This window comes from Mesorhizobium sp. M0800 (assembly GCF_040320095.1).
GTDB lineage: Bacteria > Pseudomonadota > Alphaproteobacteria > Rhizobiales > Rhizobiaceae > Mesorhizobium.
In genome coordinates this window covers 1-44,174 of sequence record NZ_JAMYOZ010000039.1, presented here as the reverse complement: position 1 = coordinate 44,174, position 44,174 = coordinate 1, and the positions used below count along the sequence as shown (strand labels likewise).

General features: G+C 61.8%; 36 protein-coding genes. 13 read left to right on the top strand and 23 right to left on the bottom strand.

Annotation, left to right across the window (positions count from 1 at the left end):
• Positions 1–158: 158 nt before the first annotated feature.
• From NKI18_RS29720 to NKI18_RS29710, 3 genes are all read right to left on the bottom strand, one after another.
• On the bottom strand, positions 159–1,544 hold the full coding sequence (locus NKI18_RS29720; RefSeq protein WP_353021493.1) for a hypothetical protein: 1,386 nt from the start codon (positions 1,542–1,544) through the stop codon (positions 159–161).
• Positions 1,545–1,747: 203 nt separating this feature from the next.
• A complete protein-coding gene (locus tag NKI18_RS29715; RefSeq protein WP_352620924.1) occupies positions 1,748–2,272 on the bottom strand; it encodes a GNAT family N-acetyltransferase in 525 nt (174 codons plus the stop codon).
• Between the two features lie 91 nt (positions 2,273–2,363).
• Positions 2,364–3,170, bottom strand: coding sequence for a hypothetical protein (locus NKI18_RS29710; protein WP_353021489.1), 807 nt, complete (start codon positions 3,168–3,170; stop codon positions 2,364–2,366).
• Between the two features lie 204 nt (positions 3,171–3,374).
• On the opposite strand from NKI18_RS29710, the gene NKI18_RS29705 reads away from it, so the two are divergent.
• Positions 3,375–4,790: an adenylate/guanylate cyclase domain-containing protein gene (locus NKI18_RS29705; RefSeq protein ID WP_352620920.1), complete on the top strand. Its 1,416-nt coding sequence runs from the start codon at positions 3,375–3,377 to the stop codon at positions 4,788–4,790.
• A gap of 37 nt (positions 4,791–4,827) precedes the next feature.
• Here NKI18_RS29705 and NKI18_RS29700 read toward each other — a convergent pair whose 3' ends face one another.
• From NKI18_RS29700 to NKI18_RS29665, 8 genes are all read right to left on the bottom strand, one after another.
• Positions 4,828–5,307 carry a class I SAM-dependent methyltransferase gene (locus NKI18_RS29700; protein ID WP_352457162.1) on the bottom strand — a complete coding sequence of 160 codons (480 nt, stop codon included), beginning with the start codon at positions 5,305–5,307 and terminating at the stop codon, positions 4,828–4,830.
• Positions 5,308–5,515: 208 nt separating this feature from the next.
• Positions 5,516–6,697, bottom strand: coding sequence for an ABC transporter permease (locus tag NKI18_RS29695; protein WP_352620918.1), 1,182 nt, complete (start codon positions 6,695–6,697; stop codon positions 5,516–5,518).
• A complete protein-coding gene (locus tag NKI18_RS29690) occupies positions 6,694–7,692 on the bottom strand; it encodes an ABC transporter permease (RefSeq protein WP_352570080.1) in 999 nt (332 codons plus the stop codon). Before NKI18_RS29690 ends, NKI18_RS29695 begins: the two co-directional genes overlap by 4 nt.
• A 2-nt stretch (positions 7,693–7,694) precedes the next feature.
• Entirely contained in the window at positions 7,695–9,593 is a 1,899-nt protein-coding gene (locus NKI18_RS29685) for an ABC transporter substrate-binding protein (protein ID WP_352620916.1), read from the bottom strand.
• The gene (locus NKI18_RS29680; RefSeq protein ID WP_352620914.1) at positions 9,590–11,485 is read right to left on the bottom strand and encodes an ABC transporter ATP-binding protein; all 1,896 of its coding nucleotides are present in this window, start codon (positions 11,483–11,485) and stop codon (positions 9,590–9,592) included. Before NKI18_RS29680 ends, NKI18_RS29685 begins: the two co-directional genes overlap by 4 nt.
• A 149-nt stretch (positions 11,486–11,634) precedes the next feature.
• Positions 11,635–12,975, bottom strand: a complete 1,341-nt coding sequence (locus NKI18_RS29675) for an adenylate/guanylate cyclase domain-containing protein (RefSeq protein WP_352620912.1) — start codon at positions 12,973–12,975, stop codon at positions 11,635–11,637.
• Between the two features lie 45 nt (positions 12,976–13,020).
• A complete protein-coding gene (locus NKI18_RS29670; protein ID WP_352450255.1) occupies positions 13,021–14,364 on the bottom strand; it encodes a nucleotide sugar dehydrogenase in 1,344 nt (447 codons plus the stop codon).
• A 105-nt stretch (positions 14,365–14,469) separates the two neighbouring features.
• Entirely contained in the window at positions 14,470–15,648 is a 1,179-nt protein-coding gene (locus NKI18_RS29665; RefSeq protein WP_352457190.1) for a DUF3095 domain-containing protein, read from the bottom strand.
• A 74-nt stretch (positions 15,649–15,722) separates the two neighbouring features.
• Between NKI18_RS29665 and NKI18_RS29660 the strand changes: the two genes are divergently transcribed.
• The gene (locus tag NKI18_RS29660) at positions 15,723–16,811 is read left to right on the top strand and encodes a glycosyltransferase family 4 protein (RefSeq protein ID WP_352620910.1); all 1,089 of its coding nucleotides are present in this window, start codon (positions 15,723–15,725) and stop codon (positions 16,809–16,811) included.
• Complete coding sequence (locus NKI18_RS29655) at positions 16,808–17,632, top strand: polysaccharide deacetylase family protein (protein ID WP_352570086.1); 825 nt, start codon at positions 16,808–16,810, stop codon at positions 17,630–17,632. The genes NKI18_RS29660 and NKI18_RS29655 overlap by 4 nt, the downstream gene beginning before the upstream one ends.
• Position 17,633: 1 nt before the next feature.
• On the opposite strand, the gene NKI18_RS29650 is transcribed toward NKI18_RS29655, so the two are convergent.
• From NKI18_RS29650 to NKI18_RS29635, 4 genes are all read right to left on the bottom strand, one after another.
• The gene (locus tag NKI18_RS29650; RefSeq protein ID WP_353021482.1) at positions 17,634–18,488 is read right to left on the bottom strand and encodes an MBL fold metallo-hydrolase; all 855 of its coding nucleotides are present in this window, start codon (positions 18,486–18,488) and stop codon (positions 17,634–17,636) included.
• 122 nt (positions 18,489–18,610) lie between these two features.
• The gene (locus tag NKI18_RS29645; protein WP_023675957.1) at positions 18,611–19,060 is read right to left on the bottom strand and encodes a cyclic nucleotide-binding domain-containing protein; all 450 of its coding nucleotides are present in this window, start codon (positions 19,058–19,060) and stop codon (positions 18,611–18,613) included.
• A 157-nt stretch (positions 19,061–19,217) separates the two neighbouring features.
• Positions 19,218–21,932: an ABC transporter transmembrane domain-containing protein gene (locus NKI18_RS29640; protein ID WP_352620904.1), complete on the bottom strand. Its 2,715-nt coding sequence runs from the start codon at positions 21,930–21,932 to the stop codon at positions 19,218–19,220.
• Positions 21,933–21,949: 17 nt separating this feature from the next.
• Positions 21,950–22,270 (bottom strand): hypothetical protein, encoded by a 321-nt coding sequence (locus NKI18_RS29635; protein ID WP_352529896.1) that lies wholly within the window; start codon positions 22,268–22,270, stop codon positions 21,950–21,952.
• 130 nt (positions 22,271–22,400) lie between these two features.
• On the opposite strand from NKI18_RS29635, the gene NKI18_RS29630 reads away from it, so the two are divergent.
• The gene (locus tag NKI18_RS29630; protein WP_156937317.1) at positions 22,401–23,069 is read left to right on the top strand and encodes a class I SAM-dependent methyltransferase; all 669 of its coding nucleotides are present in this window, start codon (positions 22,401–22,403) and stop codon (positions 23,067–23,069) included.
• Between the two features lie 211 nt (positions 23,070–23,280).
• Here NKI18_RS29630 and NKI18_RS29625 read toward each other — a convergent pair whose 3' ends face one another.
• The 3 genes from NKI18_RS29625 to NKI18_RS29615 are packed head-to-tail and all read right to left on the bottom strand — an operon-like array spanning position 23,281 to position 26,916.
• Positions 23,281–24,459 (bottom strand): glycosyltransferase family protein, encoded by a 1,179-nt coding sequence (locus tag NKI18_RS29625; RefSeq protein ID WP_023675953.1) that lies wholly within the window; start codon positions 24,457–24,459, stop codon positions 23,281–23,283.
• Positions 24,456–25,700: a glycosyltransferase gene (locus NKI18_RS29620; RefSeq protein WP_352620901.1), complete on the bottom strand. Its 1,245-nt coding sequence runs from the start codon at positions 25,698–25,700 to the stop codon at positions 24,456–24,458. Before NKI18_RS29620 ends, NKI18_RS29625 begins: the two co-directional genes overlap by 4 nt.
• A 1-nt stretch (position 25,701) precedes the next feature.
• Positions 25,702–26,916 carry a glycosyltransferase family protein gene (locus NKI18_RS29615; protein WP_023675951.1) on the bottom strand — a complete coding sequence of 405 codons (1,215 nt, stop codon included), beginning with the start codon at positions 26,914–26,916 and terminating at the stop codon, positions 25,702–25,704.
• 852 nt (positions 26,917–27,768) lie between these two features.
• Between NKI18_RS29615 and NKI18_RS29610 the strand changes: the two genes are divergently transcribed.
• Both NKI18_RS29610 and NKI18_RS29605 read left to right on the top strand, forming a co-directional pair.
• The gene (locus NKI18_RS29610) at positions 27,769–28,113 is read left to right on the top strand and encodes a hypothetical protein (protein ID WP_352620899.1); all 345 of its coding nucleotides are present in this window, start codon (positions 27,769–27,771) and stop codon (positions 28,111–28,113) included.
• 187 nt (positions 28,114–28,300) lie between these two features.
• Positions 28,301–29,539, top strand: coding sequence for a M24 family metallopeptidase (locus tag NKI18_RS29605; protein WP_352620897.1), 1,239 nt, complete (start codon positions 28,301–28,303; stop codon positions 29,537–29,539).
• Between the two features lie 9 nt (positions 29,540–29,548).
• Here the strand turns inward: NKI18_RS29605 and NKI18_RS29600 are convergent, their stop codons facing one another.
• Complete coding sequence (locus NKI18_RS29600) at positions 29,549–30,421, bottom strand: helix-turn-helix domain-containing protein (protein ID WP_023675948.1); 873 nt, start codon at positions 30,419–30,421, stop codon at positions 29,549–29,551.
• A 106-nt stretch (positions 30,422–30,527) separates the two neighbouring features.
• Between NKI18_RS29600 and NKI18_RS29595 the strand changes: the two genes are divergently transcribed.
• The 6 genes from NKI18_RS29595 (at position 30,528) to NKI18_RS29570 (ending at position 38,833) form a co-directional block, all read left to right on the top strand.
• A complete protein-coding gene (locus NKI18_RS29595) occupies positions 30,528–31,799 on the top strand; it encodes an extracellular solute-binding protein (RefSeq protein WP_023675947.1) in 1,272 nt (423 codons plus the stop codon).
• Between the two features lie 205 nt (positions 31,800–32,004).
• Positions 32,005–32,865, top strand: a complete 861-nt coding sequence (locus NKI18_RS29590) for a carbohydrate ABC transporter permease (RefSeq protein WP_023675946.1) — start codon at positions 32,005–32,007, stop codon at positions 32,863–32,865.
• Positions 32,862–33,713 carry a carbohydrate ABC transporter permease gene (locus tag NKI18_RS29585; protein ID WP_352620895.1) on the top strand — a complete coding sequence of 284 codons (852 nt, stop codon included), beginning with the start codon at positions 32,862–32,864 and terminating at the stop codon, positions 33,711–33,713. Before NKI18_RS29590 ends, NKI18_RS29585 begins: the two co-directional genes overlap by 4 nt.
• Before the next feature lie 8 nt (positions 33,714–33,721).
• The gene (locus NKI18_RS29580) at positions 33,722–34,819 is read left to right on the top strand and encodes an ABC transporter ATP-binding protein (protein ID WP_352620893.1); all 1,098 of its coding nucleotides are present in this window, start codon (positions 33,722–33,724) and stop codon (positions 34,817–34,819) included.
• A gap of 56 nt (positions 34,820–34,875) precedes the next feature.
• Positions 34,876–36,909 (top strand): aldo/keto reductase, encoded by a 2,034-nt coding sequence (locus NKI18_RS29575; RefSeq protein WP_352620892.1) that lies wholly within the window; start codon positions 34,876–34,878, stop codon positions 36,907–36,909.
• A gap of 136 nt (positions 36,910–37,045) precedes the next feature.
• Positions 37,046–38,833, top strand: a complete 1,788-nt coding sequence (locus NKI18_RS29570; RefSeq protein WP_352620891.1) for an NAD(P)-binding domain-containing protein — start codon at positions 37,046–37,048, stop codon at positions 38,831–38,833.
• A gap of 147 nt (positions 38,834–38,980) precedes the next feature.
• On the opposite strand, the gene NKI18_RS29565 is transcribed toward NKI18_RS29570, so the two are convergent.
• The 3 genes from NKI18_RS29565 to NKI18_RS29555 form a co-directional block, all read right to left on the bottom strand.
• Positions 38,981–40,210, bottom strand: a complete 1,230-nt coding sequence (locus NKI18_RS29565; RefSeq protein WP_353021474.1) for an amidohydrolase/deacetylase family metallohydrolase — start codon at positions 40,208–40,210, stop codon at positions 38,981–38,983.
• Between the two features lie 22 nt (positions 40,211–40,232).
• On the bottom strand, positions 40,233–40,598 hold the full coding sequence (locus NKI18_RS29560; protein WP_023675940.1) for a RidA family protein: 366 nt from the start codon (positions 40,596–40,598) through the stop codon (positions 40,233–40,235).
• Between the two features lie 187 nt (positions 40,599–40,785).
• A complete protein-coding gene (locus tag NKI18_RS29555) occupies positions 40,786–41,214 on the bottom strand; it encodes an Lrp/AsnC family transcriptional regulator (RefSeq protein ID WP_352620886.1) in 429 nt (142 codons plus the stop codon).
• 123 nt (positions 41,215–41,337) lie between these two features.
• Here NKI18_RS29555 and NKI18_RS29550 point away from each other — a divergent pair, with 123 nt between their 5' ends.
• Positions 41,338–42,441 carry a saccharopine dehydrogenase family protein gene (locus tag NKI18_RS29550; protein WP_352620884.1) on the top strand — a complete coding sequence of 368 codons (1,104 nt, stop codon included), beginning with the start codon at positions 41,338–41,340 and terminating at the stop codon, positions 42,439–42,441.
• Between the two features lie 168 nt (positions 42,442–42,609).
• On the opposite strand, the gene lpdA is transcribed toward NKI18_RS29550, so the two are convergent.
• On the bottom strand, positions 42,610–44,004 hold the full coding sequence (gene lpdA, locus NKI18_RS29545; protein ID WP_352620882.1) for a dihydrolipoyl dehydrogenase: 1,395 nt from the start codon (positions 44,002–44,004) through the stop codon (positions 42,610–42,612).
• Between the last annotated feature and the right edge of the window lie 170 nt (positions 44,005–44,174).

The following is a 44,174-nucleotide window of genomic DNA, read 5'->3' as shown; positions in this document are numbered from 1 at the left end:
TCCGAAAGAGGTCGCGTCATCCGATGCTGGCCTCCACTCCAGCCAGCATCTTGAATCACAAAACCGACTGATCCGGAATCCCCTTCGATTCCGTCAAATCAGGGACCGCTCTAGAGGCTCCCCGATAGATCGCCGTCGCTTGCGGTTGCGCACTAGTCTCAGGTCGGCTTGATCTCTGCCTGGCCGATCTTGCGCCATCTGGCGTTTTCGCGAACCAGTTTCAGGTCGTTGGTCGTCTCGGCAAATGTCCGCAATCGGTATTGCCGGAGCAGGTTTGGGAAGAGCGCCACTTCCGGCAGGCCGGCAAGCTGCTCGCGGACTGAGATCTTTTCATCGATGACCCGCATGCCCCAGGCATTTTCCCGAACCTGCAGCTCCGCGGCCAGATCGCGCTCTTCCGGCGCGTTTTCGTCCAGCACGGCCAGAAGGATCGAGTGGAAAAGCGCTACGTAGCCAATCTGTCTCAGGCCGCCCACGACCCGCACGCGCGGCAATATGGCAAGGACGAGGAACGTCAGGAACAAGTTCGGCAGCAGCACGCCTTCCAGCAGCGCCCGCCTGAGATGTGGCCGCTCGAACGGGATGGAAAGACCTTGCGGCCTGTCAGGCTCGATCAGGTGCCCGTTCTCGAGAACGAGCTTGCGCACGCGCTCCTCGCGGATGCCCCAGAAATAGTCCGTGGCATTGGGCAGGAATCTGCCAAATGGGCTCGATGCGGCCTCTTGCCAGGCATGTTCGAGACGCTGGCGTCTTGCGGGTTCAATGAGCAGCCTGGAAAGAAGGCTGCCGTCATATTCCAGATGCCGCGCCATGGCAGCCGCGGCGGCCCGATCATCGATGAAAACCGGCAGGGCCATGCCGGCACGATCCCAATTGGCGACCAGATCCTGGTTCAGGGCAGTCAGCGCATCGGCGGCGGTTTCAAACACCTTGTCCTGGCTGGCAAGCAGTGTGCCCAGCCAGCGGCTGGCATCCGTTTCGTCGCCCACCGCTTCGAGCGCGCGCTTGTTGAGGGAGACGGGACCGGCCACGCAGGCGCTTTTGCGGCACAGTTTGTGGCGCCCCATGCCAAAGAGGTTGATCTTGTCGTCGCCGACGTCGAGCCATCCCGGCCCCTCCCGGCCAACTGTCTCCATGGTCATTGTCGTTCCCATGAAGCCGACGAAGGCCGACAGCCCGTTTTCGACCGCGCCGAGCCAGGCAAGCAGGAGGGCATCGAAGGTGATCCGGTCCATCAGAAGCAGGCAGTGCAGGCCGGACTGAATCACCGGTCTGTGCTCGAACTCGTCGAGGGCTTTGCCGATCTCGTCAGGCTGCATGATCCTACCGAGGCGCTGATGCAGGACTTCGCGCAGGATCGAGCGGGCAGCGATCGCCGGGCCCGATGCAGGCCTTGCCACCGGCCGCCAAAGATGGCGGGCGTAGTCGGAAACCGGTGCATTCCAGTTCTGCTCGATGTCGCGCACGACCTCCGGGCAGAGCAGCGACAGCACAGCCAGAATTTCCACCGGAGGGGTAGGGCTTGGGTCAAAGACGGCGGTCATTGGTCCCGTCTAGCCGCTTGCGGTGCAAACGCCAAGCGAGACCAGACTTGCTGGATGCGGCCGGCCCACACATAGATCGTCAACTCGATTAAGATGGCGTGAGACGAAATGGCCGTATCCTACGCAGCTCTCCATGAGCAATCACCTGTTCGCTCGGCACGAATTGTCAGACTGGCTAAACAGCTAACGCCAAGCAGCGGATCTTAGAACCGCAGCCGGGCCATGCTCAGGAGGTCGTGGTACTGCCCGTCGGTAAAGCCGGCCTTCACATGCCGGCCTTCGACCTCAAAGCCGTGGCTTTTGTAGAGACGGAGGGCCGCTTCGTTGTCGGCATAGACGGTCAATTCGACCCGCTTCAGGGCGCGCCAGTTGTCGGCCACGTCAAGCAGCGCGCCAAGTATGGCAGAGCCGATACCTTTGCCGACAAAGGCATCGTCAAGGCCGATATTGATCTCGCCGATATGCGAACGGCGCGGTGAACCCTGCACGACCAGGCTGCCATGGCCGACGACCTTGCCGTCCAGCTCGGCAACGATCCAGGTGGTTTCCTGGCCGGACTTGGCAATGCGCCGCGCCACCTGCTCCACCATCTCGAAAGGCATCCTGAACGTGCCCCAGCGGAAGCCCGGCATGTTGAAGATAGCGCAAAGCGCCTCCGCATCGCTTGGCCGGACGGACCGCAGCAGCGGCTGGATTTTCTCGGAGGGTGGCGAGGTCGTGCTGGTCATGGCGTTCCCGGCGAAGGCAATCGGCCCGGTACGATGCACCGGACGCCACCTGAAAATCCAGCCGTCTCTGACCTATGATGCCGATTGCGAGCTAAAAATACCGGGAGGCGGCGTAGAGTTTGAAGGCGCCGCTGATGCCTATCCAGCCGAAAAGGGCGAGCCAGCACAATGTCCCGGTCGCCGTCCAGTCGATCCGGTGCACCGCAGCGTCGGTGATGACGACGCCGAGGATGGCAAGCAGGCCAACCAGAAACTGCGCCAACCCGAGCACCAGCAGTTCCTCGCGCGGCGCGCTTCTCCAGACGAGATATATACCGCCCGCACCGGCGAGGAAGATGGCGCTGTAGACCTGAGCGTGGAAGGCATCGATCGGCCATGGCCAGATGCCACTGAATGTCAGGGGAAACAGCAACAGGCCGACGCCATAGAGCCCAAGGATCGCGGATTCCGCCGGCATGTAGCCGCTCCATGCGGGATTTAAGGTCACGCCTTTTGCAGAAAGACGGGCCGTGGCCCGCCACAGGAACAGCCCGGATACCGCGACCGAAGCAAGATAGACCAAAAACCACAGCCAGGGCGCTTTGCGCTCGAAGTTGAAATAGCCGAGATTGATGGACGAAGCCACCGACACGATGACGGTGAAGATGAAGGCCATGACGAGCACGAGCCTGCCGGGCGACCAGCGATTCCAGACCAGCAGTGCCGCCATCACGACCATTTCGGCGGTGTAGAAGCCACCGAGGAAGCGCGCATTGAACGGCGTGACGGCCCAAGGCCAGCCCGGTTTCACCAGCGCAGGCATGAAAAACAGGCCGGCGCCTACGATCAGGACGATGATGACCACCGCAGAAAAAAGGCGCAGGGCCGCGGGAAATGGCGGATTGTCGGATGTCGGCATGGGAGAAAATCCCAAAGATGAATGCTCCATGGACCATCATAGTGCTGCTTGCGGCCGGTTAAAATCCGCCGAATGGAAATTGAACGGTCACCAGGCTTATCCATTCGAATGGCCGTACGGTCCGTTTCGAAGTAAGATGGAGCACTCGGACCAAAGACCGGTCCGGTCAAAACGCCTCGGGGTGCATTTTCCGGAGCCTGCACGATGAACGAAGCTCAGGATCTGTTCTCACTTCTGCGACAATCGGCCGATGTCGATCCGCAGGCGATCGACGCGATCAAGCGAACCATCGCGGAGGGCGAGGACCGCGAACTTTGCCGCATCAATGCGCCAGCCTTCGCCAGCAAGCATGGCCTCGACGAGGAGCGCGCAATAAGCGCCTTTCTCCATGCGGCGCGGGTGGGTATCTTCGACATTTCCTGGAATGTTCTGTGCCCCGGCTGTGGCGGCGTGCTCGACACCAACGCCACGCTGAAAACCCTGCAAAAGGACGAATACACCTGCGCGCTGTGCTCCGAGGGCTATTCACCGACCCTCGACGAGATGGTCGAGGTGACATTCACCGTCAGTCCCCGCGTGCGCAGGATTGCCGCCCACAATCCACACGAACTGACGGTGGCGGAATATTTCCGCCAAATCTACTGGGCGTCCGGCGTCGATCTGCCGGAAGAGGATTTCGCGAAAAAGCTAGAAGCGTTCTCGCTGGAGGATATCGAGCTTGCGCCCGGTGAAAAGGCGGTTCTGCCCATACAGCTTCCGTCCGAATTCATCATCGTCTTCGAGCCGGTCACCCATTCAGCGCAGTTCATCGACGGGAAGGGCGAACCAACAAAGGAGCGCCGGAGCCTCTCTTTGGCCTTCGACCGCGACCATGTCCAGAACCAGACGCTGGAGATGCAACCCGGCCCGTTGCGCATTTCGCTGGAAAACCGGACCGACACCCGCGTGCTGCCGACGGTCTTCATCGCCGGCCAGGCATTGCATGATTTCCTGGGAAAACGCCGGCCCTTCCTGACCGCCAAGCGCCTGCTCACCAACCAGACGTTCCGCGATCTCTATCGCACGGATACACTCGACATCAACCAGCGCCTGAAGATCACCAGCCTGACGTTCCTGTTCACCGACCTGCGCGGATCGACCGAGCTTTACGAGCGGGTGGGCGACCTTTCAGCCTTCGATCTCGTGCGCGAGCATTTCCAGGTTCTGCACGAGATCGTCACGGCGGAGGCGGGCGCGGTGGTGAAGACGATCGGTGATGCGGTAATGGCGACCTTCGCGACGCCTGATCGTGCGATTGCTGCGGCCCTCAGGATGCGCGATGCCATGCGTACGCTCAACGACAAGAGCGGGCGCGAGGATCTGCTGCTCAAGATCGGAGTCCATGCCGGCCCCTGCATCGCCGTGTCTATGAATGAGCGACAGGACTATTTCGGCCAGACGGTCAACATTGCTTCGCGGGTCCAGAACCTTGCCAACGCACAGGCGATCTTCGCCACTCGGGCGGTGGTCGACGACAATCTCACCGCCGATCTCTTGCACAGGAACGCGCTGACGCCCGTGCCCCACGAGGTGTCGCTGCGCGGCATTGACCGGGAGATAGCAGTATATACGATCCCCTGAAGGCTTGGCCCCTGAAGATTTGGCTCGTCCCGGCCCCTCACACGCGCCTACAGATAAAATAACGATCGGCGGGAACCGAAGGTGGCGGCGGGAGGCGTTGCAACTGCGGGTGATCGAGCGGCGTGCCGCTGACCGCGATGCCGCCGACGCGAAGCAGGCGCGCGGTCAGATCGGGAAGCCAGGTAGAGGTGACTGCATCGCGATCTTCATAGCCGGTGCCGATGTCGGCATGAACAAGAGCGGCGTCGATGCCAATGAACCTGCTCGCCGTCTCGCGTATTTCGCCGAGCACGAGGTTTTCAGCTTCGGGAATTGAGCTGGCGTGTGCGGCAAGTGCGCGGTCGAACGCTACGATCCGGCGTCCGGGCAGGCGCTCGCGCAGATGGTGGAACGTCCGGCCATTGCCGAGGCCGAGCTCGAGCACGGGCCCCTCCATCTTCGCCACCTCGGCGCAGACATGATCAAGTATGTCGCGCTGTGCGGTCATCCTCCGGATGAAACTGTCAAGGCGACTCATGTGCGATTGTATGTCCAGAACCAGTTCACGAAATCAACTGCCCCCGACCAGAGCGTTTCGCGGCTGAAACCAGAGGCCGACGTGTTAAACCCCGATCGAGTCTTGCCGCGTGTAGAGGCGGACGATGAACACTGCAACAAGCGAACAGTTGCCGACAAAGGATCATACGGGTGGAGTCGGCGGCACTGCGCGCGGCGGAATAGCGCTGTCACTTGTAGGGGTCCGCGGCGTCCCGCAACCCGTCGCCGAGGAAGTTGAACGCCAAGATGACGAGAACGACGGGGAGCATCGGCAAAAGCAGCCATGGATAGAACGCGATCACGCTGACGCTGCGCGCCTCGGTGAGCAGGATGCCCCAGCTGGTTATCGGCGCCCTCAGGCCGAGCCCGAGGAAGCTCAGCGCCGTCTCGCCCAGGATCATGCCGGGTATGGAGATCGTCGCCGTCGCGATCAGATGCGACATGAAGCCGGGAATGAGATGCCGCCCGATGATGCGGCTGCTTCTGGCGCCCATCAATTGCGCGGCCAGAACGTAATCCTCCTCGCGCAAGGCTAGAAGCTTTGAACGCACGGCCCGCGCCAGTCCGGTCCAGTCGAGCAGCCCGAGGATGACGGTGATGCCGAAATAGATCAGGATCGGACTCCAGGTTATCGGCATGATCGCCGCCAGAGCCAGCCATAGCGGAATGCTGGGGATCGATTGCAGAACTTCGATTATCCGTTGGACGATCAGGTCGAAGATACCGCCGTGATAGCCGGCCAGTCCGCCGATGACAATGCCGAGCAGGAAGCTGAAACTGATGCCGACGAGGCCGATTGTCAGTGAAATGCGTGCGCCATAGATGATGCGCGAGAGCACATCGCGCCCCAGCCTGTCAGTGCCGGCCAGAAAGAGCTGGCCGTTTTCGGCGGGGCAGACAAAATGCCTGTCACCTTCGATAAGGCCCCAGAACCGGTAACTGTCGCCCTTGCAGAAGAAACGGATCCGCTGAACATCATCCTGTTTCTCGACGTAGTTCCGCTTGAGCGTGTCCATATCCAGCGTCATCTGGCGGCCATAGACGAACGGCCCGACGAACTGGCCGTCGTGGAACAGGTGCACCCGCTGCGGCGGCGAATAGATGTAGTCCATGTTGCGCGTGTGCAGATCGTAGGGCGCCAGGAACTCGCAGATCAGTATCCCGAAATAGAGCGCTGCCAGGAATATGCCGGATACAAGGGCAAGCCTGTGCCGACGGAATTTCCACCACATCAGCCGCAGCTGCGACGCCTGAAAGACCTTCGACTGCTCCGGCGTCATCGCCTCGACCGACTGCAGGTCAAAGGGCGCGATGGAAACGTAGTGTTGCAGTGGGGCGCCCGGAGCGGGCAGCGGCGATGGCGTGTTCATTTGGTGCTGCCGCCTTGCAAACGAATTCGCGGATCAAGTAGCGCCAGCGCCAGGTCGGAAATCAGGACGCCGATCACCGTCAGGAAGGCGAGGAACATCAGGAACGACCCTGCCAGATACATGTCCTGGCTTTGCAGCGCCTTGATCAGCATCGGCCCGGTCGTCTCCAAAGACAGCACGATTGCCGTGATTTCGGCGCCGGAGATGATGGCCGGCAGGATAGAGCCGATATCTGAAATGAAGAAATTGAGCGCCATGCGCAGCGGATATTTGACCAGCGCCCTGAAGGGATGAAGGCCTTTGGCGCGCGCGGTCACGACATATTGCTTATGCAGCTCATCGAGCAGATTGGCGCGCAGCCGCCGGATCATGCTTGCCGTGCCCCCGGTGCCGATGATCAAGACCGGAATCCAGAGATGGGCGAGGATCGACTTCGCCTTGGCCCAGCTCATCGGCTCGCCGAGATATTGCTGGTCCATGAGATGGCCGATAGACGTGCCGAACCAGATGTTGGCGAAATACATCAGGATCAGCGCCAGCATGAAGTTCGGAATCGCAAGGCCGAGAAGGCCGAAGAAAGTCAGGCCGTAGTCGCCCCAGCTGTATTGATGCGTGGCGGAATACATGCCGATCGGAAAGGCGATGAGCCAGGTGAAGATGATCGTGACGAAGGAAACCAGCACCGTCAGCCACATTCGGTCCCCGACGACGTCGCGAACCGGCAGCTCATATTCGAAGGAATAGCCGAAATCGCCGTGCAGCATCCCGCCGACCCAGTAGAAGTAGCGAATGACCGGTGGCTTGTCGAAACCATATTCCTTGCGCATCATCTCGATGCGATCGGAATCCACCGCTTCGCCCTGAGCCCGAAGCTCGGCAACATAGCTGTCGAAATAGTCGCCTGGGGGAAGTTCGATGATCGTGAACACCAGTGCCGATATGACCAGCAGCGTTGGAACCATCACGGCGATGCGCCAGACAAAATATCGAAGCACGCTCAGGACTCTCCAAGCCAGAATGTATCCGGCATATAGACACCGAAATAGGCGGTCGGGTCGTAGCCGTAGAGCGCCTTGTCAGGCAGATTGCGCAGCCGCGAGGATGCCAAAACCGGCTGATGCGTTCCGTTTACCGTGCCGATCGAAAACACCTGATCGGTATAGATCGACAGCATTGAATTCCAGATCTCGGCGCGCTCCGTGGCTTCGGTCGATGCGTTCCAGCGCTTGAGTAAAGCCATCAACTCGACCACGGGCGGAAGATCGGGCGCTTCGCCGACCTTGCCACGGGACAAGTAGTGAGCACCCCAGAGCGGCCATTGCAGCTGGTCATCGACGGTGGGGGCCAGTTGGTAGGGGTTCATGTCGGCGGTCGGCACGCCATTGTCGATGCCCGACCACATCGACATCATGATCTGGCCACCAAGCGCGCGGCTGCGGAAGATGTCGCGCTGCGAAGTCCGGATGAACAGGGCGATGCCGATCTTGCGCCAGTGATCGGTGATGAGCTCGAGCGCGTCGGTTTCCAGCGTGCTTTCGCCGGCCGTTTCCACTACGAGCTGCGCCGGGCGCCCGTCGGGAAGTATCCGCAGGCCGTCATCGTCACGCGCCTGAAGCCCGACCTCGTCGAGCAGGGCATTGGCCTGGTCGGGATCATGGGCGACCCAGGCTTTCGCGAATTCCGGCCGGTAGAGCGGGCTCTCCGGCAGGACCGTATCGGCACTTTCCTGCGCCAATCCGTAGAACACAGCCAAATTGATCTCGCGCCTGTCCACAGCGAGCGAAAGTGCGCGGCGCACGCGCACGTCACGAAAAAGGCCACGCCACACCTGGTCGGCACAATTCAGATTGGGCAGCAGCGCCAGCCGCGAACCTTGTGTGCGTTTCCAGAGATGCATCTTCACCGGGTAGCGCTTCTCCGCATCCTTCAGGAAGGAGTAATCGGTGAAGTCAATTCCCATGCCTTGCAGGTCGCTCTCGCCCGCACCGGTCTTGGCGGAAATGATCGCCGACGAGCTGACATTCATGACAATCCGGTCGACATACGGCAGTTGCCGGCCATTCTCGTCTATTCGATGAAAGAACGGATTCCGCTCGAAGACGAACTGCTCAGCCGGCGGCTTGGTCCGGTTCTGCCAGGGATCGAGCGTCGGCAGTTCCGGGTTCTCCGGGCGATACTGCCGCGACATGCGGATATGCAAGAGCGTCCATTTCTGGGCCCGGTTCTCCTTCATTAGGCCGGCGAGCCGGAATGGATCCTGGTATTTCTTGTGGAACTGCTTGAGATAGGCGGCCGGCAGAACAAGCGATAGGGGCGAAGCAGCGGCGAGCTTGGGCAGGAAGTCGGGATTGGGCGCATCCCAACTATAGCGGACCGTCAACGGATCGACGATCTCGAAGCGTGGCGGCTTGCCGTCCGCCAGCAGGGCCGGGGCGAGCCCGCCTTGCGAAAGCTCATCGTTCAGCCAGACATCTTCCCAGCAATAGCGAAAATCCTCCGACGTCAGCAGGCTACCGTCAGACCATTTATGTCCTTCTCGTATCTTGAAAGTGAAGACACGATCATCCGCTACATCGAAACTTTCGAGAATGTCGGCTTGCAGGTTAAGCTTTTCGTCATAGCCGACCAGGCGAGCGTACCCGTAGATCGTCATCATCCGGATATCTTTCTGGCTGCCGATGATCGTGCGCAGCGTGCCGCCATATTGGCCGGGCTGCCGGCCCATCGCAGCGAGATTCAACGCGCGCGGGCGCTTGGGCAGGCGTTCGGCGAGTGCCGGCAGCGCTCTGGCCTTCAGCTGCGGCTCAAGAAATTCCGGCTCCAGATCGCCGGCGCGCAACGTGCCCGGCAGAAATGCCGAAGCCATGAGTCCAAGGACGGTGCGCCGGCTGATCAATGGCGTAGCTCGCTGACATCGGCCGAACGTCGGGCCAGCACGAGGTGGCCGCCGCCAAGATCGAGCGGCGACAGCATATCCTCGTCGCCCTCGTCGCGGAATTGCGATCCCCATGCGCTGGTGTCGGAAGCGCCGCTGAGTTTCAGCGTCTTGAAATCCATCGGCCTGTCGAGATCGGGGAAAGGTACTGCGGCGACCAGTGAGCGCGTGTAGGGGTGGACCGGTTTCCTAAGCAGAATTTCGCGCGGCGCGAGCTCGACGATACGCCCGCCGCACATCACCGCGATGCGGTCTGCCATGTAGTCCACCACCGCCAGGTTGTGGGATATGAACAGGTAGGTCAGGCCCAGTTCCTTCTGCAGGTCCTTCAGAAGGTTCAGGATCTGCGCCTGGACAGAGACATCGAGTGCCGAAACCGGCTCGTCGCAGATCAGGAGTTCAGGCCCCAGCGCCAACGCGCGCGCGATGCCGATACGCTGACGCTGCCCGCCGGAGAAACTATGCGGATAACGCTTTATGAAGCGCGGGTCGAGCCCGATTGCCTGCATCAGGCTCTTGACCGTGGCGAGTCGGGACGCGGCATTGCCACGTCGATGGATTTCCAGCGGCTCGCTCAAAATGTTCTCCACCGTCATCCGGGGTGAAAGCGACGAAACCGGATCCTGGAAGACCATCTGGATTTTCGCGCGCAGCATGCGCAGGGCGTCTCCCTCGGCTTCCAAGACGTCGATCGGACCATCGCGGCCATTGAAGATCACAGAGCCGCCGCTAGGGGTGACAGCCCGCATGAGGATCTTGCTGACGGTGGTTTTGCCGGAGCCGCTTTCGCCGACAAGACCCAGGCACTCACCCCGCCTGATATCAAAGCTCACGCCGTCCACGGCGCGAACAGAGGTTTGATGATCTCCGCCGAACCATCCGGACTTGCGGATCGTGAAGGTCTTTGTCAGATCCCTGACCGACAGCAGGATGTCGTCCGGCCCCTTCGATGCCGGCGCCGTCTGCTTGCCGAGCAGGTTCCCGACATTCACCGGCACCTCGCGGAGCGCCTTTAGCCTTTCGCCGGGCTTCAGGTCGAAATGCGGAACGGCTGCCATCAGGCCCTTCAGGTAAGGGTGGCCCGGCCGGCGGAATATCGCCTCCACAGGTCCCGCTTCCATGATCTCGCCATGGTACATGACCACCACCTCGTCGGCGACGTTGGCGACTACGCCAAGATCGTGCGTGATCAGCAGCATCGCCATGTTCAGCTTCGTCTGAAGCTCGCGCAGCAATTGCAGGATTTGCGCCTGGATGGTGACGTCCAACGCCGTCGTCGGCTCGTCGGCGATCAACAGCGCGGGCCGGCAGATAAGCGCCATGGCGATCATGGCGCGTTGACGCAATCCTCCCGAAAGTTCAAAGGGATACATGTCATAGGCGCGCTTGGGGTTGGGAAAGCCGACAAGTCCGAGCATTTCCTCGGTCCGCGCCTTGCGCTCCACCCAAGCCATGGGCGTATGAATCTGCAGGGATTCGCTCACCTGATTGCCGATCGTATGCAGCGGCGACAGTGATGTCATCGGCTCCTGAAATATTTTGCCGATGCGGCTGCCTCTCAACGCCCGGATTTCGGGTCCGTCACGCGGCATCTGCAGGATATCCTGCGTCGTGCCGGGCTTTTCAGGATCGGAAAACAGGATACGGCCGCGAACATGGGCTGTGTTCGGCAAAATGCCCATCACTGCCTGGCTGAGAACCGATTTTCCGGAACCGGACTCGCCCACAAGCGCGGTAACCTTGCCGGGCAGGACGCGAAGATTTGCACGCCTGACGGCATGCAACGGTCCCCCTATAATGGCAAAAGAGATGCCAACATCCTCGATCCGCAGCAGATCAACGCCCAAATTCATTCTCACACCAGCCCCCACTCTGGCAGGTCCAGAAGGCGAGACTATCGCATTGCCAGCCTAGAGCAACTTGGATTCGAACAGTCGCCAGTTCCCTGGCGGAACCGGCGACCGGACTGCATACCAAACGCGTTCGGATCAGAGCGTGGCGGTTACTGGAGCTTCCTCGGGTCGCCCGCGGACGGCCGCGCGGCATTGCGATGAAGCAGCATGACCTGCTCGGCGTCCGATATGCGGTCGTAAATCGGCTCCAGCGCACCGTCTTCGTCGAGCGAGAGAGCACCCGACAAATCGGGTGAAAGCACCGTTAGCTTCTGCCTGATGCCCGCCAGTTCCTCCATGCCGAGCGCCAGCCAGTTGTTGGCGCCGCAATAGCTGGCGAAGTCTTTGCTGGCGAGAACGCTGTGCGGATATTTCTTGGTCAGGGTCTGGAGGCGCTGGACCTCGTTTACAGCCGAACCGAAGACAGAGAATGTGAGCCGGTCGGTAAGCCCGACATTGCCGAACATCACATTGCCGACATGCAGGCCGATACCATAGTTTATGTCGCTCAATCCCTGCTGCTTTCTGCGCAGATTGAGATCCATCATGCGCGCGGTGGCCTTGTGCGCTGCTGCAAGAGCAGCCTGGCAGGCGATCTCGGACTGTGAACGGTGCCTTGCGCAAGGGTAGACGGCAATGAAGCCATCACCTATGAAACTCATGATCTGCCCGCCCTTGCGATTGAAAGGTGCAGCGGCGGCGTCGAAAAACTGGTTCAGCGTATCGATATAGACTTCGCGGCCGGAGGTTTCGGCAAGTCTTGACGACCCGCGCATGTCGCCCATGACCAGTGCCGCCCGGATTGTATCACCCTCGCCGCGCTTGATCTGGCCGTCGAGCACGCGCCTGCCGGCGTCGCCGCCGAGATAAGTGGTCATCATGTTGTCGGCAAGCTTGGTGAGCACCGCCATCTTGGTTGCGATAGCGAGATGGTTCTGGATGCGCAGCAGCGCCGAAATCATGCTGTCGCTGAAGCCTGCAGCACTGTCGGTGGACCAAGACCCGATCATGCCCTGACTGGTGTTGCCGCTGAAGGGATGGACGAAAGCCATGTAATCGGTGACGCCCATCAGCTTGAGGTCATCGAAAACAGGAAATTCCGACGGCACCGACGGGTCGAGCCGGCGCCGCAGATGGTCGAGCTTGTGGCTGAGCAGATGGTAGTATGGGCTGGTCAGGAATCTGTCGGAATGAACGCCGTTCTCCTTGCGGAAGCCTTCCACTTCCAGGCCCTGGCCGCGGAGCCAGGTGAAGCCGAGCGCGTCATAAAGCGGATGAAGCATCGAAAAGCTCAAATGCACCCGCTTCAACGGCAGGCCGGCAGCAGCCAGCCGTTCACAAAAGCCCCTTACCAATGTTTCCAGGTCGTCGCCCGCCAACGCCGATTGGGTCAGCCAATCGGCAACCTTATCCATGAGAATGGCAGAAATTTCTGCTTGCGCTGTGCTCATGCTATCTCGAAATCTCCTTGCACAAATTCGCCGGCTCGGACGCCGTCAGGCCTTCACCACCGTCTCTCGGGCTAGCCCGAGGCGGCCAAAAATATTGCGTGTGTCGACGATCAGTAGAGCGTGATCCGCGATCGCCTGATAGTCGATCGCGTCGTGGTCGGTTGCAACGACGACAGCGTCGAAATCCTTCAAGGCCACCTCGGTCAATTCGACAGAGCGACGCCCCTTGATCGCCATATGCTCCCGTGTGGCCGGGATTTCGGTAACATGCGGATCGTGGAATTCCGCCTTGCCGCCCCATTCCTCGATGAGTTCAATGAGCCGCAATGAGGGGCTTTCGCGGATGTCGGGCACATTCTTCTTATAGGCGAGCCCGATGATGAGAATGCGCGAGCGGCTGAGCGCCTTGCCGCAGCGCCGGTCCAGCGCCTTCGCCAGTTCATCGACCACATGACGCGGCATGGCCGTGTTGATCTCTGCCGCCAGCTCGATGAAGCGGGTCGGCAGTTCGTATTCGCGAGCCTTCCACGTCAGGTAGAAGGGATCGATCGGAACGCAGTGCCCGCCAAGTCCAGGGCCAGGATAGAAAGGCATGTAGCCGAAGGGCTTGGTCTTTGCCGCCTCGATCACCTCCCAGATGTCGATTCCCATCGCACCGAGCACGATCTTCAACTCGTTGACGAGGGCTATATTGACCGAGCGGAAGATGTTTTCCGTCAGCTTGACCGCCTCGGCGGTCGCCGTGGTGGAAACCGGAACGACGGTCTTGACCACGCCATGGTAGAAAGCCTGCACGAGCGTCGCCGCTTCAATGCCGTCACCTGCCACGACCTTGGGGATCGTCGCGACTTCAAAGCTGCGGTTGCCGGGATCCTCGCGTTCGGGCGAGAAGCCGAGGAAGAAGTCTATCCTCGACTGCAAGCCGATTTTTTCCAGGATGGGCTTGATCACGTCGTCGGTGGTGCCGGGATAGGTGGTCGATTCCAGCACGATGAGCTGACCGAGACGCAGATGCTTCGCGATGGTGCCTGCGGTGTTCCTGACAAAGGAGAGATCCGGCTCGCGGTGTTTCGTCAGTGGTGTCGGAACGCAGATGATGATGACATCGCAGACGGCCAGTTCGGCAAAATCCGCAGTGGCGCGGAACCGTCCGCTCGCCACCTGGCCGGCAAGGGCTGTCGACGTCACCGCCTCGATGTAGGATTGTCCGTTGTTCAGGCTCTCGACCTTTTGGGCTTCGATGTCGAAGCCGCAAACAGGGAAGCCGGCGCGTGCGATCGCAACCGCCAGCGGCAACCCGACATAGCCCAGTCCGATCACGCCGACTTGCGCGGCACGCGTCGAAATCCGGTTCAGAAGGCGGTCATATGTCGATCGTGAGGCGTCCAAAAATCTGCTTCCCGTCAATTCGGACAGGCCGTCCGCTTCCATGGTGAGGCTCACCGCTCACAAGAGCCCCGAGGCATATTGCGGAAAATCGACGTCCGCAAGCCGTCAGACCGGCACCTTCGCCTTAAGGCTTGCGGCAGCCATCGCATAGCCGCCGGCGGCGCCATCGATGAAATGAACGTGATCGCGCTGCAGCGGCGATGCGACGAGGCATGTCATCAAGGCCGATTTCTGGCGGTGCAGGCCATAGTTGCAGATGCCCGCCTCTTCCGCCTGTTTCAGCCGGTTCTCGATCCGTTGCAACACATCCGCGTCAACGTCGATGGTCATCTTTAAGCCATCGTCGAACTTCCGGAAATCCGAATTGCTGGCCACTTCGCGTTTGTAGATCTTCGGATCGAATCTGCCGATCGTCCAGCCATATCTATCCGTAACAGCCGTAAGCGTCATCAGGAACACTATCCACAGCTTCGACAGCCACCGCCGTCCTGCCGGCGCCGTGGCCCGCGCCTCGATATCGAGGCCGGCGGGCAGCAAACTGTAGTCCGGCCCGTTCACCGGCACCGGGTGGCCATCGCGTTCCTGCCTGCCGGCAAGGGCGATGATGTCGGAAACCAGAAACTGAAAACCGCGCAAGTCGCGCGACGCCCCCGGTATGGCTATGATCGAGACGATTTCGCCATGCCGGGCTTCGATCGGGTTCCAGCGGCATGAGAGGCCGGTCAGGTCCGGCCGCGCGCCGGCCGGCGCAGGATCGATGCGGTAGCGCCCCGCTTTCATCTCGGCTTCCGCCCAACTGCCGCCACCTCCGGCGAACATGGCATAGAAGACCGCATCGGAGGCCTGGAACCTCGCCACGCGAACGTCGAGGCCTTGCGCTCTTATATCCTTTATCGGCACGATTGCGGCACGCAAGGTCAGATCCAGTTCGTCCGCCACCCATCTCTGGACAGCCGCCAGCGCGTTGCGGGTGATCTCCAGCGCCGAGCCGGGAAACGCCACGAGCGCGCCGTCGCCGCCGAAGACAAAGGGAAGATCTTGCCTACCCAGCGCATTGAGCAGCGCCGAAATGACGCTGGCACCGGCCATATTGACGGTTTTATAGCGCCCCGCCTCGATCGCCTTGGTCGAGCCGACGATGTCTGCGGTGGCCAGCGCCCAGCCATCGGGGAGAGGCCGATAGTTATCGATATCGGCAACGCTTTCAAACTTTGCGAAGACCGGCAGAGAAGCAACAAACGGATCGGACGCGGCAGCTGTTTCCATGAGCATCAGATAGCACATTCCAGTGCTTGAGGGTGAAGTCGATCATGCTTCGAAATTGACTTGCGCTGGCTTTCCGATGATAGGGTCCGGCGATGCGAATTGCCTTCTATGCGCCGCTGAAGTCGCCCAATCATCCCGTTGCCTCCGGCGACCGCCAGATGGCACGGATGCTGGTCAAGGCGCTGGAGCATGGAGGGCATAGCGTCGAACTGGCATCCGAATTGCGCTTCTATCTACGCGAACCGGATTCGAAAAGTTTCGATGCGCTCAAGATCGAGGCCCGGAAGGAAGCCGCGCGGCTGGCAAGGCTTTGGGATCGTGACGGCAAGCCCGATCTGTGGTTCACCTATCATCCCTATTACAAGGCGCCCGACCTGATCGGGCCCGAACTGGCGTTGGCCTTTGGTGTCCCCTATGTGACAGCGGAAGCCTCCTATTCGAGGCGGCGCAACACCGGTTTGTGGGCCGATACGCAAGCGTTGGTGGCGCGAGCCGTCGAACAGGCGGTGCTGAACATCTGCTTCACGCAAAGGGATCGTCAGGGACTGGCAGATGCGGTACCCGACGCCGCTTTCGGCATGCTTTCGCCCTTCATCGACACATCGCTATTCCGGGAAACGCCGGCACGGGGTTGTCCGACGCGCCTCGTTACCGTCGCCATGATGCGCCCGGGCGACAAACTCGAAAGCTATCGCATGCTGGCGCAGGCGCTCGGTTCGATCGGTCACCTGCCCTGGACCATGTCGGTCGTCGGGGACGGACCTGCCCGCGAGGAGATCAAAGCGCAATTCGCCGGCTTGCCCGCCGAGCGTATCGAATGGCTTGGCGCGATTGAGCCAGCCGCCGTGCCGGATGTCCTCTACAGTGGGGGAATTTACGTCTGGCCGGGTTTCGGCGAGGCCTATGGCGTTGCCTATCTTGAAGCACAGGCCGCCGGCCTTCCGGTTGTGGCTCAGGACGTCGCCGGCGTGCCGGAGGTCGTCCGGGATGGCCAGGCCGGGTTTCTCACCCCGCCGGACGATGTGGCGGCGTTCGCTTCTGCCATTGAAAGGCTTCTGGCCCGTAACGACGAAAGATCCATCATGGCCGCAGAAGCCAGACGTTTCATCCTCGAAGAACGTTCTCTCGGTGCTGCAGCGGCGCGTCTGGCCGAACTTCTTGCGAAGATCCCCGTCTCATGACATCCGATCAAATCTGGCAACCCTTGGTGGAGGAACTGGCGAGCCGGCAACGGGCGGACCGTAAGGCAGAGTTCTGGCTGCGCGACGATGACGCCGTGGATCCGACGCCTGCGCTTGATCGGTTGCTCGACCTCACCGGTGAATTCGCGGTTCCGGTGACTCTGGCCGTCATTCCCGCCCTGACTGACGAGAAGCTTGTCGTTCGGCTTGACGAGGCGCCGCATGCCACGGTCGCCATCCATGGCTGGGCGCACCGAAATCATGCGCCCGAGGGCCAGAAGAAGCAGGAGCTCGGCGCGCATCGGCCACGCGAGGCGGTGCTCGATGATCTGGCTCGCGGGCTGGCGCACGTAACCGGCCTGCACGGCGCACGTGCCGTTCCGATGCTGGTGCCACCCTGGAACAGGATCGACGCCGGCTTGGTATCCGACCTTGGATCGATAGGATTTTCGGCATTGTCGGTCTATGGGCCGCCAAGGCCGGCTTCACTTGCGGTCATCAACAGCAATGTCGACATCATGGATTGGCACGGCACGCGCGGCTGCCGCGATCATGGCCTATTGGTTCAGGCTATCATCGCGCAATTGCAGCATGCATTCGATGGGGGCGAACCGGTGGGCCTGCTCACCCACCATCTCGTACATGATGAATCGGCCTGGCTCTTCCTCGAACGGCTGTTCACAGTCACCGCACAGACTGAAGCCTGCGCGTGGCTTCCGATCAGGACATTGATCGGGCGCAGCGCCGGTAGAACAATTCCAGGAAAGTATGAACGGTTTCCGTCCGGAATTGCGTCAAAACAAAGAGATAGAGGAAAATAGCTCAGCGCTTTTTGCGCAATGAGACTGGAAGGTTGAGCGTCTGGCCATCCCGCGCGACAAAAGCGCCGGTAAACCTGTCCTTGGCCAGTTTCTGGATCTTGTCCAGTTCCTTGTCGGTGCGTGTCGGATCGTGGTGAAACAGCGCAAGCCTCCGCGCACCGGCCGCCTCACAGAGCTTGACGCCCTGTTGCCAAGTCGAGTGCCCGTAACCGCGGCGGCGTTCCATTTCCTCCTCGGTGTAGGTGCAATCGTAAATGACGAGGTCGGCATCTTCGATCAGGCCGAGCACCGCCTGATCGAGTTTGTCCGGCTCGTGCTCAGTGTCTGTGATCACCGCCACGACGCCGCCGCCCCATTCGACCCGGTAGCCTATGCAGCCGCCCGGATGCATAAGACTGCCGGTTCGGACCACCACCCCTTCGCGCGGGCGAAGCACGTCTCCGGATACGAAATCGCGATAGTCGAGGCTTGCCTTGCAGGCCTCCAGTTTCACCGGAAACCACGGCGGCCGCATGAACTCATCGACCATCTGCCGGGTCGTCATGTGTCCTGCAAGATGCCCGGACCAAAGCGTAACCTGGGCGCCCCGGTCATAGATCGGCGCAAAAGACGGCAGCCCGATGATGTGATCGTAATGGCAATGGGTGAAAAGCAGGTCGAAATCGGTCACGCCCAACGCCTGAAGCGCCGCGCCGGCTGGCCTTAGGCCAGAGCCTGCGTCGAACAGAAGCGTATGCTTACCGCATCGCATCTCGACGCAGATTGAGTTGCCGCCATAGCGAGAGAATTCTGGCCCTGATACCGAAATGCTGCCGCGGACACCCCAAAACCTGACCAGGAAAACGTTGTCGTCCATGCTACCCCTTCGCCCATCATATCCAAACAACTGCTGCTACGCGAGACAGGCTTTCTCCGGGTGATCTTCTCAGCGAGAGGACAGTGCCGTCACGACGGCGAGGATCGAGCGCACGTCCTTCGTTATTTGGCGCTTCGTGCGTCGATCAGATCCGCGGTCGTATGGCTTAGGCGATCGGCAAGAACCCGCAATATCTCGATAGTCATTTCCGGGAACTCCCTCATAAGCCTCAGGAAATGATCCTTGCGGATTCTCAGGGCTTCCAGCGGACTTGCCGCTCTGACGGTGGCAGTGCGGGAGCTGTTGCACAATATGGCGATCTCGCCAACGATCGAATTTGGTTCCAGTTCGGCAACTTTTATCGGTCCGCTGTCGGAATCGACAAGAATATCCGCCCTGCCTGAAAGGATGACATAGGCGGCGTCTCCCTCGTCGCCCTGCCGGAAAAGGATCTGGCCGGCGCTGTAGCTCACACGATCGGATGTGAACGCAAGCAGCTTGAGCTTTGTCGGCTCGATGGCAGAGAACAAGGGAACGCGTTGCAGCATTCCAACTTCATCCTTGAGCAGCATTGTCGCAAACCTTCCAAAATTCGCGTTTGCCAGACTAGAGCAACGGACGCCCGGATGGAATCAATTCTCTTTCCGGGATGGCGAGACAAACCACGCGAAAGGTGGCGAGCCCGATGTCGTGCACCGGCAGAATGATCCCATCTGAATGTCCGTTGCTCTATGACAACAGTTCCTTGAAGATACCGTTCCCTGCCAAAAGTGTCTCGTGTGTTCCGTCTTCCGCCAATTGACCCGAGTCGAAGACGATAACGCGATCGAACATCATCGCCATTGCCGGATTCGTCACGACCCACACAATTGCCGGCGAATGGCCGTCGCGCCTGGCTTCCTCGAGCACATTTCGCAGCACCTTATCCTGCATGCGCTGGTCGAGCGCCGACAGCGGCCGGTTGAGAATGAGAAAATCGGGACGCTTGAGCAAGGCCCGGGCAACATCGAGCTTCTGTCGCTGTCCACCGGTCAGCCGCCTGCCGCCGGAGCCGACGTTGAAGTCCAGGCCGACATCCAGAAGTTCGCCATAAAGCCCCAGTTCGTCAAGAATGTCATAGACGATGGAGCGTATGCGGTCGGGCGCGTCGGGATGATTGTTGCCCACACGCCCGAACAGGACATTATCCATGACGGTGGCCGCGGCAATGTATTTGGCAGGATCGTACCGTTCGACCGCATTGTGCAGCTCGGGCGGCAGGTCTTCATAGAACCGGTTGCGTGCAGCGACGATCTTGCTCATCAGCTCGTCGCTCAGCAGGCCGAAGCGGTGCCGGGGCTCGATGTAGGCAAAGCTCAAGGTGACGATCATGGCGCGATCGTTCTCCGAAACCGCCTCGTAGGGACGGTTCTTGAGCCGTTGCAGCAAGGTTTCGTAGGTGGGTATCTCCTCCGCGCTCATGAAGGCGAGCTGCTGGAAGAACTGGTGATCGGGCGGCAGGTCGGCAAACAGCTCGATCGCCTGTTTGGCGATCTCCAAGCCCATTTCGTAGAGCGTGCGGTCGAGGCCGGCTTGCCTCAGCACGGAAGCAAAATAGGGATTGGCCGCCAGGGCCCTGTCGGCCAGTTCGGGGCCGGCGGCAGCGCCGAAGAGCAGGTTTTGGCCGATCGTTGCTTCCTTGTTGTAGGCGCCCGGTTCGAAAGGAACCACCAGTCCGCTCAGCCCCTCTTGTTCCAGCCGGGTCCGCAGCGCCGCACGCAGTTCGACGATCCGCCTGGCAAGCTCCGTGTGACGCGTGAGGTCGGCCGAAGAGCGCAAGCCGAGATCCAGAATGTCACGCGACAGAACAACCGCGTCGAGCACCCGGCGCACGGCTTCAAAGAGGTCGTGCGGGCCGGTAGCGCCAGCAGAAGCATAGTTGATCCAGTCGCTGTGGATATCAAGATCCGGATTGCCCGACCGGCGCGCCTCGTGAATGTTCCAGCGGTGCTGATCTGCCGCAGCACCGTCATAAGGCACCGATGTCAGCGGCGCATGCTTCAACCCGTAGAGCAGGTTGTCGCGGAGGCTTGCCTGGAACAGGAAAACATCCGACGAGGCATACGATATCCGCCGGCCGGTTACTGCTTCGGGGAGTTCAAGCAGGTCGTCGGTGCCCGAAGCGACCCTTCCGCTGTCCGGCCAGTTCAGCCGCGCGAAGGCTTCTGCAAGCGCCTCCGCTCCACCTGTTGCGGTACTGACCAGTGCCACCGCCTCACCCGGCTTGACCTGGAGGGAGATACGGTTGAGGAGCATTGCACCGCCATCGTCTGCTATGGACAGATTGATCGCCGATAGCGGCTTGGTCATCGGATCGGGATCGTCGATCGTCAATGCCCCGATTTTCGGCGCGATGAGACCTTCCACGGTGAACTGTTCAACGACCTGTTGATATTTGACCTGGACATCCTGCCGATCCTGATCCCAGTCGATCAGTTCCTTCATCGGTCCGGGCAGGTCCTTGTAGGCGCCGATCACGGCCACGAGCTGGCCGACGTCCAGCCGCCCCTGGAGGACCAGATACCCGCCGATCATGTAGAACAGAAAGGGCGTGAGCTGCGCGAGAAAATTGTTGAGGAACTTCACCATGAATTTCCATTGGTAAAGATCGAAGCGGATCTTGAAGATGAGCCCGAGCCGGGCAGCTATGTCGGCGCGCTCGTAGTTTGATGTATCGTGGACATGAACCGCGCCGATGCCGTCGACGATTTCGCCAACCCGGCCCGAAAGTGCGCGCGCCGTCAACTGCCGTTGGCGCCCGAGCACGATCAGCCGCCGCCGCATTCGCGGGATGAGCACGATCTGGATCGCCACGATCACGACCGCTATCATTCCGAGCCAGACGTTCTGGATCATGATGAACAGCATGGCCGTCAGCGCTTGGCCGCCGAGCAGTACCGGCTGCAGGAAGGCGTCGCCGATGAAGCCGCCCAGCGGCTCCACCTCGTCCTTCACCATGGTCGCCACTTCGGCGGATTTCACCCGCTTGAAGTAAACCGGCGGAAAACGCAGCACACGGTCGACCAGATCGAAGCGGATACGCCGCAGCATGCGTTCGCCGAGGCGGCCCTTGTAGGTGTTGATGTAGAATTTGAACAGGCCGTTGATGACGACTAGCAAGAGGAACACAAGGCTCAGGGCAAACAGGGTCTCCTCGCGGTCGAGCTGAAAACCGGAGAAGAACTGGACCTCTCCAATGAACGGCAGGTTATAGTGTAGCCTCATGAATGGCTGGGTCGCGCCCGGTTGCTCGAAGCCGCGACCTTGGATCGGTCCGTTGACGATCAGCTTCGGCAGGTCGAAGGACATGAAATACGGGATCATCGAAAGCACGACGATCATCAATATCCAGAGCTGCTGCTTCTTGGTGTGCGTCCAGATATAGCGGGCTAGGCTGGCTTCCATATGCGACTGTGGACCCTTCAGTTGGAAGGATGCAGGATGTAAAAGCACCTGCTGGCGAATGGCGTATCGGCAATTTCTTCATCGCCAACGACAAGCTCGAAGCTGCTGTGCACGGACATTGTCCTGCGCTCAACGATGCAAGGAACCTGCGAGGCGGCGCGATCCAGTTCCGGCGCATGGTCGATGGCAACGACATGGGCATTGTTGATCGGCGAAGAAAGCAGCTGGCCAAACGGTCCGCGGCTTTCGTAGGGCTTTGGCGAACAGCCGAGCAGCACGAGGCCGCAGCTGCGCGGCTGGTGCTGGCGGATGGACGCCGATGATCCGGACAGATGCAACAGGCTCTCTCCGGCACCGGGCAATAGCCAAGCGGCTTGCAGCATGATCACGTCCGCGGAATCAAACAGTCTTGCGGGAGGCAAGATTGCGTTGTGTCGCCCAAAATCCCAACATACAAGACGAATTATGATGGATGTCACGCAACCACGCAATGCCATGGACTGGCACGAGCAAGCCTTGGACCTCACGCGGGGAATTGCTGCTTATGTCAACTGCCCTCTCGTGGCAGGGCTGGCGCGCGTCGTCGCCAAGCATCCGAAGGCCGATATCGCCAACGCCTTCAACCACAAGCAGGTCGCCTGCAAGATGTGGGCGCTCGACAGGCTGTTCGAAAGCGGCGGCGGCCGCTTCGGGCGCATATGGGTTCTGGGTGGATGGTACGGCGTATTGCCGGCAATGCTTTTCAACGACGCCCGCTTCGACATCGCGGCGGTCGATAGCATCGACATCGATCCCGAAGTCGCGCCGGTCGCCCGGACCCTCAACCGGGAAGCCGGCGACCGGTTCCGGGCGCTGACGGCAGATATGTACGCACTCGACTATGCGGCCGGGCGGCCCGATCTGATAGTCAATACGAGCTGCGAACACATAGCCGATCTGCGCGCCTGGCTTGCTCTGCTTCCGCCGGGCACGAATGTACTGCTGCAATCGAACGATTATTTCAGCGAGCCGACGCACATCAACTGCGTGGCTTCGCTTGCAGCCTTCGAGGAAATGGCGGCGCTACGGGAGGTGCGGTTCTCCGGCGAACTGCCGACAAAAAATTATACGCGCTTCATGCTGATTGGAACTGTTTAATGCATTTCGCCCAAAAGCGCGTAGCGGTTTTGGGACAACGACACGCATAAAAACAGGACTTGAAGCGCGTCGCACGAATCTCACCAGACGCGACGCGTTAGAGCATTTGCAGGAAAGTGTGGAAACGGCTTTCCGTCCGGAATTGCGTCAAAACAAAGAGACAGAGCGGTTCTGCGTGAAACGATGAACCGCTCTAGGATCTATCGTCTGTTTAATCATGAACTTTTCCGAAACCGGGCCCCACATTTAGGGACCATGTTCGATGCCGCTCGCGCAGGATTTGCGCGGAGCGACGCGCGCCTTCCAGATCGAGACGATGCGCGGATGGCGTCGGTTCCACAAGCGCTTGTTCGATCGCTTGCGCCAAACCTTCAGGCGTCAGGTCCTTTTCCATCAGCACCGTTGCAAGACCGAGTTCTTCGAGCATCAGGGCGCGAACCGTCTGTTCGGTTTCCCCGCCGGCTGCAAATGGGACGAGCAGGGAGCGACAACCCGCGCGCAGGACATCGCAGACCGTGTTGTAACCCGCCTGCGAGACTGATAGGCGGGCGCCGGTCAGCAGGCTGGCGAAATCCTCGCGGAACCGGAAGATGGACAGGCCCGGCGTGGCATCACGTGCGATCGCGTCAAACTCGTCTTTCGGCAGGTTTGGGCCGGTGATCAAACACCATTTCCAAGCGTTGTTGGCATTCCGCGCCGCTGCGATGGTGGATCTGACAAGGCTCTTTCCGGCAGCCCCGCCGCCAACCGACACCAGAACGTCGAAGCGCTCGGAGGCCGCTGGCGATGGCGGCGCGGCAACGAGCCCCGTGTAGGTGACCTCGGCCCTGATCGCCCCAGCCAGTGGAAATGTCTTGTCGATGGTTGCGAAAGCCGGATCGCCGTGGACCATAACAAGATCGAAATGCCTGTTGATGAGATCGACCGTTTCCTCGTTTCGGCCCAGCTTGACGCGCTCCTGGAGGATATCACGGACGGACGTCGCCAGCAGCGGTCTGGGCGACGTCGCGTCGATGGCCTCGATCAGCGGCAAGAGTTCGAAACGCATCTGCCGGCGTCCAAATGGAAACGCCTCGACAATGACGATATCAGGCCTGCAATCCCGGAATGCCTGCAGCAGCATCTCTGAACGCCATTTCTTGAAATCATCGTCGATCGGGTTGCCTTGCAGGTCGACAAGTCCCGAAAATCCTTCATCACCGGAGGTGACAGGTGGCAGGGTTACAGATTGTACACCCAGTCCCGGAAACCCGGCGATCGGCGCTCCGCCGGTCACGACGGTAACGTCAAACCCGTCATCGACCAGAGCCGCCGCAATGCGGCTGGCGCGCGCGAGATGGCCGATGCCGAGCAGGTGCTGGACATAGAAGAAAGCGCGCAGCCGCTTCATTCGGCGGCCCGCCACTCCCGCTCGAACAGTTCCTTGAGCTGTCCAATGCTTGCCATATGATCGAAATTGCCGCGCACGCGCCGCTCTGCGGCGTCGCCGAGGCGGTCGCGGAGCACGGGATCACGGATCAGGCGCTCCAGTGCCTGTGCCAGGGCAATCGGGTTTTCCGTCGGAACCAGCAACCCGGTTTCATCCGACGATAAAAGCTCCGGCACGCCGGAAATATCGGTCGACACGCAGGCAAGCCGCTGGCTAGCCGCCTCCACCAAAACGTTCGGCAGACCGTCGCGGTCGCCATTTGCGGTGATCCTGCAGGCCAGGGCGAAGATGTCGGCGCGGCGGTAGTGCTCAAGCACCTCCTCCTGCGCAAGCGCGCCTTTCCAAGAGACGCGACCATCCAGGCCGAGCTTTTGCGCCAGCGCCTTGAACCGTTCCAGTTCTTCGCCGCCGCCGATATGCTCGAAACGCCACGCCAAATCGCCGGGCAACAGGGCAAGGGCCTCCAGCAACGTATCGTAACCTTTCTTTTCAACGGCGCGCCCGACACTCAGAACGACAACCGGTTCGTCCGGAGCCGAGCCGTCATGCTGCTTTCGCGCCTCGCCGAAACTGCCGAAGCGATCAAGGTCGAGCCCATGATAGCTCAGATGCACAGACGAGTTGCCGTTAGCGAGTTTTTTCAGACGATCGAAGCCGGTTTTCGTGCAAGTGACCGTCCAGCGCGCCGAGGAAAGCTTGCCGGCCAGATCCCAGTCCGCCGAAGTCCAGATGTCCTTGGCATGGGCCGAGCAGGTCCAGGGCAGGCCACGAAGCTGGCTGGCATAGCGCGTCACCGATGCAGGCGTGTGCGCGAAATGTGCATGCAGCCAGCCCGCGTTTTCCGGCCATTCGGCCGCCAGCACGAGCGCTTGCCCGAAGCGGCGCGCGCGATTGCGCGTAAAGTCGCGGGGCATATCGGCAGCCAGCGATCCGAGCGCGCGCCAGAAGCCCGGACGCAGCAGACAGGCAAACAGCGAGCGAAGCACGCGCAGCGGCTCTTCATGCAGATATTCCGGCAGATAATGGACGGGCGCTTTGATCTCGTCATGCACGGGGTGGCGTTTTTCGTCGGTCGGCCGCCTGAGCGCGACGAGTATCAGGTCGAACCCCGCACGCTCAAGACCGAGCAGTTCCTGCGCGATGAAGGTTTCGGACAGCCGCGGATAACCCTTCAGAACCACGACGATCTTGCGATGTTGCAACTCAGGTCATTCCTTCAATGACCGAAAGGTGATGGCCGGCCCGTCGGTCGAGCAGTTCCGCGACGATTTCGGAAATATGAGGCAGCCCTTCCAGCGTCAGATGCGGATTGCTCTGCGATGGGCGGGGCCGGTCCGGCAGCACCTTCAGTGCATCAGCAAACCGCCGGGAATCCTCGGCTTCTTCCGGCAAAAGCATCTCGATGAGGCCGAGTTCGGCTGCGCGCCGTGCGCGGATCAGTTGTTCCTGGCGGGGCTCGACGCGCGGCACGATCAGCGCCGGCTTGTCGAAAGACAGTATCTCGCAATAGGTGTTGTAGCCGCCCATCGCCACTACCGCCTTGGCGCCGGCAATCAGGTCTTCCATGCGGTTGTCGAACTCGATGATCTTGATGTAGGGGATCTTGGACCCCTTCTTGAGCAGCTTGTTGCGCTTGCGCGCCGGCATGTAAGGCCCAAGCACGATCAGGGCTCTATGCTGCAATTGCGGATCCTGCTGATAGGCATCGATGACGTCGTGGATCAGATCGGCGCCGTCACCGCCGCCACCGGTAGTAACGAGGATATAGTCGCCCTCGGGGCGGTGGCCGGGCAACTCGTTCCGCTGCAGGCTCCGTTGCAGGAAACCGACGAACCTCATCTTTGCCCTGACAGCCGGGGGCACATCCAAGCCCGTCAACGGATCGTAGAAATCCGGCGGACCATAGGCCCAGACCTTGTCGTAGAAGACGCCTATCTTGCGCATCACGTCTCTGCGTGCCCACTCTGCTTCGAGCAGATGCGGCGCATCCATCACTTCGCGCAGGCCAAGCACCAGCGTGGTGCCCCGCGTCTTGAGGTAGGACAGCGTGTCCTCAATCTCACCGCGCAGGCCGAGCGGTTCCTTGTCGACGATGAAGATATCCGGCCGGAAGGTCTCAGCTGTATGGCGGATGATCGACTGGCGCATCCTTAGCGTCTCATGCAGATCGATGTCCTTTTCCAGCGAGGTGTATTCGCCGTTGCGCAGCTTGATGACGCTGGGGATCTTCACGAAGTCGACACGGGCGCGGTAGTCGAAGGCGCCAGCGATAGTCGCACCCGAAATGATAAGCACCTGAAGTCCGCGGAAATCCTCGACCAGCGAATGCGCGATAGTCCGGCAGCGCTGCAAATGGCCGAGCCCGAACGTGTCGTGGCTGTACATGAGAATTCGAGCGTTTTCTGCGTGCTGGGTCATTGTTGAACGTCTCTTAGAATTCTCGCCTTGAGGACCGTGAGCGACCCGCAGGATTCGAAACCATCCTCGCGGGTCTACCGACCTGTTCTGAAACATGAGGGCGCAATTTTCAATTCGTATTACAAAGAGGGTCCATATGCTGAAACCAGGAAGCTACGTCTGCTCAGCGGCCTGCTTGCCACGTGGTCCAGAAGAACCTGCATCATTTCACTGGTATTGACCATCTCGGATTCTCGGCGGCCTTGACCGCTACGATCAACGTGGAAACTCCAGAATGGAATAAGGTATGGGCTGGGTACTTCACTTCGAGCGTCTAAGCCAAGCTCCTAAACCATGATGTGCCTTGGCGGTGGGAAGCCGGAGCGTTGACGGCCGAAGCGAGCGTTGCTCCCAGGCCAAACTGCACCGCGCGGCGGCGCGAAACACGAAATGCAGGCGTGACGCGGATCATGGCTTCCTCCCAAAAGCCCGCCGGCATCAAACATTTTGGCACTTCAAAAGCGCGCCTGCGCTCCCAACTTCACGAAATGTGGAATGTTCCTCAATCGCCTTGAATGATCTCACCGATGGCCGAGCAGCTAGGTTTCCTCGACCCTAGCCTGATGTCAGCCGACGCACACTGCGCTGTAGCGGCGCCGGATCTGCCGGCAGCAAAAATCCCGCCGCTGCGGTCGTCCGAAGTACACTGTCGATAAAATCCAGGACTTTTGCGTATCGATTTCGGACCAAGGTCCGTCTTGTAGAATACTGTATCTGAACAAAGCTAGGTAACAGCCGACTTTCGGATTCGGAAGTCCTGACGTTTTTCGTCTGAAACCCATCCTGGCGGGAGGGCGACTCGAAGGAGGAACTATGAAAACGCGCACCTGTCTATTCGCGACTGTAGCCGCTCTCACCCTTGTCGCATCTCCGGTCCTCGCTGCTCCCGGGGGCAATGGCAATGGCAATGGCAACGGCAATGGCGGCAGCAACGGTAACGGCGGAAACTCGGCCGGGGCCGGCTCGCAGGGACACGGAGCCGCCACTTCCGCCGCGGCCAAGGACAAGTCGACGACCGGAGTTGCTCATGCAGCGGCGGTCGTTGCGACGACACCGGCCTCACCACAGGCCACGTTGGCCTTGCAGGCAGCGCTGGCAAGACAGACCGCGGATGACGCGGCAGACACTTCCGACGACACTTCCGACGAAACCGAATAAGCTTTCGAAGCAGCCACTTGTTGTGTTGAAAAGCCGCGGTTCGCCGCGGCTTTTTCGTTTCCCGACGACGAACTCTCAAGGTGAACAGCGCTTCCAGAAAAAAGCTGCTCCACGGCGGCACTGAAGCTACGCTAAGGCCAAACGCCGCCGCATCGGCGTCGGTTTCGATTGCATTCGAGGAGATCCCATGACCGCCTTTGTCGACCGCGAGCGCGCAACTGACCTGATGCAGCGCGCCGGCATCGAGGCGCTGGTGCTTTGCGAGCCCGAGGCGTTCCAATATGCCACCGGTGCCTGGATCGGCCCGGCCGGCCTGTTCCGGCGGGCCGGCGCCGGTTTCGTCGTTATTCCCAAGCGAGGCGACCTGCCGATCGGCGTCGTGGTGGCGGATTTCCAGGCTGCCCAGCTCCGGGCGGCGATGGCCGGCGCCGTGCTGCGCACGCATGCGATCTGGATCGAATCGGCGTCGCTCGAGCCGGCGACGGCCGACCGGCCTGTTGCGCAGCGCATCGAGGCCGGCCTGATTGGCCGCGCCCCCGGTTTTTCACGTCCGGCGACCTTCGAGCTTGCCCGCTCCGTCCGCGAGCTGAAAACGATCCTCGCAGAATTCGGGCTGGAGCGCGCGACGCTCGGCATCGAGCTGGATTTTGTCTCGGCCAACGATTTTTCCGCGATGCGGGCGATGTTGCCGGGCACTGCCCTGGTCAACGGCTCGCCGGTCCTCGACCGGCTACGGGCGATCAAATCGCAGAGCGAGATCGACCTGCTGCAGCAGGGCATCGTCCTGTCTGAAGCCGGCCTGTCGCGGCTGCAGCAGCATGCAGCGGCCGGCATGCGTCAGTCTGAGCTGGTCGCGTTTTACCGGCAAGGCGTCGCGGATGCAGCCGCCGGGTCGTCGCAGCAAATCTCGACGGCGGAATACCTCACGCTGGGCGCTCGCCCAAAAGGTGCCGACGCCGTCGCCGCCGCCGGCGATCCGCTGAAGGCCGACATGGTGTGCAGCGTGAACGGCTATGCCTCGGATATGTCGCGGAATTTCACCTTCGGGCCACCGTCGCCCGAACAGGCCGAATTGCATGCGATAGCCGAACGCGCCTTCGCCAACGGGCTTGCCGCGCTTATGCCCGGAAAGCCGTTAGCCGCCGTGCATCGCGCCGCTAGCGAAAGCCTGGCGCGCCAGGGCTTGCGTTCCTATCGCCGCGGCCATTTCGGCCACGGCGTCGGCCATTCCGTGTTTTCCGAGCAATGGCCGTTCATCTCGGCCGACAGCAATGTCGTGATCGAGGCCGGCATGGTGCTGGCATTCGAGATCCCGCTCTACATCGACGGTCTCGCCAGCTTCAATCTCGAGGACCAGTTCCTGATCACCGCCAACGGGCCGTCGCCGATGAACCGCCTGCCGAGGCGCCTGGATATTATCGGCTGAATCCAGCCGTTATCTGGCGCCGGCCACGCCCCTGCGGAAATCCGACGGCGACATGCCGGAAAGCTTGCGGAACGACTTGTTGAAGGCACTGAGCGAGCCGAAGCCCGATTCCATGGCGACGCGCAGCACATTGGCATCCTGATGCATCAGCAGCGCCTGCGCGTAGCTGAGGCGCAGCAAATTCACATATTCATTGAGCGTCATGCCGGTCGATTTCTTGAAGATGCTCATGGCGTATTTGGGATGGATATCGGCCGCCGCGGCGATATCGACGCAATCGATCTCGTAGAGGAAATTCTCGGCGATGAAGTCGCACATGCGCCCGACATTGCGCAGCGATTGCTGATCGAAGGGACTGCCTATCTCCTGTTCGACCGGGGTTTCGGGCACCAGCCGGTAAGGCTCGAAGCGCACCCGCTCCAGCCGCAGCAAAAGCTCGTTGACGGCATGCTCGGCCTTGACCGGGTCGCCGGAGCGGGCATAGCGGTTCCAGCGCTCGAAATTGTGGTCGTCCGACCGGTCGGTGGCGTCGGTCACCAGCGTCGCCCCGGTCATCAGCCTGTTGCGGACCTCCACGGGCAAATGCAGCCGGAAGAAATGCACCAGCGGCAGATGCGCGCCGGCATAGATGGCATCGTCGGAGGCTTCGTCCATCTGGTGCGGCAGGCCGCCCCAGAACAGACACATGTCGCCAGCAGAGAGCGAAAGCCCGTGCCCGTCCATACGGTAATGCACGGCCCCGCGCACGATGAAATTCACCTCGACCTGGGCGTGCCAATGCGGCTTGAGCATCACCAGGGGCTGGGTGTGGAACATCTGCAGCAGCAGCGGCAGGCCCTCCACGCTGCTGGCGCCGGGCTGGTAAAACGGCCTTTCCGGCATCTTACTTTCCGCTCATTTCTTATTCCCTTTGTCGCGGACAAGGCTTTCCCGAGGCCTAGTCTAGCCACGCTCGCAAACAGAGAGCAACTGAAATGGGAGGATTTCAATGCGCATAAAATTGACCTGCGCCGCGCTCGCGCTTGCCTTGGGCTCCAGCCCGGCCTTTGCGCAGTCCGGTGAAATCACGATCTGGAGCTGGAATATCGCCGCTTCGTCGCTGAAGGCCACCATAGCGGGCTTCAACAAGCAGTATCCCGACATCAAGGTGACGGTCGAGGACCTTGGCAACCAGCCGACCTACGACAAATCGATCGCCGGCTGTGCCGCCGGCGGCGAGGGGCTGCCCGACATCGTTACGATCGAGAACGGCGAAGCCGAAAACTACTGGAGCCAGTTCCCGGATTGCTTCGTCGACCTGCATACGCTCGGCTACACCGCGGAAGATCAGGCAAAATTCCCCGACTTCAAGCGTACCGAGCTCGAGGTTGACGACAAGGCCTATGCGATGCCCTGGGATTCCGGTCCGGTGGCGATGTTCTACCGCCGCGACTTCTACGAGAAGGCTGGCGTCGATCCGTCCTCGATCAAGACCTGGGACGATTTCATCGCCGCCGCCAAGAAAATCCAGGCCGCCAATCCCGGCGTCACGATGACCAACGCCGATTTCAATGGCGATTCCGAATTCTTCCGCATGATCTCCAACGAGCAGGGTTGCGCCTACTTCTCCGCCGACGGGCAATCGATCACGGTCAACCAGCCCAAATGCGTCGATGCCATGACCAAGATCAAGGAGATGAAGGACGCCGGCATCATTTCCTCTGCCGACTGGAGCACCAAGATCACCAACAACACCGCCGGCAAGGTCGCCACGCAGATGTATGGCGGCTGGTATGAAGGCACCGTGCGCACCGAATCGCCCGATGGGGCAGGCAAATGGGGCGTCTATCTGATGCCGAGCCTGACCGCCGACGGTCCGCGCGCCGCCAATCTCGGCGGCTCCTCGCTCGCCATCACCTCGGTATCGAAGAACAAGGAAGCCGCCTACGCCTATCTGAAATACACGCTTGCCACGAATGAGGGCCAGATCACCATGCTGAAAGGCTTCGGCCTGGTGCCGTCGCTGATCTCGGCGCTCAACGACCCTTATGTCTCCGAAGGCCTGCCCTATTGGGGTGGCCAAGCCGTGTGGAAGGACATCCTCGGCACCTTGCCCAAGGTCGTCCCCAGCCGCGGCACGCCGTTCCAGAGCGACGCCGAAATCATCATCCGCGCGGTGCAGACCAAATATCTGGCCGGCGGCTATCCCGACGCCAAGGCAGCGCTCGACGATGCCGCAAGCCAGATCGCCGCGGCGACCGGCCTGCCGGTCAAGTCGTGACCTAGACGAGGCGGCTCCGAGCGCGCGGCTCCCCTTCTCCCCTTGTGGGAGAAGGTATCGCCGAAGGCGACGGATGAGGGGGGCTCCAGCTTGGCGCCGGCGGCACTCCGGCCATCACCCCTCAACCGTCTCGGCGCTACGCGCCGATCCACCTTCTCCCACAAGGAGAGAAGGCAAGAACTTGAAAGCAGAAAGGAGGAAAACGATGCGCTACCAGAACGCCACGGCGTATCGCTTCCTCGCGCCGTATCTGCTGATTTTTTCGATCTTTTGGCTGTGGCCGATCATCGATTCCTTCCTGATCTCGTTCCAGGCGACGCGCACCGTGCCGTGGCGCTTCGCGCCGACCTTCAACTGGGGCCGGCTGATCGGCGATCCGGCCTTCTTCAATGCCTTGAAGAACACATTGCTGATCCTTGTCATCCAGGTGCCGGTGATGATTTCGCTGGCGATTGTGATGGCGGTGCTTTTGAATTCGCCACTGCTCAAGGCCCGTGGCCTGTTCCGCTTTGCCTTCTTCGCGCCGGTCGTGGTCGGCGAGGTCGCCTATTCGGCGGTTTTCCGGCTGATGTTCAATCTCGACTACGGCATCATCAACAAATTGCTGAACGGCATCGGCCTGCCCAGTGTCGACTGGTTTACCAACGTCACCCCGGCGATGGCGGTGATCATGATGGCGGTGACGTGGCGCTGGGCCGGCTACAACGCCATCATCCTGCTCGCCGGCCTGCAGTCGATTCCCGAGGATGTCTACGAGGCGGCGACCCTGGACCGGGTCAGCAAGGTCAAACAGTTCTTCTACATCACGCTGCCGCTGCTCAAGCCGATCATCGTGTTCTGCGCCGTGCTGTCGATCATCGGCACCATGCAGCTGTTCACCGAGCCCTTCCTGATCACCGAGCGCGGCGGGCCGGGCGGCGGCACCGAAACGCTCGGGCTGCTGCTTTACCGCCAGGGCTTCCGGTCGCTCAATTTCGGCTACGCTTCGGCCGTCGCCTACACCATGGCCGGGCTGGCGATTGCCATTTCGCTGGTGCAGATATGGCTGACGAGGGAACCGAAATGACCTCGCACTCAAGAGTCAGCCGTTCCCAGGCCAGATTGGGACGCAGCATCGCGCTGCATCTGTTCCTCACGCCGCTGGCGCTGGTCTGGCTGTTTCCGCTGTGGATGATGGTGGTTTTTTCGACGATGCCCGACAACGGCATCTTCAGCCCCGATATCGAGCTTTTGCCGCATGGCAATTTCCTCGACAATGTCAGCAATCTGCAGCGCGGCACCAATTTCATCGGCGCCATCGGCATCTCCGTCTCGGTGGCGGTGACCTATACCTTCCTGTCGGTGATGCTGACCTCGATGGCCGGCTGGGCGCTGGCGCGTTACAACTTCTTCGGCAAGGGCGTGGTCGTCGCCATCATCTTCGGCACCATCACGCTGCCCTATGCGGTCGTGCTGATCCCGCAATTCATCATGGTGGCGCGCGACTTCAAGCTCGCCAACACTTGGGTGGCGCTGATCGTGCCGCCGCTGTTCAATTCGCTGGGCGTGCTCTTCATGCGGCAGAGTTTTTCGATGATGCCGCACGAGCTGTTCGACGCCGCCAAGGTCGAGGGCGTCAAGGAATGGCGGATATTCCTGTTCGTCGCACTGCCTCTGGCGCGGCCGATGCTGGCGGCGCTCGCCATCATCCTCTTCCTTGCCTCCTGGAACAACTATCTCTGGCCGCTGCTGATCAATTCCAAGCCGGGCGCAATGACCGCGCCCGTGGCGCTCGGCACGCTGATCGGTCTCACCAAGGTGTCCTGGGGCGGCATCATGGCGGGCGCGGTGATGCTGACGGCGCCAATGCTCGTCGTGTTCGTGCTTCTGCAGCGCCATTTCGTTGCCGGCATCGCCGCCGGCGCCATCAAGTAAGGATCAGCATGGCGGCAGTCACACTCAAAAACGTCATCAAGCGCTTCGGCGTCTTCGAGATCGTCCACGGCGCCAATATCGACATCGATGACGGCGAATTCGTCGTCTTCGTCGGTCCTTCCGGCTGCGGCAAGTCCACGCTGCTTCGGATGATCGCCGGGCTCGAGGACATCAGCGACGGCGAGATCGCCATTGGCGGCAAGGTGGTGAACGACGTCGAGGCGGCCGATCGCGGCATCGCCATGGTGTTCCAGTCCTACGCGCTCTATCCGCACATGACGGTCGAGCAGAATCTGAGCTTCGGCCTGAGAATGACCGGCAACGCCAAGGCAGATACCGAGCGGCGGGTGAAGCGGGCTTCCGAAATCCTGCGCATCGCCGAGCTGATGAAGCGGCGGCCGCGGCAATTGTCGGGCGGCCAGCGCCAGCGCGTCGCCATCGGCCGCGCCATCGTGCGTGAGCCGCAAGTGTTCCTGTTCGACGAACCGCTCAGCAATCTCGATGCCGAGCTCCGGGTGCAGATGCGCGTCGAGATATCGCGCCTTCATAAGGAACTCGGCGTTACCATGGTCTATGTGACGCACGACCAGACCGAGGCGATGACGCTGGCCGACAGGATCGTCGTGCTCAACGCCGGCAATATCGAGCAGATCGGCGCGCCGCTCGATCTCTACGACGACCCCGCCAACCGCTTCGTTGCCGGCTTCGTCGGCTCGCCGAAAATGAACTTCCTGGCGGCAAAAATGGTCGGGGCCGACAACGGTGCGGCGGTCGTCGAACTGGTCAATCATCGCGGCGCGCGACTGCGCAAGCCGCTTTCGGATGCCTTGCCTGCAACAGGCGGCGATGTCGTGCTTGGCGTGCGGCCGGAGCATTTCTTCGACGCCGGCCAGGGCGATTGCGACCTTACCCTCAAGGCCGACGTCGCCGAGCACTTGGGATCGGTGAGCTATGTCTATGCCAATTCCGGTACCGGGGGCGGACGCGAGGAACTGATCATCGAGCGCGAGGCCTCGCGGCATCGCGCGAACGGCGACGACCTGGTGGTGTCGATCAAAGCCGACCGCTCGCTTCTCTTCGACGCCACCGGCGCACGCATTCGCTAACCCATCTTTCTTTTGTCCGATCGCGATTGCTCGCGGCCACCCCACGGAGATTTGACATGACGTCCAAACCAGAAAAAGTTCGCTGGGGCATTCTCGGGCCCGGCAACATCGCCAAGGCTTTTGCCGGGGGCGTCGCCCATTCGCGCACCGGCACATTGGTCGCCTTAGGGGCGCGCAATCCCGGCAAGGCGGGGCTCACCGAGGCTTTCCCCGGCGCCCGCATCCTCGACGGCTACGAGGCTTTGCTTGGCGATCCGGATGTCGACGCGATCTATATTTCGACGCCGCATCCGAGCCATGCCGAATGGGCGATCAAGGCGGCCGAGGCCGGAAAGCACGTGCTTTGCGAAAAGCCGCTTGGCCTGACCGCATTCGAAGCCGACGCCATGATCCATGCCGCGCGCAAGGCCGGCACCTTTCTCGGCGAAGCCTTCATGTACCGGCTGCATCCGCAGACGGCCAAGCTGGTCGAGCTGATCAGGGCCGGCGCGATCGGCGACATCAAGATGATCAAATCCAGCTTCGGCTTCGCCATGCCGGGCTTCATGCCGGAGCACCGTCTCTACGCCAAGGATCTCGCCGGCGGCGGCATTCTCGATGTCGGCGGTTATCCCGTCTCGATGGCGCGGCTGATTGCCGGCGCCCCGGCGGGAAAGCCCTTCGCCGAGCCGGACAAAGTCGTCGGCGCTGCGCATCTCGGCCAATCCGGCGTCGACGAATGGGCGTCGGCGCTGTTGCATTTTCCGGGCGGCATCGTCGCGGAAGTGTCCTGCAGCATCTCGCTCGCTCAGGACAATGTCTTGCGTATTCTCGGCAGCAAAGGCCGCATCGAGGTGGCGGATTTCTGGTATGCCGGCGGCCAGCAAGGCGGCACCGGCGAAATCCGCATCATCCGTCCGGGTGTCACCGAGGTGGTCGAGGTCACGGAGGACGGCTGGCTGTACGCATTTGAGGCCGACGCCGCCGGCGAGGCCATTCTCGGCGGAAAGCAGGAGTTCGCCTGGCCCGGCATGGGCTGGGCCGACAGTCTCGGCAATCTGCGCGTGCTCGACAAATGGCGGGCCGCAATCGGGCTCGAATACGACATCGAGAAACCGGCAAAGCGCGTCAACACGATCTCCGGACGGAAGCTGCGCTCCGGCGGGACCGCCATCCCCAAGCGCAGCATTCCGGGCTTGCCGCGGCCGGCCTCGTGCCTGGCGCTCGGCTTCGAGGATTTCCGCACCTTTTCGTCGGGCGCCATCCTGCTCGACGCCTATTTCGAGGCCGGCGGCAATCTGTTCGACACCGCCTTCGTCTACGGTTCCGGCTATACCGAGACGCTGCTCGGCCAGTGGCTGAAGAACCGCGGCGTGCGCGAGCAGTCGGTGGTCATCGGCAAGGGCGCGCACTCGCCGCTCTGCTATCCCGACGTCATCGGCAAACAGCTCACCCAGTCGCTCGAACGGCTGCAGACCGACCATATCGACGTCTATTTCATGCACCGCGACAATCCGGATGTGCCGGTCGACGAGTTCGTCGATGCGATGGACCGCGAGGTCAAGGCCGGCCGCATTCGCGGTCCGTTCGGCGGCTCGAACTGGACGATGGAACGCATGGACAAGGCGATTGCCTATGCCGAGCGCACCGGGAAGCAGAAGCCCGGCGCGCTTTCCAACAATTTCTCGCTGGCCGAAATGCTGGAGCCGATCTGGGCAGGCTGCGTCACCTCCTCCAGCGATGAATGGAAGGCCTGGCTCACCGCCCGGCAGATGCCGAACTTCGCCTGGTCGAGCCAGGGCCGCGGCTTCTTCACCGACCGCGCCGGCCGCGACCGGCGCGACAATGAGGAGCTGGTCCGGGTCTGGTACTCGGAGAGCAACTTCGGCCGCCGCGACCGCGCCATCGAGCTCGCCAAACGGCTGGGCAAAAGCCCGATCCACGTCGCGCTCGCCTATGTCCTGGCGCAGCCGTTTCCGTCCATCCCGCTGATCGGGCCGCGCACGCTCGACGAATTGGAAGACAGTCTCCAGGCGCTCGACATTTCGCTTTCGCCGGACGATCTTGCATGGCTGGATAGCGGTTCGGATCAGGCCCGCGCGCGGGCCTGACGGCAGCGGCAGTCGCTTCGGCCTACGCTGCGCCCTTAGCTTCCGGACTGTTTGCGCCCTCACCCTCTCCCGCAAAGAACCGGGAAAGGGTAAGAATGAGGGCAGCGCAAACGTCACTGGAAGTTAGGGGAGACAGATGCTCGACATCGCACCGACGAAACAGGCGGCCACCTGGCTCGATTCCTTTGCCCGGGCGCTCGAGGCCGGCGACGTCGAGGCCGCAACCAATTTGTTCGTCGAGGACTGCTACTGGCGCGATCTCTTGACCTTCACCTGGAACATCAAGACGATGGAAGGCCGCGCCGCGATCCGCGACATGCTGGCGGCGACGCTGGCAACGACTAGGCCTGCCCAGTGGCAGCTCGGCGGCGAAGCGACTTCGGACGAAGGCACGATCGAGGCCTGGTTTTCTTTCGAGACGTCATCGGCGTGGGGCCATGGCATCATGCGCCTCAGGGACGGCAAATGCCGGACGCTGTTTACGGCGATGAGCGATCTCAAGGGGTTGGAGGAGCGCAAGGGCCCAGCGCGGCCGCTGGGCGTCCGCCACAAGGCGGATCCGGAACGCGAGACCTGGCTGGAGGCGAGGCGCCGCGAGGCGCGTGACCTCGGCGTTAGCCAACAGCCCTACTGCCTGGTTATCGGCGGCGGCCAGGGCGGCATCATGCTGGGGGCGCGGCTCAGGCAATTGGGCGTGCCGGCCATCGTCATCGAGAAGAACGCCCAGGCCGGCGATTCCTGGCGCAATCGCTACCGCTCGCTCGTGCTGCACGATCCGGTCTGGTACGACCATCTGCCCTACATCCCGTTTCCCGAAAACTGGCCGGTGTTCACGCCCAAGGACAAGATGGGCGACTGGCTGGAGATGTACACGCGCGTCATGGAGCTCAATTACTGGACCTCCACGACATGCGTCAGCGCGTCCTATGACGACGCCGAAAAAATCTGGACGGTCGAGCTCGATCGCGCCGGCGAGCGCATCACGCTGAAACCCAGGCACATCGTCTTTACAACCGGTGCTTATGGCCCGCCCAGGCGCATCGACTTGCCGGGTGCCGAGGTCTTTCAGGGCCAGATCCTGCATTCCAGCCAGTATTCCAGCGGCGAGAGATTCCGCGGCAAGAAGGTCGCCGTCATCGGCGCGGCAAGTTCCGGCCATGACGTCAGCGTCGATCTCTGGGAGAGCGGCGCTGAGGTGACCATGGTCCAGCGGTCGCCGACGACGGTGGTCAAGTCGGACACGCTGATGGAAATCGGCTTCGAGATCTTCTCGGAAAAGGCGCTGGCGCGCGGCATCACCACTGAAAAGGCGGACATGATCGTCGCCTCGACGCCGTTCGCGCTGCTGCCGCAAGGCCAGCGGGCGCTTTACGACGTCATCAAGGCGCGCGACGCGGCCTTCTACGATCGCTTGCGCGGCGCCGGCTTCGCCATCGATTTCGGCGACGACGAGACCGGGCTCCTGATGAAGGCCTACCGCACCGGCTCGGGCTTCTACATCGATGTCGGCGCTTGCGACCTGATCATCGATGGCGAGATCGGCATCCGCAGCGGCGTCGGGATCAAGTCGCTGACGCCGACAGGCATCCTCTTCGACGACGGCTCCGAACTGGCGGCCGACGCAATCATCGCCTGCACCGGCTATCTCTCGATGAACGAAACCGTGGCGGCGATCGTCTCGCGCGAAGTCGCCGACAAGATCGGCCCGTGCTGGGGTATTGGCTCGGGCGTGAAAGGCGACCCGGGTCCGTGGCAAGGCGAATTGCGCAACATGTGGAAGCCGACAGCACAGGAAGCGCTGTGGTTCCACGGCGGCAATCTGGCGCTGTCGCGCTTCTATTCGAAGTACGTCGCGCTGCAGATCAAGGCGCGCATGGAAGGCATTGCGACGCCGGTCTATGGAGCGCCGGGGGTGAAGCTGTGATCTCCCCCCTTCAGGGGGAGATGGCCGGCAGGCCAGAGGGGGTCGCCGCACGTCGAGCGCCAACCTCCATCCGTTGCAGGAAGACGAGCCCGGTCGAACCGACCCCCTCTGTCGCCTTCGGCGACATCTCCCCCTCAAGGGGGGAGATCACCCACGCTCGAAATGCCTGGCCGCAACATCGACATGAGTGTCGTGCGCATGCGCTTCGATGCGTTCGGTCTCGCCGAGATCGTCCACCGCCTCGTTCGGCCACCAGCTGCCGCCGACCACGATTCCGTCCGAGACCAGCCTTTGCTCGGCGACCAGCGAGGCGCCGACCGAATCGACAAAGGTGAAGCGGCCCGGACGCAGCCGCAGCACCGCGATGTCGCCGACCGCACCCACCGCCAACCTGCCGAGATCGGGCCTGGCGATCGCTTCCGCCGGCCGCTGTGTCGCGGCGCGCAGCACCTCGACCAGCGGCATGCCGAGCGCCAGCAGCTTCGACATGCAGACCAGAATGTCAAAGGCCGGCCCGTCGACGCAGTAGAGATGCACGTCGCTGCTGATCACGTCCGGCGCCAGCCCCTCGCCGAGCATCGCCTTGGCCACTTCGAAATCGAACGAGCCCATGCCGTGGCCGATATCGAAGATGACGCCGCGCTCGCGCGCCAGCCGCATATCTGGCCGCACCGCCCCCGAGGCGAAGACCGGCGCGTTGGGAAACGGCCGGAAGCAGTGGGTGAGGATGTCGCCCTCGCGCAGCCGCGGCAGCACTTCCGAGCGGCCCGGCGGCGGCTCGTCTATGTGCGCCATCAGCGGCAGGCCGGCTTTGTCGGCGGCTTCGAGCGCGAGATCGACCGGCGCGATGCCGCTGCTGCCGCCGGCATGGCGACCCGAGCGGACCTTGACGCCGACAACCACGTCCGCGTGCTCGCGAGCCGCCGCTACCGTCTCGCGCGGTTCGCAGAGCCGGAGGTCGCTGCACTCGCCGACCGCCACGGTCTGCGAGAAGCCGAATATGCCGGCAAAGGAAATGTTGACATAGGCCAGGATGCGGACTTTCGAGCGCTCGATGACGTGGCGGCGAAAGCCAAGGAAATTGCCGGCGCCGGCGCTTCCGGCATCGATGAAGGTGGTGGTGCCGCTCTTTGCGGCGAGCCGGTCGGCATCGACGCCGAGCGACGTGCCGCCCCAATAGACATGGCTGTGCAGGTCGATCAGGCCCGGCGCGACGATCGAGCCCGTGGCATCGATGACGCGGGCGGCACGTTCGAAAGGGATTTCGGTGTCGATCGCGGCGATACGGCCGTCGGCAATCGCCAGATCGCGCTGCGCGTCGAGGCCGGAGGCCGGATCGATGAGGCGGCCGCCTTTTATCAGGAGATCGAATTGCATCGCGCCTGTCTCCACTTTCCCGTCAGGCCGGCCTGTAGGCAACGGCCTCGACCTCGATCTTGATGTCGATCATCAGCCGCGACTCAACTGTCGTGCGCGCCGGCGGGTCTTTCGGGAAATGCCTGGCATAGACGGTGTTGAAGATGCCGAAATCGCGGGCGTCTTCGAGCCAGACCGTCGTCTTGACTACGTCGTCCAGGGTACAGCCGGCCAGCGCCAGTGCCGCCTTGACGTTCGACAGCACCTGCTCGGTCTGTTCGGCGATGCCGCCCTTGACCACCAGCCCGTCTGTGCCGACCGGCACCTGGCCTGAGACATAGACGAAATCGCCGGCCCTGACCGCCGGCGACAACGGCACATGGGATTTTCCAAAACACTGCTTGGGCAAGGAGGCCTCCTCTGGAAATCGTTGCGTGACCGCGCGACTTGTCAGCTTGGCGCGAGAGGACGCGGCCTCTCTGCGAGTCTCATCCAACATTTTCGAAGCCTATATCGCTTTGCCGCGAGAGCGCCAGAACGATCACTGCGCTCGGTGATCCTTCGCGCCAGCGTCTGGACCCGCGACACCAGCCCGCTCAGCGGTCGATCCGCGTCGACAGGATGATCGACGACGACGTGCGCTCGACTCCGTCCATGGCGCCGATCTGGTCGAGAAGCGTGTCAAGATCCCTGATCGACGGCGCCTCGACGATGACGATCATGTCGAAATTGCCGCTGATCGAGTGCAGCGTGCGAACCGGTGCCAGCGCCTGCAGGCTGCGCACCACCTTGTCGGCAAGCTTGGGGGTGACGGTGAGCAGGACATGCGCCCTGACCAGCCCCTGCTCGTAATCCGGCGACAGCCTGACCCCGTAGCCGGCGATGATGCCGCGCTGTTCCAGCCGCTCGATCCGGCTTTGCACCGTCGTTCGCGAGACGCCGAGCCGCCGCGCCAGTTCGGCGGTCGAGGCGCGCGCATTGGTACGCAGCAGGGAAAGCAGAGCCTGGTCGGCATCGCTGAGCATTTCGACGAACCTTACCGGCACATTGCCCAAAGAGAGGCTGCGTTTCGTACAATCTCACGCTTCCTTTCGACAGGCAAGCTGCGATTCTAACCGTGAATTTAGCATTGGTGCGAGGGACCGGTCATGAAGGAAATCATCGTCGTCGGCGCCGGCAAGATCGGCTCGACCATTGCCGAGATGCTGGCTTCCACGGGCGACTACCATGTCACGCTTGTCGACCGCTCGGCGGCGCAGTTCGGCGCGGCCGAACTGCCTGAAACGGTCGAGACGCTGGAACTCGACATCGAGGCCGCCGGCACCCTCGAAGCGGCCTTGGCCGGCAAATTCGCGGTGCTCAGCGCCGCGCCCTTCCATCTGACCGCGCGCATCGCCGAGGCGGCGGCCAGCGCCGGCGTGCACTATCTCGATCTGACCGAGGACGTCGTCAGCACCAGGCGGGTCAAGGAACTGGCGCGCTCCGGCAACAGCGCCTTCATCCCGCAATGCGGTCTGGCGCCCGGCTTCATCTCGATCGTTGCCAACGATCTCGCCAGCCGCTTCGACACGCTGGAAAGCGTGCGCATGCGGGTCGGCGCGCTGCCGCAGTACCCGTCGAATGCGCTGAACTACAATCTGACCTGGAGCACCGACGGCGTCATCAACGAATATTGCGAGCCTTGCGAGGCGATCGTCGAAGGCGAGTTGATCGAAGTGCCGCCGCTGGAGGAGCGTGAAGAATTCTCGCTCGACGGCGTCACCTACGAGGCGTTCAACACCTCGGGTGGACTGGGCACGCTGGCCGAAACGCTGAAAGGCAAGGTGCGCACGCTGAACTATCGCACCATCCGCTATCCCGGCCATGCCGCGATCATGAAGGCGCTGCTCAACGACCTCGGCCTGCGCCACCGCCGCGACGTGCTGAAGGACATTTTCGAAAGCGCCCTGCCGGCAACGCTGCAGGACGTGGTTATCGTCTTCGTCACCGTCAGCGGCCGCAAGAACGGCCGTCTGCTGCAGGAGACCTACGCCAACAAGATCTACGCCAGGCGTGACGGCGAAACGGTGCGCAGCGCCATCCAGATCACCACCGCATCGGCCATCTGCGCGGTGCTCGACATGCTCGCCGACGGTAGCTTGCCGGCCAGGGGCTTCATCAAGCAGGAGGACATCGCGCTCGACGCGTTCCTGGCCAACCGCTTCGGCCGCGCCTATGCGCAGCACGAGATGGTTAGCCGGCTTGCAGGATGAGCTGCGTAATCTCCCCCCTCGAGGGGGAGATGTCGCCGAAGGCGACAGAGGGGGTCGCCTCGCGTAGAGCGCCAACCTCCATCTGTCGCAAGGGAGGTCGCATCCAGTCGAACCGACCCCCTCTGGCCTGCCGGCCATCTCCCCCTCAAGGGGGGAGAGCGCGAGCCATCAGACATGCAGTGCGTGCCCCAGCGCCTTCAGCGCCGCTTCCTGAAAACCCTCGCCCTGTGTCGGATGGGCATGGATCGTCCCGGCGATGTCCTCCAGCGTCGCGCCCATCTCCAGCGCCAGCCCAAACGCCGTCGACAGTTCCGACACGCCCTGGCCGACGGCCTGGATGCCAAGCACCAGGTGGTTGTCCGCCCGCGCCACTACCCGGACGAATCCGTCCTCGCCCAACTTCGTCATCGCCCGGCCATTGGCGGTGAAGGGAAACAGTCCGACCTTGATCTCGCCACGGGTCTTGGCCTCCTCCGGCGACAGGCCTGCGGTGACCAGCTCCGGATCGGTGAAACAGACAGCCGGGATCGCTCGTCTGTCCCAGCTGCGCTTGTGGCCGGCGACGATCTCGGCGACCATTTCGCCTTGCGCCATGGCCCGGTGCGCCAGCATCGGCTCGCCGGTGACGTCGCCAATGGCAAAGATACCACGCATCGAGCTGCGGCACTGGTCGTCGATGCGGATGAAGGGTCCGGCCATGTCGAGGTCGATCTGCTCCAACCCCCAGCCTTCGGTCACCGGCTTGCGACCGACCGTGACCAGCACCTTGTCGGCGGCAATCTTGCCGTTCTTGCCGCCATTCGTCTCGACCAGCAGCGCGTCGCGCTTAGTGGACAGCCCCTTGGCCTTGGCGTTCACGAGCACCTCGATGCCGAGTTCGGCCAGCCGCTTCACCACCGGCCGGGTCAGTTCCGCATCATATTGCGCCAGCACGCGCGGCAACGCCTCGACTACGGTCACCTTGGCGCCCAGCTTGGCAAAGGCGATGCCGAGTTCCAGACCGATATAGCCGCCGCCGACCACCGCCACCCTCTCCGGAACTTCGCTCAGCGCCAGCGCCTCGGTCGACGAAATGACCGGCCCGCCGAACGACAGCGATGGCAGCTCGACCGGCGCCGAGCCGGTCGCTATCACCACCGTTTCGGCTCGGATCACCTGCATGCCGATCTCGGTCTCGACGGCAACGGTCTTGCCGTCGCGAAATGTCGCCCAGCCATGCACCGTCTTCACGCCAGCTTTCTTCAGCAGGCCGGCGACGCCGTTGTTCAGCCGGCTAACGATGCCGTCTTTCCAGGCAATGGTCGCCGCGAGATCAAGCGACGGTCCTGCGATGGAAATTCCGAGCAGGCTCTTGCCGCTGGCCATGTGCGAGAGCTTTTCGAACTCTTCGGCTGCATGGATCAGCGCCTTTGACGGGATGCAGCCGACATTGAGGCAAGTGCCGCCCGGTTTGCCTGCCTCGACGATCACCGTGTCGATGCCAAGCTGCCCGGCGCGGATGGCACAGACATAGCCGCCCGGACCGGCGCCGATGACCAGCAGCTTGCAGGAGATTTCCTTCATGTCAGCTGCGTCCTTTCGGGGATAAATGCCCCACCATCCGGCCGCTGCGCGCCTTTCCTTCTCCCCCTGTGGGAGAAGGTGGATCGGCGCGCAGCGCCGAGACGGATGAGCAACCGTGCTTCATATCGATGCCGGATTCCACGATTTGTTGTCTCGGACCATGGCGTTGA

What these genes read in the sequence shown, in the direction of transcription:
- NKI18_RS29720 (WP_353021493.1), bottom strand. Translation starts at nt 1,544, where the DNA reads ATGACCGCCGTCTTTGACCCAAGCCCTACCCCTCCGGTGGAAATTCTG.
- NKI18_RS29715 (WP_352620924.1), bottom strand. Translation starts at nt 2,272, where the DNA reads ATGACCAGCACGACCTCGCCACCCTCCGAGAAAATCCAGCCGCTGCTG.
- NKI18_RS29710 (WP_353021489.1), bottom strand. Translation starts at nt 3,170, where the DNA reads ATGCCGACATCCGACAATCCGCCATTTCCCGCGGCCCTGCGCCTTTTT.
- NKI18_RS29705 (WP_352620920.1), top strand. Translation starts at nt 3,375, where the DNA reads ATGAACGAAGCTCAGGATCTGTTCTCACTTCTGCGACAATCGGCCGAT.
- NKI18_RS29700 (WP_352457162.1), bottom strand. Translation starts at nt 5,307, where the DNA reads ATGAGTCGCCTTGACAGTTTCATCCGGAGGATGACCGCACAGCGCGAC.
- NKI18_RS29695 (WP_352620918.1), bottom strand. Translation starts at nt 6,697, where the DNA reads ATGAACACGCCATCGCCGCTGCCCGCTCCGGGCGCCCCACTGCAACAC.
- NKI18_RS29680 (WP_352620914.1), bottom strand. Translation starts at nt 11,485, where the DNA reads ATGAATTTGGGCGTTGATCTGCTGCGGATCGAGGATGTTGGCATCTCT.
- NKI18_RS29675 (WP_352620912.1), bottom strand. Translation starts at nt 12,975, where the DNA reads ATGAGCACAGCGCAAGCAGAAATTTCTGCCATTCTCATGGATAAGGTT.
- NKI18_RS29665 (WP_352457190.1), bottom strand. Translation starts at nt 15,648, where the DNA reads ATGTGCTATCTGATGCTCATGGAAACAGCTGCCGCGTCCGATCCGTTT.
- NKI18_RS29660 (WP_352620910.1), top strand. Translation starts at nt 15,723, where the DNA reads ATGCGAATTGCCTTCTATGCGCCGCTGAAGTCGCCCAATCATCCCGTT.
- NKI18_RS29655 (WP_352570086.1), top strand. Translation starts at nt 16,808, where the DNA reads ATGACATCCGATCAAATCTGGCAACCCTTGGTGGAGGAACTGGCGAGC.
- NKI18_RS29650 (WP_353021482.1), bottom strand. Translation starts at nt 18,488, where the DNA reads ATGGACGACAACGTTTTCCTGGTCAGGTTTTGGGGTGTCCGCGGCAGC.
- NKI18_RS29645 (WP_023675957.1), bottom strand. Translation starts at nt 19,060, where the DNA reads ATGCTGCTCAAGGATGAAGTTGGAATGCTGCAACGCGTTCCCTTGTTC.
- NKI18_RS29640 (WP_352620904.1), bottom strand. Translation starts at nt 21,932, where the DNA reads ATGGAAGCCAGCCTAGCCCGCTATATCTGGACGCACACCAAGAAGCAG.
- NKI18_RS29630 (WP_156937317.1), top strand. Translation starts at nt 22,401, where the DNA reads ATGGATGTCACGCAACCACGCAATGCCATGGACTGGCACGAGCAAGCC.
- NKI18_RS29625 (WP_023675953.1), bottom strand. Translation starts at nt 24,459, where the DNA reads ATGAAGCGGCTGCGCGCTTTCTTCTATGTCCAGCACCTGCTCGGCATC.
- NKI18_RS29615 (WP_023675951.1), bottom strand. Translation starts at nt 26,916, where the DNA reads ATGACCCAGCACGCAGAAAACGCTCGAATTCTCATGTACAGCCACGAC.
- NKI18_RS29610 (WP_352620899.1), top strand. Translation starts at nt 27,769, where the DNA reads ATGAAAACGCGCACCTGTCTATTCGCGACTGTAGCCGCTCTCACCCTT.
- NKI18_RS29605 (WP_352620897.1), top strand. Translation starts at nt 28,301, where the DNA reads ATGACCGCCTTTGTCGACCGCGAGCGCGCAACTGACCTGATGCAGCGC.
- NKI18_RS29600 (WP_023675948.1), bottom strand. Translation starts at nt 30,421, where the DNA reads ATGCCGGAAAGGCCGTTTTACCAGCCCGGCGCCAGCAGCGTGGAGGGC.
- NKI18_RS29595 (WP_023675947.1), top strand. Translation starts at nt 30,528, where the DNA reads ATGCGCATAAAATTGACCTGCGCCGCGCTCGCGCTTGCCTTGGGCTCC.
- NKI18_RS29590 (WP_023675946.1), top strand. Translation starts at nt 32,005, where the DNA reads ATGCGCTACCAGAACGCCACGGCGTATCGCTTCCTCGCGCCGTATCTG.
- NKI18_RS29585 (WP_352620895.1), top strand. Translation starts at nt 32,862, where the DNA reads ATGACCTCGCACTCAAGAGTCAGCCGTTCCCAGGCCAGATTGGGACGC.
- NKI18_RS29580 (WP_352620893.1), top strand. Translation starts at nt 33,722, where the DNA reads ATGGCGGCAGTCACACTCAAAAACGTCATCAAGCGCTTCGGCGTCTTC.
- NKI18_RS29575 (WP_352620892.1), top strand. Translation starts at nt 34,876, where the DNA reads ATGACGTCCAAACCAGAAAAAGTTCGCTGGGGCATTCTCGGGCCCGGC.
- NKI18_RS29570 (WP_352620891.1), top strand. Translation starts at nt 37,046, where the DNA reads ATGCTCGACATCGCACCGACGAAACAGGCGGCCACCTGGCTCGATTCC.
- NKI18_RS29565 (WP_353021474.1), bottom strand. Translation starts at nt 40,210, where the DNA reads ATGCAATTCGATCTCCTGATAAAAGGCGGCCGCCTCATCGATCCGGCC.
- NKI18_RS29555 (WP_352620886.1), bottom strand. Translation starts at nt 41,214, where the DNA reads ATGCTCAGCGATGCCGACCAGGCTCTGCTTTCCCTGCTGCGTACCAAT.
- NKI18_RS29550 (WP_352620884.1), top strand. Translation starts at nt 41,338, where the DNA reads ATGAAGGAAATCATCGTCGTCGGCGCCGGCAAGATCGGCTCGACCATT.
- lpdA (WP_352620882.1), bottom strand. Translation starts at nt 44,004, where the DNA reads ATGAAGGAAATCTCCTGCAAGCTGCTGGTCATCGGCGCCGGTCCGGGC.